This is a genomic window from Arsenicibacter sp. R0_47 (assembly GCF_057652235.1).
Map to the genome: position 1 here is coordinate 334,992 of NZ_JBYFCJ010000001.1, position 57,671 is coordinate 392,662.

At 53.9% G+C, this 57,671-nt stretch carries 45 protein-coding genes (1 of these 45 only partly in view); 18 read left to right on the forward strand and 27 right to left on the reverse strand.

Annotated elements, in window-relative coordinates:
* Window positions 1-190: 190 nt before the first annotated feature.
* Entirely contained in the window at window positions 191-3,079 is a 2,889-nt protein-coding gene (gene uvrA, locus AC23NW_RS01385) for an excinuclease ABC subunit UvrA (RefSeq protein WP_487447724.1), read from the reverse strand.
* A 125-nt stretch (window positions 3,080-3,204) separates the two neighbouring features.
* On the opposite strand from uvrA, the gene vapB reads away from it, so the two are divergent.
* A complete protein-coding gene (gene vapB, locus AC23NW_RS01390) occupies window positions 3,205-3,456 on the forward strand; it encodes a type II toxin-antitoxin system VapB family antitoxin (RefSeq protein ID WP_487447213.1) in 252 nt (83 codons plus the stop codon).
* Window positions 3,456-3,827 carry a type II toxin-antitoxin system VapC family toxin gene (locus AC23NW_RS01395; protein WP_487447214.1) on the forward strand — a complete coding sequence of 124 codons (372 nt, stop codon included), beginning with the start codon at window positions 3,456-3,458 and terminating at the stop codon, window positions 3,825-3,827. Before vapB ends, AC23NW_RS01395 begins: the two co-directional genes overlap by 1 nt.
* A 45-nt stretch (window positions 3,828-3,872) precedes the next feature.
* Here AC23NW_RS01395 and AC23NW_RS01400 read toward each other — a convergent pair whose 3' ends face one another.
* The gene (locus AC23NW_RS01400) at window positions 3,873-5,084 is read right to left on the reverse strand and encodes an ATP-grasp domain-containing protein (protein ID WP_487447215.1); all 1,212 of its coding nucleotides are present in this window, start codon (window positions 5,082-5,084) and stop codon (window positions 3,873-3,875) included.
* Between the two features lie 325 nt (window positions 5,085-5,409).
* Here AC23NW_RS01400 and AC23NW_RS01405 point away from each other — a divergent pair, with 325 nt between their 5' ends.
* From AC23NW_RS01405 to AC23NW_RS01425, 5 genes are read left to right on the forward strand one after another with little or no spacing between them, the layout of a single operon-like run.
* Window positions 5,410-7,611, forward strand: a complete 2,202-nt coding sequence (locus tag AC23NW_RS01405; RefSeq protein WP_487447216.1) for a tetratricopeptide repeat-containing sensor histidine kinase — start codon at window positions 5,410-5,412, stop codon at window positions 7,609-7,611.
* A 59-nt stretch (window positions 7,612-7,670) separates the two neighbouring features.
* Window positions 7,671-7,976, forward strand: coding sequence for a (2Fe-2S) ferredoxin domain-containing protein (locus tag AC23NW_RS01410; protein WP_293843112.1), 306 nt, complete (start codon window positions 7,671-7,673; stop codon window positions 7,974-7,976).
* A 53-nt stretch (window positions 7,977-8,029) separates the two neighbouring features.
* A complete protein-coding gene (locus AC23NW_RS01415) occupies window positions 8,030-8,719 on the forward strand; it encodes a YjjG family noncanonical pyrimidine nucleotidase (protein ID WP_487447217.1) in 690 nt (229 codons plus the stop codon).
* 32 nt (window positions 8,720-8,751) lie between these two features.
* Window positions 8,752-10,782 carry an FAD-dependent oxidoreductase gene (locus AC23NW_RS01420; RefSeq protein WP_487447218.1) on the forward strand — a complete coding sequence of 677 codons (2,031 nt, stop codon included), beginning with the start codon at window positions 8,752-8,754 and terminating at the stop codon, window positions 10,780-10,782.
* A gap of 11 nt (window positions 10,783-10,793) precedes the next feature.
* On the forward strand, window positions 10,794-11,573 hold the full coding sequence (locus AC23NW_RS01425; protein ID WP_487447219.1) for a 3-hydroxyacyl-CoA dehydrogenase: 780 nt from the start codon (window positions 10,794-10,796) through the stop codon (window positions 11,571-11,573).
* A gap of 46 nt (window positions 11,574-11,619) precedes the next feature.
* Here the strand turns inward: AC23NW_RS01425 and AC23NW_RS01430 are convergent, their stop codons facing one another.
* Window positions 11,620-12,864, reverse strand: a complete 1,245-nt coding sequence (locus AC23NW_RS01430) for a hypothetical protein (protein ID WP_487447220.1) — start codon at window positions 12,862-12,864, stop codon at window positions 11,620-11,622.
* 113 nt (window positions 12,865-12,977) lie between these two features.
* Between AC23NW_RS01430 and AC23NW_RS01435 the strand changes: the two genes are divergently transcribed.
* On the forward strand, window positions 12,978-13,640 hold the full coding sequence (locus AC23NW_RS01435; protein WP_487447221.1) for a 3-keto-alpha-glucoside-1,2-lyase-like domain-containing protein: 663 nt from the start codon (window positions 12,978-12,980) through the stop codon (window positions 13,638-13,640).
* 23 nt (window positions 13,641-13,663) lie between these two features.
* On the opposite strand, the gene AC23NW_RS01440 is transcribed toward AC23NW_RS01435, so the two are convergent.
* Window positions 13,664-14,566 carry an Rpn family recombination-promoting nuclease/putative transposase gene (locus AC23NW_RS01440; RefSeq protein ID WP_487447223.1) on the reverse strand — a complete coding sequence of 301 codons (903 nt, stop codon included), beginning with the start codon at window positions 14,564-14,566 and terminating at the stop codon, window positions 13,664-13,666.
* Window positions 14,567-14,826: 260 nt separating this feature from the next.
* Between AC23NW_RS01440 and AC23NW_RS01445 the strand changes: the two genes are divergently transcribed.
* Window positions 14,827-15,534 (forward strand): hypothetical protein, encoded by a 708-nt coding sequence (locus AC23NW_RS01445; RefSeq protein WP_487447726.1) that lies wholly within the window; start codon window positions 14,827-14,829, stop codon window positions 15,532-15,534.
* Here the strand turns inward: AC23NW_RS01445 and AC23NW_RS01450 are convergent.
* Window positions 15,521-16,438: an alpha/beta hydrolase gene (locus tag AC23NW_RS01450; RefSeq protein WP_487447225.1), complete on the reverse strand. Its 918-nt coding sequence runs from the start codon at window positions 16,436-16,438 to the stop codon at window positions 15,521-15,523. The genes AC23NW_RS01445 and AC23NW_RS01450 overlap by 14 nt on opposite strands.
* Before the next feature lie 84 nt (window positions 16,439-16,522).
* Between AC23NW_RS01450 and AC23NW_RS01455 the strand changes: the two genes are divergently transcribed.
* Both AC23NW_RS01455 and AC23NW_RS01460 read left to right on the forward strand, forming a co-directional pair.
* Complete coding sequence (locus tag AC23NW_RS01455) at window positions 16,523-17,803, forward strand: DUF3472 domain-containing protein (protein WP_487447226.1); 1,281 nt, start codon at window positions 16,523-16,525, stop codon at window positions 17,801-17,803.
* A gap of 214 nt (window positions 17,804-18,017) precedes the next feature.
* Window positions 18,018-18,890, forward strand: a complete 873-nt coding sequence (locus tag AC23NW_RS01460; protein ID WP_487447228.1) for a hypothetical protein — start codon at window positions 18,018-18,020, stop codon at window positions 18,888-18,890.
* 19 nt (window positions 18,891-18,909) lie between these two features.
* Here the strand turns inward: AC23NW_RS01460 and AC23NW_RS01465 are convergent, their stop codons facing one another.
* The 6 genes from AC23NW_RS01465 to AC23NW_RS01490 all read right to left on the reverse strand — a co-directional run bounded on the left by AC23NW_RS01465 (window position 18,910) and on the right by AC23NW_RS01490 (window position 29,684).
* The gene (locus AC23NW_RS01465; protein WP_293836296.1) at window positions 18,910-19,452 is read right to left on the reverse strand and encodes a hypothetical protein; all 543 of its coding nucleotides are present in this window, start codon (window positions 19,450-19,452) and stop codon (window positions 18,910-18,912) included.
* 166 nt (window positions 19,453-19,618) lie between these two features.
* Window positions 19,619-21,541 (reverse strand): CocE/NonD family hydrolase, encoded by a 1,923-nt coding sequence (locus tag AC23NW_RS01470; protein WP_487447231.1) that lies wholly within the window; start codon window positions 21,539-21,541, stop codon window positions 19,619-19,621.
* Window positions 21,542-21,554: 13 nt separating this feature from the next.
* Complete coding sequence (locus AC23NW_RS01475; protein ID WP_487447232.1) at window positions 21,555-23,198, reverse strand: alpha/beta hydrolase-fold protein; 1,644 nt, start codon at window positions 23,196-23,198, stop codon at window positions 21,555-21,557.
* 26 nt (window positions 23,199-23,224) lie between these two features.
* Window positions 23,225-24,604 (reverse strand): RagB/SusD family nutrient uptake outer membrane protein, encoded by a 1,380-nt coding sequence (locus tag AC23NW_RS01480; RefSeq protein WP_487447233.1) that lies wholly within the window; start codon window positions 24,602-24,604, stop codon window positions 23,225-23,227.
* 23 nt (window positions 24,605-24,627) lie between these two features.
* Entirely contained in the window at window positions 24,628-27,654 is a 3,027-nt protein-coding gene (locus tag AC23NW_RS01485; protein WP_487447235.1) for a SusC/RagA family TonB-linked outer membrane protein, read from the reverse strand.
* A 416-nt stretch (window positions 27,655-28,070) separates the two neighbouring features.
* Window positions 28,071-29,684 (reverse strand): S8 family peptidase, encoded by a 1,614-nt coding sequence (locus AC23NW_RS01490; protein WP_487447237.1) that lies wholly within the window; start codon window positions 29,682-29,684, stop codon window positions 28,071-28,073.
* Between the two features lie 215 nt (window positions 29,685-29,899).
* On the opposite strand from AC23NW_RS01490, the gene AC23NW_RS01495 reads away from it, so the two are divergent.
* Window positions 29,900-30,997, forward strand: a complete 1,098-nt coding sequence (locus AC23NW_RS01495; RefSeq protein WP_487447239.1) for an AI-2E family transporter — start codon at window positions 29,900-29,902, stop codon at window positions 30,995-30,997.
* A gap of 80 nt (window positions 30,998-31,077) precedes the next feature.
* Here AC23NW_RS01495 and AC23NW_RS01500 read toward each other — a convergent pair whose 3' ends face one another.
* From AC23NW_RS01500 to AC23NW_RS01530, 7 genes are all read right to left on the reverse strand, one after another.
* Window positions 31,078-35,535: a beta strand repeat-containing protein gene (locus AC23NW_RS01500; protein WP_487447241.1), complete on the reverse strand. Its 4,458-nt coding sequence runs from the start codon at window positions 35,533-35,535 to the stop codon at window positions 31,078-31,080.
* 123 nt (window positions 35,536-35,658) lie between these two features.
* On the reverse strand, window positions 35,659-37,629 hold the full coding sequence (locus AC23NW_RS01505; RefSeq protein WP_487447242.1) for an SGNH/GDSL hydrolase family protein: 1,971 nt from the start codon (window positions 37,627-37,629) through the stop codon (window positions 35,659-35,661).
* A 598-nt stretch (window positions 37,630-38,227) separates the two neighbouring features.
* Complete coding sequence (locus AC23NW_RS01510; RefSeq protein ID WP_487447243.1) at window positions 38,228-38,533, reverse strand: DUF3784 domain-containing protein; 306 nt, start codon at window positions 38,531-38,533, stop codon at window positions 38,228-38,230.
* A 51-nt stretch (window positions 38,534-38,584) separates the two neighbouring features.
* Complete coding sequence (locus AC23NW_RS01515; RefSeq protein WP_293836271.1) at window positions 38,585-39,865, reverse strand: mandelate racemase/muconate lactonizing enzyme family protein; 1,281 nt, start codon at window positions 39,863-39,865, stop codon at window positions 38,585-38,587.
* Between the two features lie 29 nt (window positions 39,866-39,894).
* A complete protein-coding gene (locus tag AC23NW_RS01520) occupies window positions 39,895-40,845 on the reverse strand; it encodes an RraA family protein (protein ID WP_487447246.1) in 951 nt (316 codons plus the stop codon).
* Window positions 40,846-40,991: 146 nt separating this feature from the next.
* Window positions 40,992-41,696, reverse strand: coding sequence for a response regulator transcription factor (locus AC23NW_RS01525; protein ID WP_293836269.1), 705 nt, complete (start codon window positions 41,694-41,696; stop codon window positions 40,992-40,994).
* Complete coding sequence (locus tag AC23NW_RS01530) at window positions 41,693-42,931, reverse strand: sensor histidine kinase (protein WP_487447248.1); 1,239 nt, start codon at window positions 42,929-42,931, stop codon at window positions 41,693-41,695. The genes AC23NW_RS01525 and AC23NW_RS01530 overlap by 4 nt, the downstream gene beginning before the upstream one ends.
* A 136-nt stretch (window positions 42,932-43,067) precedes the next feature.
* Between AC23NW_RS01530 and AC23NW_RS01535 the strand changes: the two genes are divergently transcribed.
* The 3 genes from AC23NW_RS01535 to AC23NW_RS01545 all read left to right on the forward strand — a co-directional run bounded on the left by AC23NW_RS01535 (window position 43,068) and on the right by AC23NW_RS01545 (window position 44,993).
* On the forward strand, window positions 43,068-43,352 hold the full coding sequence (locus AC23NW_RS01535; protein WP_487447249.1) for a hypothetical protein: 285 nt from the start codon (window positions 43,068-43,070) through the stop codon (window positions 43,350-43,352).
* Window positions 43,353-43,527: 175 nt separating this feature from the next.
* Window positions 43,528-44,763: a peptidase U32 family protein gene (locus AC23NW_RS01540; protein ID WP_487447251.1), complete on the forward strand. Its 1,236-nt coding sequence runs from the start codon at window positions 43,528-43,530 to the stop codon at window positions 44,761-44,763.
* Between the two features lie 5 nt (window positions 44,764-44,768).
* A complete protein-coding gene (locus AC23NW_RS01545; RefSeq protein ID WP_293836263.1) occupies window positions 44,769-44,993 on the forward strand; it encodes a ferredoxin in 225 nt (74 codons plus the stop codon).
* A 7-nt stretch (window positions 44,994-45,000) separates the two neighbouring features.
* Here AC23NW_RS01545 and AC23NW_RS01550 read toward each other — a convergent pair whose 3' ends face one another.
* The 6 genes from AC23NW_RS01550 to AC23NW_RS01575 all read right to left on the reverse strand — a co-directional run bounded on the left by AC23NW_RS01550 (window position 45,001) and on the right by AC23NW_RS01575 (window position 51,768).
* The gene (locus AC23NW_RS01550) at window positions 45,001-45,471 is read right to left on the reverse strand and encodes a hypothetical protein (protein ID WP_487447252.1); all 471 of its coding nucleotides are present in this window, start codon (window positions 45,469-45,471) and stop codon (window positions 45,001-45,003) included.
* A 135-nt stretch (window positions 45,472-45,606) separates the two neighbouring features.
* Entirely contained in the window at window positions 45,607-45,822 is a 216-nt protein-coding gene (locus AC23NW_RS01555; protein ID WP_293836262.1) for a hypothetical protein, read from the reverse strand.
* Window positions 45,823-45,949: 127 nt separating this feature from the next.
* Window positions 45,950-46,843, reverse strand: a complete 894-nt coding sequence (locus tag AC23NW_RS01560; protein ID WP_293836259.1) for a cation diffusion facilitator family transporter — start codon at window positions 46,841-46,843, stop codon at window positions 45,950-45,952.
* Window positions 46,844-46,972: 129 nt separating this feature from the next.
* Complete coding sequence (locus tag AC23NW_RS01565; protein WP_487447253.1) at window positions 46,973-48,142, reverse strand: efflux RND transporter periplasmic adaptor subunit; 1,170 nt, start codon at window positions 48,140-48,142, stop codon at window positions 46,973-46,975.
* Between the two features lie 13 nt (window positions 48,143-48,155).
* The gene (locus AC23NW_RS01570) at window positions 48,156-51,290 is read right to left on the reverse strand and encodes an efflux RND transporter permease subunit (RefSeq protein ID WP_487447254.1); all 3,135 of its coding nucleotides are present in this window, start codon (window positions 51,288-51,290) and stop codon (window positions 48,156-48,158) included.
* 85 nt (window positions 51,291-51,375) lie between these two features.
* Window positions 51,376-51,768, reverse strand: coding sequence for a hypothetical protein (locus AC23NW_RS01575; RefSeq protein WP_293836255.1), 393 nt, complete (start codon window positions 51,766-51,768; stop codon window positions 51,376-51,378).
* A gap of 186 nt (window positions 51,769-51,954) precedes the next feature.
* Here AC23NW_RS01575 and AC23NW_RS01580 point away from each other — a divergent pair, with 186 nt between their 5' ends.
* Window positions 51,955-52,854: an isoaspartyl peptidase/L-asparaginase family protein gene (locus AC23NW_RS01580; protein ID WP_487447256.1), complete on the forward strand. Its 900-nt coding sequence runs from the start codon at window positions 51,955-51,957 to the stop codon at window positions 52,852-52,854.
* A gap of 124 nt (window positions 52,855-52,978) precedes the next feature.
* A complete protein-coding gene (locus AC23NW_RS01585; RefSeq protein WP_487447258.1) occupies window positions 52,979-54,643 on the forward strand; it encodes a sulfatase family protein in 1,665 nt (554 codons plus the stop codon).
* An 18-nt stretch (window positions 54,644-54,661) separates the two neighbouring features.
* On the opposite strand, the gene AC23NW_RS01590 is transcribed toward AC23NW_RS01585, so the two are convergent.
* From AC23NW_RS01590 to AC23NW_RS01600, 3 genes are all read right to left on the reverse strand, one after another.
* Entirely contained in the window at window positions 54,662-55,348 is a 687-nt protein-coding gene (locus AC23NW_RS01590; RefSeq protein WP_487447260.1) for an ATP-binding cassette domain-containing protein, read from the reverse strand.
* On the reverse strand, window positions 55,318-55,635 hold the full coding sequence (locus AC23NW_RS01595; RefSeq protein WP_293840594.1) for a hypothetical protein: 318 nt from the start codon (window positions 55,633-55,635) through the stop codon (window positions 55,318-55,320). Before AC23NW_RS01595 ends, AC23NW_RS01590 begins: the two co-directional genes overlap by 31 nt.
* Window positions 55,636-55,706: 71 nt before the next feature.
* Complete coding sequence (locus AC23NW_RS01600; RefSeq protein ID WP_487447262.1) at window positions 55,707-56,540, reverse strand: cyanophycinase; 834 nt, start codon at window positions 56,538-56,540, stop codon at window positions 55,707-55,709.
* Between the two features lie 189 nt (window positions 56,541-56,729).
* On the opposite strand from AC23NW_RS01600, the gene cphA reads away from it, so the two are divergent.
* Window positions 56,730-57,671 carry the start of a cyanophycin synthetase gene (gene cphA / locus AC23NW_RS01605; protein ID WP_487447264.1) on the forward strand. 1,692 nt of this gene lie beyond the right edge of the window, so only the first 942 of its 2,634 coding nucleotides appear in the window; the start codon lies at window positions 56,730-56,732; the stop codon falls past the right edge of the window.

Genomic DNA, 57,671 nt, shown 5'->3' on the forward strand with positions numbered 1-57,671 from the left:
TTGTTTTTTTTTTTTTTTTGTTGGGGTTTTTGTTTTTGGGTGGGGGTTTGTTGTTTTTTTTAATTATTGGTGGGGGCCACGCCGCACGGTCGCCCCACCACTTTGTGTCATTATTTTGTTGCTGGTTGTTCTGAATTGCTGAGTAAACGACCAGCAACTCAGCAACAACCAGAACAAGTAATAACAAAAATTATTTCAGTTCGAGCGCCAGAAACTTACCGGTATAACTGCCTTTGACGGCGGCAACCTTTTCCGGTGTTCCCTCGGCGATAATTTTTCCACCCTTGCTGCCTCCTTCCGGGCCGAGGTCAATGACGTGGTCGGAAACTTTAATAACATCCAGGTTGTGCTCAATCACAAGGACCGTATTTCCTTTGTTGACGAGCTTATTCAGGACGTCGAGCAGGTGAGAAATGTCTTTAAAATGAAGGCCCGTCGTTGGTTCGTCCAGAATGTACAGGGTCTGACCCGTATCCCGCTTTGAGAGCTCTTCGGCCAGTTTCACCCGCTGGGCTTCTCCGCCCGACAACGTCGTAGCGTGCTGGCCAAGCGTGATGTAACCAAGCCCCACGTCGTTCAGCGTCTGTACTTTACGCAGGATTTTCGGATGGGCTTCGAAGAACTCCAGCGCCTGTTCTACCGTCATGTCGAGCACGTCGGCGATGGATTTGCCCTTAAAGCGCACTTCCAGCGTTTCGCGGTTAAAGCGTTTGCCCTTGCAGGTTTCGCAGGCCACGTGTACATCAGGCAGGAACTCCATTTCGATTTTTTTCATGCCTGCGCCTTCGCAGTCTTCGCACCGGCCCCCCTTCACATTGAAGGAGAAACGGCCTGGTTTATAGCCCCGGATTTTGGCTTCCGGCAGTTCCGAAAACAACGTCCGGATGTCGGAAAACATACCCGTGTATGTGGCCGGGTTAGAGCGCGGTGTCCGGCCAATCGGCGACTGATCCACTTCGATAACCTTGTCCAGATGCTCCAGTCCGTCAATGCCGGCAAAGGGCAGCGACTCGCGCTTTGACTTGTAAAAATGCTTGTTCAGCGTCGGGAACAGCGTTTCGTGAATCAGCGATGACTTGCCGCTGCCCGATACGCCCGTAATCGAAATCATCCGGCCCAGCGGCAGCTTCAGCGTTACGTTTTTAAGGTTGTGACCCGTGGCGTTGCGCAGAATCAGGAACTTGCCGTTACCGGTGCGCCGCTCTTCCGGTACCTCAATGGCCCGACGGCCGCTCAGGTAATCGGCGGTGGTACTGCCATTGCGGATAAACTCCTGCGGCGTCCCTTTTCCAACCACCTGTCCACCGTGACGGCCTGCTCCCGGCCCGATGTCCAGGATGTAGTCCGACTCCAGCATCATGTCCTTATCGTGTTCAACGACCAGGACCGTGTTGCCCAGATCACGGAGGTTTTTCAGCGATTCGATCAGCTTCACGTTATCGCGCTGGTGCAGTCCAATGCTCGGCTCATCCATGATGTACAGTACGCCAACCAGCTGGGTGCCAATCTGCGTAGCCAGACGAATCCGTTGCGCCTCACCGCCTGACAGCGTTCTTAGCGGCCGGTCGAGGGTAAGGTAATCAAGGCCGATGTCGAGCAGAAAACCGATCCGCTTCCGGATTTCTTTCAGCACTTCTTTGGCGATCACGTTCTGGCGGTCCGACAGCCGGTCTTCCAGATTAACCATCCAGTTCGACAGCTCCGAAATATCCATCTGCGCCAGTTCCGAAATGTTCTTATCGGCGATCTTAAAGTACAGGGCTTCCTTTTTCAACCGGGCACCGTTACAGTCAGGACAGGTCTTGACCATCATAAAGTCCTTGAGCCAGTCCAGAATTTTTTCGGAGCCGTTTTCCTGCTGCCGTTTCAGGAAGTTAATAATGCCTTCGAATTTAACCGGCGCCGGCTCGCGGCCGGTTGCCTTAGCCGTTGCCGGCGGGGTGGTTTCTTCGTCAGTACCATAGAACAGGATCTGTAGCACCTCGTCGGGAAACTTAGTGACGGGTGTTGTCAGATTCAGCTTATATTTTTTGAGAATGACCTCAATTTCCTTGAAAAACCACAGTTCGCGGTATTCGCCCAGCGGCGCAATGGCCCCGCGGCTGATACTCAGCGACCGGTCGGGAATGATGGATTCCTCCGTAATTTCCTCGATATGACCAAGTCCCTGACAGGTCGGGCACCAGCCATAGGGTGAGTTAAACGAGAATGAGTTCGGCGACGGTTCGTCGTAGCTCACGCCCGACTCGGGGTCCATCAGGTTCTGGGAGAAATAAACGATGGTATTGTCGGGTGTCAGGACCTGCATGGCACCTTTGCCCTGCTTCAGCGCCGTCTGCACCGACTGACTCAGCCGGTACCGCGACTGGGAATCGTCCGGATCGCTTTTCGGAATAATCCGGTCAACGACCAGTTCGATGTCGTGGATTTTGTAGCGGTCGAGCTGCATTTTCGGGACAATGTCCTGAATCTCACCATCGACCCGCACTTTGGTATACCCCGCCTTAGCAATCTGCACGAACAGCTCGCGGTAATGCCCCTTACGCCCTTTGATAACGGGAGCGAGCAGAACCAGCTTCTGTCCGGTGTATTGCGTAACGATCGTGTTAATGATCTGGTCCTGCGACTGACGCTCCATGCGGCGGCCGGTCACGTACGAAAATGCCTCACCCGCCCGGGCATAGAGCAGCCGCAGGAAGTCATAGATTTCGGTCGTCGTACCAACGGTTGACCGCGGGTTTTTCGATGTCGTTTTTTGTTCAATCGAGATGACCGGGCTCAGTCCGTTGATTTTGTCAACGTCCGGACGCTCCATGTCGCCGATAAACGAGCGGGCATAAGCCGAGAAGCTTTCCATGTACCGCCGCTGCCCTTCCGCATAAATTGTATCGAACGCCAGCGATGATTTACCGCTGCCGCTGATGCCCGTAACCACCACCAGTTTATTGCGGGGGATGCTTACGTCTATGTTTTTGAGATTATGTTCGCGGGCGCCGAGGACCTCAATCTGCTCGTATCCCGTTAAGTCGATATCAGTTAATTCGGGCCGGTTTTCGGTTGCCTTTTGTTCGGTCACGATGTGTAGGGGTTATTCTGATTATTAACAGCAAAAGCGCCCCGGGAGTTTCACCGTGTGAAGGCAATTACAAGGTCTGTAGTGACAGCAGGAGGAGGGTAGGCAAGTTAATCCGTCGTTTGTTATCTTTGACAGAAAAAGGAGCCGGTATGTCTATAATTGAGCAAATCGATCAAAAAGCCAGTCAGTTGCCCGCTGACCTACAGGCAGAGGTATTGACTTTTATTGAGTTTCTGGAAGCAAAGCAAGCAAAAAAGACGTTTGTTTCTCCTGCTTCCGTTCCGCATTTACCCAACAAGCGAGGGGCTGGTAAAGGATTGATAACGTATGTCGCGGAGGACTTTGATGCTCCGCTTGACGACTTTAAGGAATATATGTAATGATGCGGCTACTTATTGATACACACATACTTCTATGGCATCTGGAGGATAATCCGCGTTTGTCGCTTGCCTGGAGCGCTCTCCTTGAGAGCCCAAGAGTTGAAAAGTATTTTAGTGTAGCATCTTTGTGGGAAATGGCTGTCAAGGCAAACATCGGTAATTTAACGCTAATCTATCCTCTGGACCGGATTGTACCGAATGATTTCCAGATATTGCGCATTAAAACGTCTCATCTATTAGCATATCAGCAGCTACCTCTGCACCATCGGGATCCGTTTGATCGTATGATTATTGCACAGGCACAGGTTGAAGAGCTAACCGTAATGACACAGGATGGTAATTTTCCGTTGTACGATATAATGTTGCTGTAAGCCAGCTCCATACTGTTAATAAAGCTGGCTTACAGTAAATTAACGTCAATGCGTCGGCTTGTCCGGAACGGGTGCAGAAGCATGCAGGCCGTCGAGAATCCGGTTCATGGACGTGTCGAGCAACGAAAGGATGCGCTCGCGGTCTTCCGACCGGAAAATAAGCCCGACGTGGTGCTCCTTGTTCATCCGCCACCAGATTTCCGGATCAGCAAACTGATGCATGTCAGGCCACTGCTGGTTCGAAAGCGAAATAATCAGACCGGAATAATGACGCTCCTGCACCGGTATCTGGTAGTGCTCGTTCCGCGCCATGGCGGTCTCCAGCTTAGCCCATTCACTCCACAAATTAATCCCCGACGATGCCTCAACCATCTCCGCAATGTGAGCACCGCCCACACGTGAGGCCGTTTCCAGAAAATAAAGCTCACCGTCGTGATCGCAGCGGATGTATTCAGAATGCGAGGCGCTGTACTGTAACCCGAAGGCTGTCAGCACCTGGTTGTTCATGATGTGCAGCGACTGGGTCAGTGGTGAGTCATAGGGCATTACGCAGCTGCGGAACACGCCGCCGCCGTGAGCCACCTCCATCGGGGTTGCCAGATACCCGCTTACCCGCGTGAACACCGACTGCCCGTCCATCGACAAGGCATCAACGTGAAACACCTGCCCCGGTTTAAACTGTTCAATCAGGAAATTATGCCGTTCGTCGCCGAGGGAGTGGATGTGGGTCCAGGCCTCGTCGAGGGTATGTACTTTTTTAATACCGGTCGTGGAGGCTTCTGCACGCGGTTTAATGAGCCACGGCGCCTCGGTCGTGCGCAGGTATTCGGTGATGCTTTCGTCGTGAAACAGGCTGCTGAACACCGGCACGCGGATACCGGCGGCCGCAGCCTGGATGCGCATTGCCAGTTTATCGCGGAAATAGCGGGCGGTGGTTTGCCCCATGCCATCGATCCGGAACGTCTCGCGGATCAGGGCGCCTTTCTCGACATCAAAATCGTCGAGGGCCACCACGCGGTCGATCTTACGGGACCGCATGGCATGCGAGAGGCCCACAATCATCTTATCAAGATTGTCACTGCTGTTGGATTCGGAAGGCAGGTAAAAGACCTCGTCGATGGCCTCAAATGGCCACGGGCTGTCTTTCAGTTTTTCGACCGTCAGCAGGTAGACCGTATTACCGAGTGCTTTGCAGGTTTTCAGGAAATCTTGTCCCTTAAAATACGTGGCGATGCACAGAAACGACAGGTTGCTCATGAAGTTCGGGGTGTTAAGGAAAGCGTAAGATACAATGCGTTGTGCGAATTAATCAAGCACGTAACTAACGAATCCGGAAAATAGCAGTAATGCATCCGGTTTGTACGATCTGACCCTGTTTATGCATACAAAAAGGTAATTGGCTCAAGATTGTACATTTTCCGGACGAAACGGCCCGTATGTAGCTGAAACGAGTGAACAGATGTGTGAAAAAACATTATAAATAAAATAATCGGGATCGTTTTGAGTTAACTTAGGTAACGGTCTTTTTTTGTATTTTTATAACGTAATGCCCTGATTATAGCGAAAATATCTCCTCTTTTCTATGCAACGTTTACTTCTGTTTCTGAGCTTGCTGGCATTGCCCTGTATCGGGCTGGCACAGCGCACGCGTCTGCCGGAAGTAGACTTTGACCGGCGGAATGACGCCGGATACATGGACAGTCTGCGCCTACTTGGGCATCAGCATCTCACAATTACGAAAAAATTACCCCGAACCCTCAGAAATGATACGCTGCACCTGGAAGGTCTCCGTTTTCTGGCTATTGTGTTTAAGCAACTGCGTGGAAATGTACAGGACAGCAGCTATTACTATGCCGGTCAGCTGGTGAGCGAATCACGGCAACGACGGAACAATCTGTACATGGTCCGGGGGCTGATGCTGGAGGAGTTTTATGTGCGTTCGGTTAAAAAAGACTACGCAAACGCCTTAATGCTGAATCAGAAAGCGGCCGGCCTGTGTGTAACGCTGCGCCCCGAAACATCACCCCTGTGGCAGGTACGGATGAACATGGGCGACATCTACCTGCTGCTGAAAGACTACCGGCAGGCCATTAAAAGCTATGAAGAATCGCTGGTGCTGCTCCCGCTGAATAAGATTCTGTCGCGCCGGAACCAGCGGCTGCTCACGGGACAGGCCGAAGGGCAAATCGGTGAGGCGCTCGTGGCCCTGAAACGCTACGAGGAAGCCATCCATAAATTTGAGCAGGTACGGGACATTGCCCGTGAGGTAAATTCGCAGCTGAATCTCGTTTACGCCAACGAACGGCTGGGCGACTTTATGCTGAACCGAAAAATTGCTGACGAAGCGATTCCGTACTACAAGGAAGCCTTGCAGACGTGGATAAAACTGAATGATCTGGCCGGTCAGGCGTCGGTCTGGGCCCGGTTGTCAGAATGCTATTCGATGACCGGCGACACAAAGCTGGCGGTTGACTACGGAGAAAAGGCACTTCAGGCCGCCCGGAAACTACGGAACGATCCCCTCCGGCAAATGGCCAGTATTGCGTTGTATAAATCGTACCGGGCGGCGGGACAAGTCGATAAGGCGCTGTTTATGTACGAATCGTTTGTGGCCATACGGGATAGTCTGAACGACCGCAAGCGGGTAGATGAACTGCTCGCGCTACAGCGGAAATACGACGTAGAGAAAGTACAGGCGGAAGCCGAAAAACGGCAGCTGATTCACCGGCAGCAGTTGCTGGAAATGCGGCAGCGGGCTGATGTTGAGAAGGTAAGGGCCGATGCCGAACGCCGCCAACTGGCCGCCCAGGCACGCGAAGCCCAACTGCAGCGGAAGATTGAAACGGAGAAACTTCGGTCGGTATCCGTCCGGAAGCAGGTGGCGCAGCAGTCGCGGATTGAGTCGTTGAGCATGGATATTCAGCGGCAAACGCTGATGCGCACGTTCCTGATCGGCGGGCTGGTAATGCTGCTGGGATTTGTGGCCACGCTCTACCGCAACAACCTGCTGGTGAGGCGGCAGCGGCAGCAGATTCACGCCCTGAACGTCGGACTGGAGGATAAGGTCCGTGACCGGACCATTGAACTGGAACTGGCCAATGAGCAGCTGCGGGCCAAAAACCGTGAAATTGAAGAGGCCTTGCTGCGGGGGCAGACCCTGGAACGTAAGCGGGTAGCGGCCGATCTGCATGATAATCTTGGTGGGACGCTCTCAGCCATCAAACTCAGCCTGTCGGCCCTGAATCCGGGTAAGTTGTCGGAGCGGGAGCAACTGGTCTACCAGAACCTGGTGATGATGACCCGCGAGGCCTATGCCGAGGTCCGTAACCTGTCGCACAACCTTCAGCCCGACGAGCTGGAGCAGGAGGGGCTCGGGCGGGCGCTTTGCCGGTTGGTGCAAAAGTTCAATAATACCCAGCTGACCCAGTTTACGCTGGCTGCCAACGATTTACCCCGTCTGAATAAAAACACGGAGTTTCATCTTTACTCGATTTGCCTCGAACTGGCCAATAACATCCTGAAGCACTCCCGCGCGACCGAAGCGCACATTGAGTTTAAGCGGGTGAACGACGACCTGAACATGATCGTGCGTGACAACGGCCGCGGGATGGAATCGGTCGTGCATCAGCACAATAACCACATGCAGATGATTGGTATGGGCCTCCGGAATATTCAGGCCCGTACGGAAGCCATGAAAGGCCGGCTGGAAGTGTATTCCGAAATCGGCGAAGGCACCACGTTCTTCTTTGTCTTGCCCCTCACCAAAGATACTGTGCAGGTTTAGGCCCGAAGATTGGCAAAGTTTTGTAAACTTTGTAGCTGATTCACGTAAGTCTTCATCTGATGAAATTCAAAAAACACGTATTTATCTGTACAAACCAGAAAGACGCTCCTAAAAAAAGCTGCGGTACTGAGCGGGGGCTCGAACTGGTGGAAACGTTCAAACAGGAATTAACCAAACACGGTTTACAAAAAGATATCCGGGCACAGCGTGCGGGCTGTCTGGATGCCTGTGCGTTCGGGCCGTCGCTGGTGGTGTATCCGGAAGGCACGTACTACGGCAATGTTCAGCCTTCAGATGTGGCTGAGATTGTAGAGAGCCACCTGATGAATGACCAGCCTGTCGAACGCCTGAAACTTAATTTTTAACCGTTCAGGCCTGCATCCGGCCGGAACGCCGGATGCAGGTTCCTCTAACAGTCATGTACAAACACCTTTTTTTTGACCTCGACCACACGCTGTGGGATTTCGACCGTAACTCGGCCGAATCGCTCACGGAAATTTACCATACCTATCAACTGGTTAATATGGGTATCACGTCATCGGAGCTCTTCAGTGACCATTTTATCCGGATTAACAAGCAGTTATGGTCGGATTTTGACAACAACCGGATCAGCCATGCCTATATCCGGCAGCATCGGTTTCCGCTGGTATTTGAGTCATTAGGGGTCAATGATACGTCATGCTGTGTGGAGCTGAACGACGCCTATCTGCAGTTATTACCGCGTAAAACGCACCTGACCGAGTCGGCCCGCGAAATTCTGGACCACCTGCAGGGGCGCTATGAGCTGCACATTATCACCAACGGCTTCGACGAAATTCAGGCCACAAAGCTGGCCAGCTCCGAAATCACCCATTATTTTACCCACATTATCACCAACGAAAAAGCATCGGCTAAAAAGCCCGATCCGCGTATTTTTCAGTATGCACTGGCCATCAGCGGGGCGTCGGTAGCCGACAGCATTATGATCGGGGATAATTACGAAGCCGATATTCTGGGTGCCAAAACCATCGGGCTCGATACCGTCTTTTATAACCCGAAAGGTGACCGTGTTGAGGAAAAACCAACCTACGACATCAAGCACTGGAAAGAACTCATGGCCATTCTCTGAACGCCGTGTGGCTGTTCCGGCCCTAACTCGTTATGAAAATCAGACCTTTCTCCTTTTTTTTCTTCAGTCTTCTTCTATCAATTCCGGGCGTTGCGCAGTATAAAATCACCGTGGATGTGTGCGTGTATGGCGGCACATCGGCGGGGGTAATGGCGGCTTATACGGCCAAAAAAGCAGGTAAGTCCGTGGTGCTGATTGAACCCGGCCGGCATCTTGGGGGACTGACATCCGGCGGCCTTGGCGCTACCGATATCGGCAATAAATTTGCCATTACCGGTCTGTCCCGCAACGTTTACCGGCGGATCGGGGCACATTACGGCCGGTTTGAGCAGTGGACATTTGAGCCTCACGTGGCTGAAAATACCTTTAACCAATACGTTTCGGAAGCTAAACTACTGGTCTGGAAAAACTACCGCCTGAAACGGGTCGGGAAAAAAGGGACGGCGATTACCGAAGTAGAACTTGAAAACGCTGAGTTTCCCGATCAGCCGACCAACCGGACCGTGCGGGCTAAACAGTTTATTGACTGTTCCTACGAAGGTGACCTGATGGCCAAAGCCGGGGTATCCTACACGGTCGGGCGGGAAGCAAACAGCCAGTATAACGAAACCTACAACGGGGTGCAGTACATGGACAAGCACCAGTTTCCGGATGGCATCGACCCCTACCGGATTGCCGGAAAGCCGGAGAGCGGGCTGTTGTGGGGCATCAGCACGGCAACGCTCAGTCCGAACGGGGCCGGAGACCGGAACGTGCAGGCCTATAACTACCGCCTTTGCCTGACCAACGTACCGGCCAACCGTATACCACTCAGCCGCCCCGACCGGTATGATTCGACGCGCTACGAATTATTGCTGCGGCAGATCGCCGCGAAAGAACCGAAGGAGCTGACCTGGAACCTGATGCACTTCGTGCCGATGCCCAACCATAAAACCGACATCAATAACTGCGGTGGTTTTTCGACGGATATGATTGGGGCAAACAATGCCTATCCGGATGCGGATTATAACCAGCGGAAACAGATTATTCAGGAACACGAGGACTATACCAAAGGACTTTTGTACTTCATCGCCCACGACCCGCGCATGCCGAAGCACCTGCGCGAAGAAATGCAGCAGTGGGGCTACCCGAAAGACGAGTATACCGACAATAACCACTTTTCGCACCAGCTGTACATCCGCGAAGCCCGGCGAATGGTAGGTGACTATGTGATGACGCAGGCCAACTGTGAGGGCAAACAGACGGTCACCGACGGGGTTGGTATGGCGGCCTATACCATGGATTCTCATAACTGCCAGCGGTTGGTAGTGGATGGCCCGAATGGCCGGAAAATGGTGAAAAACGAAGGCGATGTGCAGGTAGGTGGTTTTCCGCCGTATCCGGTCAGCTACCGGTCGCTGATTCCGAAGCGGGGCGAGGCAACGAACTTGCTGGTGCCGGTTTGCTTGTCGGCCAGCCACATTGCCTACGGGTCGATCCGGATGGAGCCGGTTTTCATGGTACTGGCCCAGTCGGCGGCGATGGCGGCGGTGATGGCCATTAACACCGGCAAGGCCGTGCAGGACATTGACGTGGCTAAACTACAGGCGCAGCTCCGGACCAATCCGCTGGTAAATGGCAGCCGTCCGGAAGTACTGGTCGATAACGACGATCCGGGTCGGGTGGTGCTGCGGGGCGACTGGGTACGGGAGACGAAAGGGGGAAAATACGGCTTTTCCATGCTTACCGGCGATCCGGCTAAACCCGCCTCGGCGTTTTTTGAGGCCGCCGGTCTGACGGGTGTATACGATGTGTATATCTACAACCCGAACCGGTTGGGCGGTGGCGGCAATCCGGACGATCCGGGCCTGCAAACCGACAAATCTGACCGCGTAACAGTACGGGTAAATAACGGCCGTACCATACGTGAACTCGCCGTTAATCAGCAACTTAATTCCGGCGACTGGATCCGGTTAGACCGCTTCCGGTTCGAAAAAGGCAGGACGCCTTACGTCGAAGTGGTCTGTAACGGCAATACGGGCTTTGTCGTTGCGGATGCTGTGCTATTTTTGCCGGTAAACTAACGCGTTTACGCATGCACTTCATAGAAAAAACAGCCTTAGTGACCGGAGGAGCCTCCGGCCTGGGCGAGGCCACTGTTCGTTTGTTTCACGAGCAGGGCGCCAATGTGGTTATTGTCGATCTCAACGAAACGCGCGGAACGGCCCTTGCCGCTGAACTGGGCGAGCGGGCCCGCTTTGCCAGAACCAACGTGGCCGACGAAGCTGATGTACAGGCGGCGGTCGATCTGGCCCTTACTACGTTCGGGGGCATTCATATTGCGGTTAACTGCGCAGGTGTGGCCGAAGCCCGGAAAACCATCGGGAAGGTTGACGGCGTTTATGGCCCCCATTCACTCGCGGCGTTTGAACGGACGATTAAAGTTAACCTCATCGGCAGCTTTAACGTGATCCGGCTGGCGGCGTTTGCCATGGAAAAAAACGCGCCCAACGACGAAGGCGAACGGGGGGTAATCATCAATACGGCCTCGGTAGCGGCCTATGACGGGCAGATTGGTCAGGCGGCGTATTCGGCCTCGAAGGGTGGTATCGTAGGCATGACCCTGCCGATTGCACGGGATCTGGCCAAAAGCGGTATCCGGGTCATGACCATTGCGCCAGGTTTGTTTGAAACGCCGTTGCTGGCCGGTTTGCCGGAAGAAGCCCGGATCTCGCTGGGTCAGCAGGTGCCGTTCCCGTCGCGTCTGGGCCGCCCGCAGGAGTACGCCATGCTGGCCAGATCAATTGTCGAAAACCCGATGCTGAACGGTGAAGTGATCCGGCTGGATGGTGCCATCCGGATGGCACCGAAGTAAGTCGATGGCAGGGCGGAGGAGACGTCAACGGCTGTTTCGCCCTTGTTTATAATGCTTTCAGTGAAAACTTCCGGATTTCCCCCGTCCCCATAAACCGGATGCGGGCGCCTACAATGGTGCCAATATCCTGACTGAATTCCCCCTGATAAGCGATCCGATCGTTAAGCTGAATAGTAATTTTCTGATTCTCAGTTTTACAGCGCACGTTGACGAAATCCCGGAAATCGACTCCGAATGCAGACAGATCCGTTGTTTTTCCGTCAATGTACTGCTCGCCCATAAACATGGATAATTCACCGACGCAGCCCTTGATACTAAGCGGAATCGAAAGGGCTCCCCGGCTGCCGAGCAGAATAATTTTGGTTTGCCGGCAAACCCCCTGTCCCTTCGCAAAGGTATTCCGCAGTTCGGCCTCCATCAGGAAATGACTACCCGGAACAGCGAGTTGCCGGGCTACCTGATAAAAACTTACCCATGGTACCTGCTGTTGTAAATCAATTTTTTCGGCCAGTAAATCCTGTTCAGTTACACCAATAAGACCGTGCTGTTGAATCCGGTCACGGGAAAAATACGTCGGTACGGGTGTGAGATCAATCATGCCCAGCCAGCCATCCGATTCAATAAAGAGATCATGCTCTTTCACAATGGAGTCATTCAGGATCAGTTTAGCTCTGAAATAGCCAGGGGTATAGTAGGTGCTGGTATAGTACTGCCGGTTTTTGTCCACTTTATACCGGCGCTTAGGGTCCCAGTTTTGCTGAATAAAAACCGAATCAGCATTGGAGTCGGCAGCATTATATTGAAAAACGACCGTATTGGGCAGGCCGCGTGTTACAGGTTTACTGGTAAACAGAAGTTTACCATAGATAAGCCGGCTGGCTCTCTGGTTATAGGCCAGAATGCCTGTTAACAGTATTACAGCCGTCGCCGTGACAAGGAGCCAGTTAAGGCGTACCCGAGACAGGAAGTTCCGGGGTGGTTGCTCAACGGCAGATGCAGGTATGGGGGCCGGCATTACTACCGTCGGTTGTCCTGCAAATGTCTGCCAGTCCGGATAGCCGGCAAACTGCGCCAGGGCGTTCAGGGTGGTTGCAGTAGGCGAGCCGGTGTAATTTACCTTTCCCCAGATCCGTTTCAGGGTGCTGGTACTGAGCGATACGTTTGTGACCTCAGAAATGCGTTCGCTCAGCTGCTCAAAATCCCGGTTCTGCCAGTAATCACTGCTGCCCCAGGCCAGCTTCTGCTCAATAAGCGCTTTACATTTCCGGATATGTTCTTCCTGACTGTTCATTACTATTCAGGTGCTTACAACTTGAACAAAGATGAACAGCTTTGATAAGCCTGATCTGGTGCCGGCTGTTCAACTTTACTACTGCTTTTTAACATCAAAAGTACAGGTTACACATGAGAAAGCTAATGCTATTGGCCGTGCTGCTGGTGGCTGGCCCGTATCTGGTATCGGGGCAGACCATAAAACAGCATGTTCAGACAACGGACATCGCCGGCGTCAGGTATACGGTTGTAAACCGTGACATAAAACAAGTACAGGAAGACGGGAAAACAGTTATCCGGTTCAGCGAGGCACCGGATGCCGGTGTCGCCTGGATAACGGGCAGGCAGTTTGCCGAAGGAACCATTGAGTTTGATGCCCGCGGACGGGATGTGCTGCAAAAAAGCTTTATCGGTATTGCGTTTCACGGGCGCGATAACCGGACGTATGAGGCAATTTACTTCCGGCCCTTCAACTTTCAGGCGGCTGATCCGATCCGGCATATCCATGCGGTGCAGTATGTCTGCGAACCCCAATTCCCCTGGAACGTATTGCGGGAAACAAAAAACGGGATGTTTGAAAAACAGATCGTACCGGCGAATGTACAACCCGGCGACTGGTTTCATGCCAGAGTGGTTGTTAAGGAAGGGCGTATAAAGGTATTTGTGAATGGAGCCGACACGCCTTGTCTGGATGTTCCCACCCTTAATCCGGAATCGCAAAAAGGCATGATTGGTTTTTGGGTCGGCAATGAGTCAAACGGTGATTTTGCCAATCTGGTCTTTTCGGAGCAGTAAGCTGAATGAGCGCTGGAACTGGCTCAGGCCTGTTCCAGCGTAGTTTTAATTTTTACGACCACATCGGTTGATACACCAACTAATGAAGCGATCTTCTCAACCGTGAAATCGGTTTGGGTCAACAAATTTTGAATTAACAACTTATTCTGTTGCTCGATTCCTTGTCTCATACCCAGCTTTTCGGCCCGATAAAGCAAAAATTCTTCAAGTCCCATGTTTTTTGGCTGATTGGTTATACTATCAATCTGTTGATCAAATTTAACAATACTGTCGGGGTTCTCAAAACGGATATAGAAACGGAGAAAGTTTAATAATGTCCTGATCTTGGGTTTTGAGTATGACCTGATCAATAGGCGTTTAGCTAAGTCTACTTTTAAGTCGAATAGTTGCGTTTCTGTTAACCGGCGCTTTTGTAGCGCTAACAATACCGTCATGATAACAACGGCAAACGGATTAGGGTTTTGACTCAGTAGCGCCTGATCCTGCTCAATCACTTTGTAGACATTGTACCGATACGTAAGTGTTGTTCCCAATAAAGATGACTCATAAAACTCAGGTTTAAATGAGCGGTGTCGATCAGTTAAAATAGCAAAGGCTACTACCGATTTCTGGTACTTGTCGAAAATGCGTGCGTAATATTCGTACATCCGTTTGGCAAATGCATTATCACGGTAGCCCTGTACTTCGATGTGAACCAGTATCCACTCTTCGGCGCCCTGCCGGGTGAAGACTTTAATCAGTTTGTCGACATAACGCGGTTGAAATTCATCTTCTGCCGGCGGAAATAACTGATTTAACTCTTTATCAAGAAAGATAAACCCTTTGTCGAAGTTAAAAAGCTGTTCTGCATCAGGGATAAAGAATCGCAGAAAGTCGTCAAAAATATCCTCCAGCAGAGATTTCCAGAGCGAGTCATCACGCTTCATATTGGCAGAGAAGTTGTTTGTGTCTATAAGACTGGCTAAGTGGTGTTTAGATACGGTCAGCGTTGTATTTTGCGGCATGAAACCGGCCGTACTGCTTTTTCTGCTGCTTCCCTGTACCCTACTCGCTCAGTCGCTGACCCAAACCATCCGGGGGCGCGTTACCGACAAAACAACTAAAACGGGATTGCCGGGCGCTACTGTTATGGTGTTGGGCACGCAGACCGGCGCTGTTACGGATCGGGAGGGATATTTCCGGCTGGATGGGGTACCGGTTGGCCGGCAGACGTGGCCTGACACACCGCTATCATTTTTCGCCCAAAACCTACGGAAAACTGTACCTGTCGTGGTCGGGAAGCGAAACAACGCAGCAGGACCTCAATACCAGCCAGCAACTGACGCAGGATATGCGGATGAATTATCAGCAGCTACAGGGCCGCTACGAAGTGGTGCAGAAGTTTACAGCCCGTGATCTCATCAAAGGCGGCGTTACCTTCAACCGCTTTTACTTCGATTTTCTGGAAAAGCGTTATTCAGGCAAAACCGTCCAGACCCGTTTTAACGATCAGAGTCAGGCAGCCTTGTGGCAGAGTTATGCTCACTGGCAACACCGCTTCAACGACCGGCTGACCATGAACAGCGGCCTGTATTTCCAGCATTTCGGTCTGAACAATACGCAGCGGCTCGAACCCCGCTGGTCGTTGCAATGGCAGGTAACGCCGCAGGAAAAAGCCTACCTCACCCGGCTGGCCCCTTACCAGCGCATAGACCTTAAAACCTCCTTCCGGTTCAATCGCCCCAAAGTCAACCATTACCTGTTTGTCGAGCTGACCAACCTGCTGAGCGAAGAGGTGGCGTTAACCGTCCGCTACGACAATACCACCAAATCCGTCAAAACCCAGTACTATGGCTTTAAGCTCCTGCCGCTGGCGGGGTATCGCATCAGCTGGGGAAAGACTAGGGCGCGGTAAAGCCGTTGGCTTTGAGCCACGTTTTGCATTGGGCAAACCAGTCTTCTTTGGCCGGTGCTTTGGAAAAACCGTGGGCACCGGTCGGGTAGATGTGCATGCCGGCCGCTACACCGTGGCGGAGCAGGGCTTCGTAAAACCGCAGGCTGTTGCCAATTGACACTACGGTATCGTCGCCCGCGTGGAGCAGAAACGTCGGCGGTGTTTGGGCAGTCACCTGTACGTCATTGGAAAACAGGTCAACCTGCGCTTTAGCGGGGGACGCACCCAGGAGGCGTTCGCGGGAGCCTTTGTGGCCCAGACTGTCGGAGAAGCTGATGACCGGATAAACCAGAATCATAAAATCGGGGCGCAGGCTGATGCCATCGGGATGGCTGACATAGGCTTTCGAAAAATGCGTACCGGCTGTGGATGCCAGATGGCCGCCCGCCGAAAAGCCCATAATACCAACTTTTGTTGGATTGACCCCCCATTCTGCGGCCCGCTGCCGGACGAGGCTGATGGCCTGCTGTGCATCCTGCAAAGGCGCAATGGACTTGTCCTTGTTGGTGTTGTCGCTCGGAAGCCGGTATTTCAGCACGAAGGCGGCAATGCCCAGCTCGTTCAGTGCCTGTGCCACGTCATAGCCTTCGCGTTTCATGACGAGGGTGCCGTAACCGCCGCCGGGGCAGACCACCACCGCTGCTCCGGTCGCTTTGTCGCGCGGGGGCAGGTAGATGCTGAGCGTGGGCCGGGAGACTTTTGACGCCCCCTGGCCGGCATTGACGACTTCTTCGTCGGGGGCATCCGTATTGTTCGGAATGCTGCCGGTATATAGCGGAATGGCTTGCTGGGCATGGCCTGCCAGCGACAAAAAGGTACTGATGGCGAGAAAACCGGCCGTAAGGGCGTGTCTGAATGAAAACATATGCGAGTATAGGACAAGAGAACCTGCTCTTTATAAGGCAAGAAAACCGTATTTTTAACCCATCAGAATGGATTAATCAACTGTATGAAACACATTTTTCTTTTTGCGCTTGTCGGTATACTGTGTTCACATGCCCTTCAGGCGCAGACTGATACGAGCACTATTGTCGTGCCGGTAGGGGGGAATTCGTGGATGACTCCGTCCGGCACGGAAAAAATCCGGAACAGTGGCCTGACCGACTGGCTGCATCCGAATACGTGGTTACAGACCTACGTGTGGGTGGCCAATCCCGGCAAACTGAAGGTGGCTGTGGGCGGTCATATTCCGGAGGGTGCCAGTACGCTGCGGGTATCGGTGCTTGGAGAGGGAAAGCAGCTCAATATGATTGCCGAAAAGCCCGGCGATGTACCGGCCGGTGAATGGGACATTCCGACGGCCGGTTACCTGCTCATCGAAGTAGAAGGAATTTCGAAAACCTGCCGCGAATTTGCCGACGTTACCCACCTGCGGTTAAGCGGACCGGCCTCGAAAGGGGCTCAGTTTGTCCGGAACAACGAAGGCAATTACTTTTACTGGGGCCGTCGCGGGCCGTCGGTACACCTGAGCTATCCGCTGCCCGCCAATAAGCAGATTGAGTGGTTCTACAACGAGCTGACAGTTCCGGAGGGGCAGGATGTAATCGGGTCGTATTTTATGGCCAACGGCTTCGGCGAAGGCTATTTCGGGATTCAGGTGAACTCGCCGACCGAACGCCGGATTTTGTTCTCGGTATGGAGTCCGTTTAAAACCGATGACCCGAAAAGTATTCCCGCTGACCAGAAAATCGTGATGCTTAAAAAAGGCAGCGAGGTCTATACCGGCGAGTTTGGCAATGAAGGCGCGGGCGGGCAAAGCTTCCTGCGCTACAACTGGAAAGCCGGCAATACGTACCGTTTCCTGCTGCGCGGTCAGCCTGTTGAGAATAACAGTACGATATACACCGCTTACTTTTACGCACCGGAACAGGGCAGGTGGCAGGTGATTGCCAGCTTTAAACGCCCCGCCACATCGACTCACCTGATGCGGCTGCATTCGTTTCTCGAAAACTTTATTCCCGAAACCGGCAACCACAGCCGCATGGCCCGCTATGGCAACCAGTGGGTCCGGGACACAGACGGCGTGTGGCACGAACTGACACAGGCCCGCTTCACCGGTGATGCCACCGCGCAGAAAGGCTACCGGCTCGACTATGCCGGCGGATTAGCGGACGGAGCCTTTTTCCTGAAAAACTGCGGCTTTTTCAGTGACAATGTACCGCTGAAAACTGAATTTACCCGGCCGACGGCGGGCAAAGCCCCGGATATCGCGTTGGATAAGCTGCCCTGAAACAGGAGAGGCCCTCAAAACACGCGGCCCGGTCAACTGACCGGGCCGCGCTCATATAGTAAAGGTGGGTATGCACAGTTCATACAGCCTTTTTACCGGTTCATCCTCTTTTTATGACATTCGGTGCCTGTGCCCGTGATAGCCGGCTGCCAAAACGGCTCTTTGTGATAGTACCTGACAAACAGGTATGGCTGGTAAACAACAACCATTCACAATGAAAACGATCTTATCGAAGGCCATGGCGGCATTTTCAGTGGCTGCCGTTCTGACGCTGGCGGCCTGCCAGCCTGATCAGAAAACAATTTCACCGGATCCTGACGGAGGCAAGGTTCCGCCAAAGGATACGACAAAGCCTAACCCGAACAACGGCGGTGATGTCAGTGTATACAAGCGGGTCAAGATTGCGTGGGGGCCATCCGATTTTGTGGAATATACGATGGATGCAAGCGATAAGCTCCTGCGGTACTGGTCGCAATATATTTATGTGCAGGGAACAGACAAGATTCAGTTGCATTTTTACGACTTTACCTACAATGAAAAACAGGAGGTAAAACGTATGCTGCTGGATAACCGCGCGTATGTGACGTATACGTACTTCGGTGGTCAGATCAGTCATACGGAAGAATTTGCGAGCAACGGGCAACTGACTGCCACCCGTGATTATACCTACGACCCGAATACGAAGCAATTGAAAGGTATTCAGCAGTATCAGTTTCTGGGAGGCGTTAAGAGCGGCATGCGCTACGAATTCGATTATGAAAACGGCAACCTGACGGAAACGCGGCAGCTACAGGAGAGCTCTGAAAAAGCAGGAGAGTATGCGCTGGCTATGATCATACGCTATGCGCAATACGATCAGCAGAAAAATGTAGAAAACGCCAGTACGATTTATCCGTATCTGCCCGGCGTAGTTTTCCGGGTAAACAATCCTGGTCTGGTTACGTTCCATGAGCCGTCGGGCAAGGAAATCACCAATGCCCGGAAACAGTATACGTATACGTACAACGCTCAGGGGTACGTACTGACCCGTAAGGAATCCGGAGCCGGCGGCACCCTGAACGCTGATTATACATATACGACATCTTAATGCAGGAGCCGGCGTCTGGTCAGGCCTGAACCATCAGCGACCGGACGCCGATTGTTTCGTAATCTTTCGACGCCAGTTCCGGTGCCAGTTTCTGAAGTTCGGTCGGTGCAGGGAACGCCTTATGAATCGTACTGGCCGTCATGGCATTTTGCTTAATCGAGAAATAAATCTCATTCAGAAACGCATCGGCGACCAGGCCCAGGATCGGATCAAGACCGGCAAAAGGTAATTTGGTATACTGAGCCGTGATCCGGATAACCGCACTCTTTTTGCCGGGGACTACATTGTTAAACCATTTGTCGCCCCGGTCGGCAATGGCCGGTAAATCGTGGACGGGCTTGCCCGCTTCCAGTTCCATGGCTCGTTTGAGGGTAGTACTGTAAAACAGGTTACGGCCGATATCCGTAGAGAGCTGCTTCAGCAAACAGGCAGTTACCAGATTGGTCAATAAATGATGGGCTTGCCGGACACTCGCAACAGGAGCCTTGGTCAGCTCGCTGATGCGCTGCAGATACGCTTCAGATGTGAAAAGTTTCGTCGTTTGAGTCATGAACGTTTCCATAGTCTTGTATAGCTGTATTACACATACATACGTATTTGTGGGCATTTAGATTTTTGCCGGTCAAGGTTTTTTGGGCCGGTAATTGCCTGAATACGTCACTACTGGTTTAAATAAAAAAGACGAAGCATGCCAATGCTTCGTCTTTCTGTGTGCAAAAAATGTGCCCTTATTTCGTCAGAACACGTACTACTACCCGTGAGGGCTGTTGCTTTGAAAAGTATACCTTATGGGTAGCCTTCTGAAAATCAGCTTCGGTAGCCTCGTAAATATTAACAAATTTTTGCGGATTGCGATCCACTAACGGGAACCATGAACTTTGTACCTGGACCATAATTTTGTGCCCTTTCTTAAAAGTATGAGCTGCGTCCTGCATATCAAACGTCACCTCTGTTACCTTGTTCGGAACCATAGGCTCAGGTTTTGAGAAGCTTTTCCGGAATTTAGCCCGCATCACTTCCCCGCGGATCAGCAGCTGGAAACCGCCCATTTTAGTCGTTGGAATCGGGCTGTCGTTCGGTGCATTGTCGGGATAAACGTCGATCAGCTTCACCACAAAATCGGCATCTGTACCCGAGGTCGAGACAAACAGGTCGGCCATTACATTGCCGGAGATCGTTACATCGTCGGTCAGCACGTCAGATTCGTATACCAGTACGTCGGGGCGGACGGCCGCAAACCGCTGGTCTTCGTACATAAAGTCGCTGCCACGGATAATCCGGATTTCGTTCGTAAATGGTACCGGCTTTTTCGGGTCGCTGATGTACTCATCGGGTGCGCTGGCAGTGGCCGGGGGCGTAAACGACAGTTTGCCGTCCGGGTGGAAATACAGGCTTTTTTCTTCCGTATTTTTCGGCGGCCACTGGTCGTATTTTTTCCACTGGTTCGATCCGGTTTCAAAAATATAGGCTTTCGGCAACTGCGGGTCAGGTGTACCTTTCAGGTAGTGGTTAAACAGCGGAAACTCAATGCTTTCGCGGTAGAACTGGCTTGTCTTGTCCCCGAATTTAATATTTCCGAGCGATTCGCCGGTCGAGCGGGCCCAGCCGCCGTGAATCCACGGGCCCATCACCAGCAGGTTCGGTGAGGCGGGGTTGTTGCGCTCCACGCCGGCATAAGTCTTCAGCGGACCGTACAGGTCTTCCTGATCAAACCAGCCGCCAACGGTCAGCATCGCCGGCTTGATGTTTTTCAGATGCGGCACCGGCGTGCGGGCCTGCCAGAACGCATCGTATGTGCCGTGAGTCATCATCTCGTTCCAGATATTATTCTGCCCTTTGAAATACTTCTCATTGGCGTTTTTTATGGGCCCGAGGTCCATGTAAAATTTGTACGAATCGGGCGTGACATAGGCCGAGAAGGCGGGTGCACCCTTAGGGGTCGGCTCGGGACGCGGCTGACCATACGACGACAGGAAGGCAAACGTACCCATCAGGAAAAACGCGCCGTTGTGGTGCCGGTCGTCGCCCATAAACCAGTCGGTAACGGGCGCTTGCGGCGAGGCGATTTTCAGGGCCGGATGGGCTTCAATGGCCGTCATGGTCGTATAAAAGCCCGGTGCCGAAATGCCCCATGTCCCAACCTTGCCGTTGTTGCTCCGGACGTTTTTGAGCAGCCAGTCGATGGTATCGTAAGTGTCTGAGCTTTCGTCGATGTCGGTTGGTTTTTGCTTGTTCGGGTTATGCGGCCGGACGCCGACAAACGTCCCTTCCGACATATAGCGGCCCCGGACATCCTGATACACAAAAATGTAGCCGTCTTTGGCAAAGAGCATCGACGGACCGAGCGAGGTTTTGTAGGCCTCTCCGTATGGCGCCACGCTGTAGGGCGTCCGGTCGAACATGATCGGATACGTCTTCGTGCTGTCTTTAGGGAGGTAAATCGACGTGAACAGCTTTACGCCGTCGCGCATGGGTACCATCCGTTCGATCTTGGTATAATGCTGCCGGACATAAATAGAGTCTTCCTTGTTAACCAAAGCCCCCGGCCGTTGCTGGGCGACCGCAGAGAGGCTGACGGCTGCCAGTAACAGTCCCGGCACCAGTCCGGAAAGCGTTTTCCGGAGCGTACGTGTTGTGCTGATGAAATTCATGAGAACGATTAAGTTATTTGTCTCCTGCTTTTCCCGAGGTGGCTTTGGCCGGAGCTGATGCACCTTTGGCGGCCCGGGCCTTGATGTGTGCATCCATAATTTTTAACAAATACGCATTTGAGTAGGGCCGCCAGCTGTGACCGCCGCGGTCGCCGTACGTAAACGAGCCTTCAAATGCCGGATTTTTGGTTTTGGTCAGGAAGTCTTCCATGTGGTACACGCCCACATTGAGGTAGAAATCATCCATCCGGCCGCAAATTACGTTTAATTTTCCAACCAGCTTCGGCCCGACGGCTGCCCAGTTTTTTTCGAGATAGAAACGCATATCAAAATGCTCTTTCCAGTACTGCGCGACAGACGGATCCATCACGCCGGTTTTTTTATCGAACAGCGGTTTGAAATAGCCGTCTGATCCTACCGGCCCGAACACTGAACTCCAGATGTCGAGCTGTCCGCCCGAACGGCCTTTAGTGCCGTTGACCAGCTCCATCGTATTGCGTTGCTGCGAGGTCAGCCGGACTTCGCCCGTGGGCGGAATGCGGGTGTTCGGTGTCGGCACACGGTACCATTCGTGTTCTTTGTAAAAGGCATTTTTGTCGGCGTAAATATTGATTCCTTCCACATTCCGGAAATCAAGCGGGTCGGGTGCGAATGACCACGTACCGCCGTAAAAATCAGGATACAGCACCTGGAGTGCAAACGACTCCCAGCCACCGGTCGACCCACCGGTCAGGACCCGGGCGTAGCCTTCGCGGATGCAGCGGAACTGCTTTTCAATCTCCGGAATCAGCTCCTCGTGAATGGCATCGCCGAACGGCCCGTTGTTGGCCGAGTTAACGGCATAGGAATCGTCGAAATAAGGCGTCGGGTGCTGAAGCGTAATGGCGATAAAACGGGGCAGCGTATCCGATACCCACGCCTGATAAAACTCATTTTTAGGGTCCTCGGCAAAACGGAACGGCGGGGCTATTGAAAAATGCCCCTGCTGATAAACCGTCGGATAATACCGGTTTGGCTCACTGTCGTAGCCTTTGGGCAGCAGAATCGTTGCGCCGATATAGATCGGATGGCCCCAGAACTTCGTCAGTTTCGGGCTTTGCATTTTGATGTGCTTTACCCATTTGGTATCGGCCGGCACCTGAATCGGCGGAATGACCGTGGTAACTTCTAACCGCACGGTCCCGCCTTTAGCAGGGTCAATACTGACCTTCTGCACGGTGCTGTGGACATTGCCCGGCGAACGGCGCCAGTCCTGGCCTTCCCATTGGTCCATGTGCATCCAGACCGTATGGCCGTCGGCCCGTTTAAACTCCGTGTATTTGTTCAGCACCGCCTGAATGTAGTACTCGCCTTTCGGTAGATCGCCGAGGGCGTTGACCGGATACCCGAGCGTTGATCCGTCGATGACGACCGGTTTGCCGGGGGCCAGTTTCTCAAAATCGACGCCGAAAAACTGGGTGCCGTAGCGACCCACCTGCAACCGTGGTTCGAGGCTATCTTTCCGGGCGATGACCAGAAACATCCGGCCGGTCAGCGGGGTGGCAGAGACAGAGGCCGGAAAGCTGATCTCGAACCGGAGCGGCGACTGCGCCCATGCTCCCTGACTAAGCAGAGAAAGCATGAGCAGCCACCGGAGTAAGGATTGGTTTACATGCATGTGTTTCAGGGAAATAGGGTAAAGGGTTATTGCGGATTTTTGGCATCCCACTGTATTTCGGCAAACGGCCGGATCAGCTGGTCATATACCTTATGATTCGGCTGGTCATTCGGCAGCTGCGCCAGACGGCCATACCGGCGCATGTCAAACCAGCGGTGCCCTTCGGTATAGAGCGAGTATCGGCGCTGGGTCAGCAGTTCGTCAATAAGGCCATCCTTGCTGTTGACGATGGCGGGTTTGGCCGTTTCGAGCGTTGCCAGCCCCGCCGATGTACGGATGCGGTTCAGGGCTGATACGGCATCAGCCAGTTTACCGGTCTGAATCATGGCTTCGGCATACATCAGGATCAGTTCCTCGTTCCGGATGATGGAAATCGGGGCTGTACTGGTCGTATAAAGATACACATCGTAATTACCGATGATACCGCTCAGGGCCCTCGACGAAGTGCGTTTTACCACTTTTTTCACCCGGCTGTCATTGGCTTCGGCCTGGGTGATAAACAGGTCCTGCGCAACCCGCGGTGAAGCTGTCGTGTTCAACTGCTGGAACAGCGGGTTGGTTGCATCGCCGGAGGTGGTTGAATAGGTAAAATTGGGGCCGGTCGTCAGTGAGCCGGTCAGGCTCAGAAACGAATCGTTGAGGAGCGTAGTCATGGCTGCCCAATCCTGCTGGTACATGGCCGTTCGGGCGGCCAGTGCGCGGTTGAATTTGCGGAAGGTGTCGGGCGTATTGAAACCCGCATAGCCGCTGGTCATGGTAAAGGCAAAGGCCGAACCGCCGGCCGTCAGCTGCGTGGCGCCTTCGTCGAGCAGACGCCGGATTTCGGCCAGCCCTTCTTCGTACGAGACAAACGGCCCCGGCTTCAGCATATCGCCCGGACTGTATAAGTCGCTGAATTTGGTCCGGATTCCGTTTTTGTACTGCATGTTCAGCATATTCAGCATCACGTAGGCCTTTACCGTGGCCGTATACCCGCGGATACCTTGTTTTTCGGCATCGGTCAGCGCACCAGGCGCGGCGTTTTCGGCCGAAATTCTGAAAATCTCGGCCCGGCGGCGGGTCTGGGCATAGTCGGCGTAATAGCCGTTAAAGAGGGTGGTGGCGCTGAATCCGCCGTTGGTTGATCCCAGCAGCTCCGTCGTCCAGGTCAGTTCGGTTGAGGCGAGATTGTAGGCTTCGCGCCCAATAGAGCCCGTTACCAGAATGAAGTTGGAAAGGCCATTCCGCATCACCGACTGCACCCCGATACCCAGCTGATTGATCTGAATCCGGGACGCGTTGCTGATGAACGATTCAATGGCCGGGTTGTTGGGGTCAATCGAATTTTCGACCTCAAAAAAGCTGCACGACGGGGCCGTAAACGCCAGACCGGCCAGTACAACAAGATGTTTTATAGAGAATTTCATGAGTGATTTCGGAGTCGTTAGGATTAAAAATCAACCGCTACGTGGAAGAAAATACGTTTGCTGTTCGGGAAGGCGGCGTTGTCGACACTGGCACCGACCGACTGGTTGCCGAAGTTTGATACTTCGGGGTCGTAGCCCTTGTATTTGGTGAATGTCAGCAGGTTCTGGGCCGACGTGCCGATCCGCAGGTTCGAAACCACATTACCGAAGGCCGCTGTCATCAGCGATTTCGGGAAGGTGTAATACAGCGATACTTCGCGCAGACGCACATAGCTTGCGTTCTGGATAAATTCGCGGGCCGTTACGTTCGGGTTTGTCGGAAGCCGTGCCCGGCCATTTGGCAGTCCAACGTTTTCGTACAGGTTATCGACCTTGCTCCAGTCAACGGTAGTACCGCCGGTATCTTTCTGCTTGATGGTCAGGTTCGAGTTGTAGTTCCCCTGGCTGGTATGCAGCAGAAACGAGAAGTCGAAATCCCGGAAGAGCTTGAACTGGTTCGAAAACGACATCTGGAACCGTGGCTGAGCGTCTTCGTAACGGGTTGCCTGCGCTACCCCCGAAGCATCCAGTACGTTCGGTGACCCGAACCAGCGTGTCGGCGACTCGCCCAGGCGAAGCTGGTTCCGGCCATAGATGCTGAAGCCTGAGCCGACGGTGGTGTTCGGAATGTCGAGACGGGTAATTTTGCTGCGGTTGAACCAGTACTGGAGCTGGGTGGTCCATGAGAAATTCGATGTCTGAACCGGTGTCGTCCCCAGAGCAAGCTCAATACCACGATTTTGCAGGTCACCCACCGGATAGGCGTTGAACTGGGTAACACCCGTGCCTGAAGACAGCGTATACGGATTGAGGAGGTTGAATACTTTCTTGTCGTAGTACGTGGCTTCCAGCGTTACCTTGTTATTGAGGAAGCCGAAATCGGCACCCCACTCAAGTTCCTGGGCGGTTTCGGGTTCGATGGTCGGGTTACCGATTGAGGCCGGTGAAACGGCACCCAGCTGCCCGTCGATAATGGTGGTCGACATCGACGTGAACAGGTTACCGTAGGCCGGTACGCCCCCCGTGCGGCCGAATGCACCACGCAGTTTAAACTGGCTGATTGGCTCGTAACCCCAGAAACCAAACTTAGTCAGGTTCACGGCCACCGACGCCCGCGGGAATCCGTACCATTTTGTGTTGTCGCCGTTAAGACTCGATTTATCGAAGCGGATCCCGAGCGTACCGATCACCTTATCTTCGTAGTTCATTTCCTGCTGGGCCACCATACCCACGTCCTGCCAGCGCTGGAAGGCCTCGCTGAACGACCGTACGCTACCGTTGTTGGGGTTAATCTGCTTCGGCAGCATGCCCTCGCCCTGAATCCAGCTCAGGTCGTTATCGGTTGTCAGCCGGACGGTACCGACCTGCGATGTCATGTCGATTTTACCGGCCAGTTTCCAGTTATAGATCAGGAACGCCTGGAGGTTGGTGTTAAAGCTGCGCGATTTCGAGAAGCGGGAAGCGCCCGGCGTAGCCCGTGTCCGCTGCGACTGCAAATCTTCCGGAAAGTAGACTTCGGCTTCGGTGTTTACGTAGTCGAGCCCGCCCGAAACGGCCAGTTTCAGCGTACTGTTCGCCTTTTGCAGGAAATAAATGTTGCTTGTAAACGACTGGATAAAGCGGTTTGTCTGCTCATCGTTGATTGTCCGGTCAACGATCGCCAGCGGGTTGTCGCCGGTGTAGCGGGAGTCCGGATAAATTCCGTTTACGGGGAACAACTGGGCGTAGTTCGGGATGTAGGCCAGCACATACCCAACCGAAACGCCGCGGTTGTCGTTGCCGCTGAAGCTGCGCTGCGCACCGGTCCGCATGTAGTTGGAACCAAACGAAAAGTCAATCCACTTCGCGAGTTTATGGTCAATGCTCAGCCGCAGGGATTTCCGCTGATAGCCGGTCCGTTTCTGAATACCGGTTTCGTCGTTGACACCCGCCGCCACGTAGAATTTGGTTTTATCGGTACCGCCCGAAACGCTCAGGCGGGTGTTGCTGATGTGGCCGGTATTCCCGTAGATATACTTCTCATAATCATAGATTTTACCCTCGGCCGTCGCCTTTTTCCAGAGGTCGATTTCGGTTGCGCTGCCGCTGCCCGGGTTACCGTTGCCAAAGACGTAATCAAATTTGTTTTGCCCCTGCGGTCCGATCGGGTCCAGACTCCAGCCTTCAGCACCCAGCAGGCGGATAGCCGACGAGAAACCGATGTCCTGACCGAAGCTGACCTTGGTTTTACCGGCTTTTCCCTTTTTGGTCGTGATAATAATAACCCCGGCATTGGCGCGTGTTCCGTAGATGGCGGCGGCGCTCGGGCCTTTCAGGACTTCAATCGACTCAACGTCGGCGGGGTTGATATCGGTCAGGCGGTTCGGCGCCTGATCCTGATTGGAACCGGCTCCGCTGAAAGCTGCCGCGCCGGCACCGGTCGCAAACTGTGAGTTATTGACAAACACCCCGTCAACCACATATAAGGGTTCTGAGGTGCCGTTGATCGAGGAAATACCCCGTAGTTTTACCGAAATACCGCCGCCCGGGGCCCCGCTGTTCTGCACGATATTGGCCCCGACTACTTTACCGCTCATGGCTCCGTCGATGGTAACCGGTTTGGTTTTGCCAATCAGTTCATCGGCCGTGAGCCGCGTGACGGCGTTGGCAGCATTGCTCCGCTTCACGCTCGTGGCAAGGCCGGATACGATAACCTCATCGAGATTCTGAACCGCCTCGGCCATGTCAACATTCATCACGTCCGATTTGGTGACGGGAACTTCCTGCATCGTATAGCCGATAAAGGAGAAAATCAGTGATTTCGCCGTGGCCGGTACGCTGATGGAATACTCCCCGGCGGCATTTGAAACGGCTCCCTTGGTTGACCCTTTGGCGACAATGTTAACGCCCGGCACCGGTGCGCCGTCGGCTTTAGCCGTGATCTTACCGGTAATGGTCCGGTCTTGTGCCATAACTTGCCCGAATCCGCTCATTAATAAGCAGATAAACCACAAAACGTAAACTTTTTTCATAAAATAACAGCGAATAGAGATTGATAAAAGACGGTAATGCACGGCCATGCAATGGTGAGGGAGCCAAAAGCGGAACTAGTACGTACGATAAGATCAGATGGCCTGTACGGATACAGGTATGCCGGTAGCTTGTGCTACCTGAAGATGCTTATGAGAGGTTTTGTTGTACCGTAGGCAAGTCACAGCGGACAAGTGTGGTAAATGTATGTAATCGTCTTTTTAATTGAAATATAATTTTTGTTATTATAGAAAACTCAAAATAAATAACTTAAAATATGCAATTATCCGGAAGAAACAAAAAATGATGGCTTTGTATAGTTACGTTTTTTCCTGTATTTGTTTTATTCGGAACGGGCATAAAAAAAGCCTGCATCCGGATGCAGGCTTACACGCGTAGTATGTAGTAAGGAACGCGCTTATTTAGCGCCTGATTCCTCCATCTGGGCCATTTTCACGGCATCATACAGATTCACAATGGCGCCGGTTTTCGACAGGTCGGTAAAGTTAACCATGTCTTCTGACTCGGGGCGGATTACCTGAAGTCTGGTTACCGTAGCTGACTTTTCGATAATCCGTTTGATGTCGGAATACGTCAGTTTCGGGAAGTAAGATTTTAAAACGGCGGCAATACCCGACACCACCGGTGCGGCCATGCTCGTACCGCTCAGGCTTTCGTAATGACTGCCCGGCGTTGTTGAATAAATAGACATGCCCGGGGCAAATACATCCACCGTTTTCTGACCGTAGTTCGAGAACGGAGCCACCAGACTCTTATCGCCGTGCTGCGTGGTAGCGCCCACCGTGATGAGGTTCGGAATCGCGTTGCCGTCGATAAAGGTCGAGGCCGGATAACTGGCCGTTGTGTCGAGCAGTTTGCTGTCGTTGCCGGCCGCGTGAATCAGCAGCACTCCTTTCTGAAGGGCATACCGCATGGCATCGTCAACGGCTTTTCGCTGCGGCGAATAGTCCTTTCCGAAGCTCATGTTGATGATCTGTGCCCCGTTATCAACCGCATACCGGATGGCATTGGCGACATCTTTATCGCGTTCGTCTCCGTCCGGAACGGCGCGGACAGCCATAATTTTCACCTGATCGGCCACCCCCTGTACGCCCAGATTATTGGTCCGGTCGGCGGCGATAATACCGGCTACGTGGGTGCCGTGGCGGGCGTTAGGGCCGGTAATGTCGGCGTTGCCATAATTTTTGTCGGCGGTATTTTCCGGATCATCACCGATGATCTGACGCGCTGAATAGCCTGGGTTATAGGCATATTCGGCGCGGGCTTTCAGCTCCTGCAAGGCGCTTTTCAGTTCGTTTTTAACGTCGTCGGCTTCGGTATAGCCCTGAGCCGTCAGCATTTTGTACAGTAGTCCCGCCTGTTTGCGTACCATCAGGTCGTCGGATTTTACATTGGCCAGCGTGGCCGTATCGAGTTTGCTGACGCCCAGTGTTTTCAGCAAGCTTTCGGTCAGCATCAGGTACTGCTCGTTAAAGCGGCTGATCGACTCGTATTGCTGCTTGTATTCGTCCTGTTTGCTTTCGACTTCTTTCTTATACGTCTGGTATTGGTCAAATTCCTTTTGCTGGGCAGGACTTAGCGACGCACGGCTTTTGCCGTCATACAGCGGCTTCAGCCGGATATACTGGCGGGTTACCTCGGCGGTCTCAAACTCAATGTTTTTGCCGTTTTTATTACCCAGAAAATTCCAGCCATGAACATCATCAACGTAACCGTTTTTGTCGTCGTCGATCCCGTTGCCCGGAATCTCCTTCGGGTTGGTCCAGAGTACGCGCTTTAGATCTTCGTGTGTGGAGTCAACACCGCCGTCGATAACGGCAACAATGACCGGTGTCGCTTTCCGGTTTTTGAGAAGTTCGCTGTAGGTACGATCCGTGCTGATACCAAGGGCGCTGTCAGACTTAGGGTCCAGATGGAACCATTGTTTATTCTGTGCCTGACTGGCTGCCGACGAAATCATCAAAGCAACCACGCAACCGAGCAGGCGTATACCTGGCTTGTTTAAGGACATGTAATATGTGGTTTTTATATAAACACTATAACGCAAATAGGCTATAAATCATTCTACTTGCTATGTAAGATATGCTGTTTAAGTGAGAATTAACGCAAATTTACCCAACTTATCAGGGAAAAAAGATGTAAATAGACGGGTTATCTAAACGATTGGGTAACCACGTGGTTATCGGGTAATAGCTGATCATCATATGGGGTGATCCGTACGGCATTATGAACGAATCTGTATTTTATCACCGGTTTTCGCATGCGCTGCTGGCGCTGGCCTTGCTGACAGTGGCCATCTATTTTGGACAGGATATTCTGGTGCCGCTCGCGATGGCGGGGCTGCTGGCGGTACTGCTGCGGCCGGTCGAAACGATATGCCTGCGCATCGGACTGCCTAAAGTCATTGCCATCAGCCTGACGGTTACGCTGGCGTTTGTGGTACTGGCAGGACTGGCCGTGTTGCTGTCGATGCAGCTGGCCGATTTTGCCGATGACCTGCCGAAACTGAAACGCAACATCAACGATTTTTACCACGATGTCCGGCGCTGGATCCGCCAGGAATACAAGGTCAGCTACCGGCAGCAGGAGCAGTACCTTAAAAAGGCCCAGACCCAGACGCTCGATACCTTACAGGGGCCGGAAACGCTGGGTATGGTGACGGGGCCGCTCGGCACGCTGATACTGATTCCGATTTATGTCTTTCTGTTGCTTTATTACCGGACGATGCTGATGCATTTTCTGGTCGCGCTGTTTGCCGAGCAGCATACGGCGAAAGTGCACGAGGTGATGAAAGAAATCAAGGTCGTCATCCAGAGCTATATGGTCGGGCTGGTGCTCGAAACGGCCTGCGTTGCCGTCCTGAATTCGGTTGGTCTGCTGCTGCTCGGGGTGCAGTATGCCGTGTTGCTGGGCGTCATGGCGGCCATTCTGAACCTGGTACCGTATATCGGCGGTCTGGTGGCTACGGTGCTGACCGTCATGGTAGCGTTTATTAACACACCGGATCTGGAAATTCTGGGCGGTGTTGTCGTCGTATTCCTGATTGTGCAGTTTATCGATAATAACGTGCTGGTCCCCCTGATCGTGGGTTCCAAAGTGCGGATCAATGCCCTGGTGTCCATCATCGGCGTACTGATCGGCGGGGCACTGGCGGGAGTATCGGGTATGTTTTTGTCAATTCCCGCCATTGCGATGCTGAAAGTTATTTTCGACCGTGTTGACGCCTTAAAACCCTGGGGCATTCTTCTCGGCGATGAAACGCCCGAACAGTCCCATAAAAAGCTGCTGAAACTGGCGAGGAAGAAGGAGAAAGAAAGTGAATAATAGATCATGGACAATGAATAATAGATAACGAGGGTAGGCGGAAGCCCATTGGTCATTATCCATTATTCATTGTCCATTAGTTACCGGCAGGACTGACCGGTCACGATGTAGGTGATGGTGTCGGTACTGCTGCGGCCGCAGGCGTCCGTATGGCTTACCCGGAATACATACGTTCCAGGCTGCGTAACATTAAGGGCCCTGACCATATGCCAGCCAAACTGGCGGTAAACGGTACTGTACACATAGCCATTGGGGCCGGTAACGGTGAACGTAGTGCCATACCCCTGTCCTTCGAGCGTCACGGCACAAGTATTCGGGCCTAACTGAGCGGTAATGGTGGTTGAAACGGCATCCGCCAGCTGAGGTGCTCCGCAGTTAACCTGGATCGTAGCGGTCGCCGAGCTGACACACCCTTTATCGCTGCCCGTGACAGAATAGACGGTTGTTTCAACCGGAGCGACCACGATGTTGCCGGTTGTCGGGTTGCCCGGCGTATTCCATGTGTAGGAAGTGGCTCCGCCGGCGGTCAGCGTACTGTTTTCCCCGCCGCTGATGGTCGTTACGGCCGGTGTGATGGTAACTGCCGGTATCGGGTTTACCGTAACACTCACCGTGGCTGTCGCCGAACAGCTGCCGCTCTGACCAATAACCGTGTAGGACGTTGTTGCCGTCGGCGATACCGGATTGGTGGCTGCCGATATACCGTTTGACCAAGCATAGGTATTGGCTCCCGCCACCGTTAAACTAACCGGCTGACCCGCACAAATCGTCTGACTGTTGCTGATGGTCAGCGTGACCGGTGTCGTCTGTAGCGTAATAACGGCTGAGCCGGACACCGCTGATGCACTAACCCCGCTCTGCACCACGGCGCGGTAGTTGGTTGTCTGGCTCAGGTTCGTAACGGTCAGGCTCGTCAGGCCTCCCGACGCGTTAATGTCGGTCGGGTCACTGAACGCAGTGGTGGTCGACGATTGCCATTTTATGACGTTACCGGTGTTGTTTGTCAGGGTTAACACCACCGTATTGGTGGTTGAACAGACGGTGGTGCTACCCGTGATGGCTCCGCCCACCGTCGCCGGATCGGCAATTCCCTGTACCGCAAAATCATAGCTGCTTTCGTCGCAGTCATTGCTGAAAATAGCGAGTTTCGCACTGAATGTACCTGACGTTGCAGGCGTAAAGGTAGCTGCAAAGGTAGCCGACGACCCGCTGCTGATGGTGGCCGGTAGCGGCAGACCAGAGACCGCAAAGGCCGCACTGCCCGAACCGGATGGGGTAATGGCGGATATCGTAAGCGCCGAGATACCCTGGTTTTCGATGGTATACACCAGTGTTTTAGCCGCGTTGACCGATAACGAGCCGAAATCGGTATTATTGGCGGCGGAGAGCGTGGTTGTACCGTCGGTAATAGTCAGGCTGTTGGCCGTCAGGTTGATTTCCGGATAAACGACAAGGCCGCAGCTGCTGCCCGATACAACGGCCCCGGTTCCGATCCAGTTTGAGGTGCTGCCGGAAAGCGCGAAATTGGTCAGGGTGCCGTTATGATTACCGCCGGCGGCATCAAGAACGGTGGTGATACCGGCATTGTTGCCACCAGCCTCGCCCTGATTAAAGGTATAATAAAGCAGCAGATTCGCTTCGCTGCCCGTGAGTTCGCAGGAACGCTGCTGACTGATTTCGTCGCAGTTCCGGGCTACTGTCCAGATACGAAGCTCGTCGATTGAGCCGTGTACCGGCATACAGCAGCCCGCCGCAATCAGCAGGCGGCTGAAATTGGCGGGGGCGCTGTTGGTTCTGGAGGCTAGCAGAACACCGTTTTTGTAGAAACTGCCGGTTCCGTTTTTAAAGGTATAGGCAAAATGCTGCCACGTATTCAGTTCAACGGTCCCCATCGGCAGCTCGGCAGGTGTCAGGCGGCTGCTCATATCAGTGCCGACATAAACCGCTCCGCCCGCTGTCGAATGGAAGGTAAAGCCTTGCCAGGCATTGTTAGCCAGACTGCCGGGTGCGCCAATTGAAATTTCCTGATTGTAATCGCTCAGGCTGGCCGGATTGAGCCAGAATTCTACCGTAAATTCAGCCGGAGGAGCACTGGTTAGTCCCGTCGCGCTGATAACGTCATTGCTGCCATCAAAGTACAGCGCTGCGCCCGGGTTCACGGCTGACCGCAAACTGATTGCTGCAGTGGTTGTGGCAGTGCAGCCGTTGGTAATGCCGGTTACGGAATACGTGGCAGCCGTATTGACCATTATACCGGCTGCCTGCGTACCGGTTGACCACGTATAGCTATCGGCACCGGAAACGGTAAGTGTTGCGGTTTGTCCGGTGCTGATGGTGAGGCCGGGAGCTGCCGTAACGGTCAGTGAAGGGGTGCTGTTAACCGTTATGCTGACACTGACCGGATTGGAAAAACAGGTGCCGTTGTATGCCGTCAGGCTAATGACGGTACTGCTGGCTGGCGTAACAACAATTGCCTGGTCGAATTCGCCGGTCGACCACAGGTATTCCGGCGTGGCGGCGCGGCGGGCAGCACCGGAGCGGTTTGTCGGGGTTGGGTCCGGTGCCGGAGCCGGGTTTATTCCGCCGCCCGGCGGCGGGGCCGGTACCGAGTAAGACCCCGTCAGGGTCAGGCTTTGGCCCTGGCAGATGGTGAGGGCCGGCAAAAACATAATATCGGCGGTCGGCAACGGATTAACGGTAATGACGGCGGCGGCAGAGTTGTCTGCCGGATTCGTACTGTTTTGTACAACGGCCCGGTAGTAGGTCGTTTGCGTAATACCCGAAACGGTCAGACTGGTCAGTCCGGCAGATCCCGGTATGGTTACAGCGGTGGAAAAATCAGATGTTGCAGATGACTGCCAGGTCTGCACCGTACCGGTCTGATTCGTCAGAGAAAGAATAATACCCGTAGTTCCTGCACAAACTGTTGAACTCCCTGAAACAGTGCCCCCCGCACTGGCAGGGTCGGTGCTGGCCTGAACGGCAAAGTCATAACTGGCTTCGTCGCAGTCATCGCTGCTAATGACGACACTGGCCGCAATGGCACCGGTTGAGGTTGGCGTCAGCGTCACGACAAATGAGGTCGCAGCGCCTGCGGCAATGATGGCGGGCAAGGTGATCGCAGAAACCATAAATTCACTCTGATGCGCTCCTGAAATAGTAAGGCTGTTGACCGTCAGGCTGGTTGTGCCCTTGTTCTGGATCGTAAACGTACGGGAAACCGGTGTGTTTGGCACGACCGAACCAAGGTTCGTACCGGTTGTGATTGTCGTTGAGGCTGTACCATCGGCAATATCAATTCCGTTGCCCTGAACATTAATATCGGTTGTCGTCTCCGGAACCGGTGTGCCGACAGTAGTTGAGCCAAAGGTCAGGTTATCGTATGTGCCCGGACAACTGTAGCGGCTTAGGGTTACCGATTTGGCCGTACCGCTGAATGCAAGGGAGGCGGTGCCGGAGCTGCCGTCGATAGCTATACTTCCAAGGCGATTGCCTGTCCCGTCCGGACCATCATAGACGGCTATACCAAACCCGACACACAGGTTGTAGGTCAGGGAGAATCCGTTATTAAATCCGTTCGGGACATTGATAACGGGGCCCGGGTCGGTGCTGAGCTGTCCGTCAGCAGTAGTACTCCCGTTTTTGAAGCTGACGCCGAGGCCGGGGCCGCCTGCGCCGTTGTAATAGTCTCCGATTGTGGCCGGAGAGCAGCTGAAGCCAAGTGTAAATGCCCCGGCGGGAAGCAAATTGGTAAAGGTATCACTACCCGATAAGCTAATCCGGTCGACGATCATCTGCCCGCCGCCAAAATAGTAGGAAAACAAGGTGCTCATGGCCCCTGGTAAGGTGCCGGTTTTGGGCAGGTAGGCTTTACCGGTAACCTTGTCGGCCGTACTGCCGATTGACGTATTCTGTAAGGCTGCGGGCGTAATTGCCCCCGAAGCGAAAAAGTGATTATACTGATCAAGGTCCAGAATCCAGCCTGATATGGCCCCCTTATCGTACGTAAAGAGGTACATATACGTAGTGTTTTGCGACAGGCTTGCACCATTGGTCATGGCGCTCATACCGGCACTACTGGCTCCTATAGCTGGATTCCCGCCGACCCCGTCCTGTGCCCCCAATAAAGCAATGTTGAACCCCTGGTTATTTCCCGCGCCGCTGCCCATACCCAACATCAACACGCTGCCATTGAAAACAGATGAAAGCCGGAAAAGGAAACTGCCCGACACGATGCCCGTACCCGTAAAATCCGTGGCAAACGTCCGGCTTGCATTACTACCTGATCCGACAATCATGGCTCCGCCGATGGCTGGCAGATTGCCGAAAGTCAGACTGGTTGGCGTATAGGCGCCAGCCCCGTCTGACCAGGCACCCGAAAACCCGGTGCCGCCGTTTTTGCCGGATAAATCACCGGCGGTTGCACCATAATCGAAATCTTCGGTCACTGTAATCTGTCCCCGGACAGCCAGCGGAAGATACCCGATACATACACTAATAAGAAAAATCCGGAGTGAAGAGAGATAATATTTTCCCATAGGAACAGGGCTTAAGGGTCATGCTGCAAAGCACGCGCAAAAGCCCTGTTGCCTGTTATCACAAATGGGACAGGGGATGTCCCATTTGTGATAGTTCGGGAAAAGGTTCTGGAAATGAGTGAATTAGTTTTCTAGGAAATACACAATCCGGCAAGCCGTACCGGTACTTATTTCCGGTTTGTCGGGACTGAGGCGTAATTCCAGCGTATGTTTTTTGTCCGGCAGATCACCGGCGAAGAGTTTGTACCAGGGCAGATGCAGCTGCTTGCTCCAGGGGGTAGAGAGGTCCATTTTCTGAAAAGGCCCCTTGTCAATCCGGTATTCGACGATACCGGCGTCAGGCCCCGAGATCAATCCCATGCCGATAGCAGTGCCGGTGAAGGACAGCGTCAGCATGGCACCGGGTTGGGTGGCAACCAGCATCGGCCGGTTTACGAAGCCGTCGCGGGTAGGTGTCTTGTCGTCGGGGCGCCAGTTTTCGACCAGCGTCCAGCCGCTGCTGAGGGTGGCTTTCCGGATAGGCAGGTAATGGCCGCGCTCAAAACTGCGGGCGTTCATGGGCTTTGCCGGGGTAGTATTGGAAGCGGCTGATCCCGTACCGTCGAAAGAACTGTTCAGAAGTGCCTTGATGGTCTGGTAGTAAATTTCCTGTCCGAACGGCGACGGGTGCAGGTCCTTGAAGTCATATTCCCACGTCATTTCCCCGGCCTTGATGCGGTCGTGAATCTCCTGTGCCAGATTGATCGACGGCAGGTTATACCAAGCAGCTACCCGTTCGTGGTTGGCCACTTCGAGCGGAACCTTACCCGCCTGATAGTCGCGGGTTTTGTGTGGTTCGGCAAACGACATCAGCACCACATCGACGGCAGGGTTCACTTTCCGGGCGTGGCGGATGATGCCTTCCATCGACCGGATCTGGGTCAGGCTGTCGGTGCCGTTACCCCGGTCGTTGACAGCCGCTTCGAGAAACAGGAGATCCGGTGTGCCTTTGTCAAGCACATCCTGCTGAAACCGGAAGGCATGCGGCAAACTACCCAGCGACGGAATACCGGCCTTGATAAACGTAAACTGTGTATCCGGGAACCGCTCCTGCAAAAACTGGCTGACCTTATCGCGCCAGCCGGGGTTATGCGTAATGGAGCCGCCGAGGAACGCAACGGTAGCCTTTTTCTGCTGCCGGATTACCTGTGCGATATGCGGCAAACCGCCCCGAAGCTGAAAATACGGCGCCTTCGGCAACGGCTTTACGACCGGCACCGAGGCCTGTTCGATAAAATTGGCCCACCAGTCGGGGTGCTCAATCGGGAAGTGGTGTCCTTCCAGTTGCTGCGCCCCGCGAGTCATGGAATAGACGGTGGCCGGGCCGCCGAGTTTCAGGTAGCGGTCAATCAGAATAAAGGTGTTTTCGGCATTCGGCACCAGTGCATCTTTCGGCCCGATTACATGCAAAACCGGTACTTTATAGGCTGCCAGTCCGTCCAGATGGTCAATTGGGTTATCGGCGTAGGCCAGTGCCTGTTCTTCGGTAAAGCCATAGACATCCAGCAGTTGCTTCCACGATTTCTCATCGCCTTTGCTTTTACCCTTGCCGCCCGGCCAGCTTTTGATGTCGCAGACGGGGGCTTCGGCATAAATGCAGCTGACTTTTTCCGGATTCCGCTTGGCCCACCCATACACGTAGAGGCCGCCTCGGCTAACGCCTTCGAGAGCGACTTTGGGCGCGAAGGCCAGTTTGTCGGTCAGGTATTGATAAAACCGGTCCCAGACCATCATGGCCACCGGAGCGCCGTAGCGGTCATTGGTATTGACATAGGCGACATGGAACCCGCGTTGCAGCAGCAGGCTGTCCATTGTGGTATGCCAGTCGGGGAAGTGCGCGCGCCAGACCCACGGGTTGCCTGGCAGCGGTTTCGCCGGTTTGACGTACCAGGCCGGCAGGCCATCGAAGGTGAAATTTACCTTATCGAACCCGTGCCAGCGTTCGGTTTTGCCGGGCGTAATGGTTTGGGCGTGTGCGGTTGATGGCAACCACAGCCACAGGAAAACGAAAGAGAGAATCAGGCGTATGGAATGGGAAATCAGCTTTTTTTTCATCGCGTCAACAACAAGGTCAGTTTTAAAAGCAGCCGTTCACGGTGGCCTACCTGTCCGGAGCAGCATGATGGCTGTTATTCCCGATAGTAAGCAGGCTTATTGATAGGGGAGCTTACCTGTGTCGTGCGATCAACGTTGTCCCGTCAGGGACACAACAGCGGAGCGTCGGTAGATAAATGGTGGTGGTGGTGCATTATAGTCCCGTCAGGGACACAACAGCGCAGCGTCGGTAGCAAAATTGTGGTGGTAATACATTTGGTCCGCACAGTCCCGTCAGGGACATAACAGCGCAGCGTCGGTAGAAGAATTTTGTGGTAATACATTTGGTCCGCACAGTCCCGTCAGGGACATAACAGCGCAGCGTCGGTAGAAAAATTGTGGTGGTGTTACATTTGGTCCGTACAGTCCCGTCAGGGACATAACAGCGTAGCGTCGGTAGCAAAATTTTGGTGGTGTTACATTTTCGTGCCGTAGGTACGACACATTCGATTGCATGTACGGCGGAATAAACATGGGTCCGCTGATTGCTACCAACGCTGCGCTGTCTGGCTCCTACGGAGCCGGCTGGAAACCACATGTATGTTTCAAAATACCTCCCTCACTTCACATACCGCTGAATACCAGCCAGCATGACAACACCGGTCAGCATTGACCCCAGCATAAAGGCAATAAAGAGATAAAGATCCGTTTGTTTACCGGAAAAATAGAGCCCGCCCCCCGCCAGACATAAAGCCAGAAGGCCGGTGGCGGTCAGGCATTTGCCGGTCCATACCGCAGCTGCTTTGGGATCGGTACAGGCATTTTCGTCGTAGCCCGCGATGAGGCCGGGCCATTGGGTGTACCAGATAAGCACACCTAACAGAATAAAGAAGCTGCCGGTAATAAAAAGAATAATCGTAGCCATCGGTCAGTCCGGCGGGGAGCGGCAACCCTCTCCGCCGGTGATACCATAAACCTACTCAAAAAACGGCATATCTTTCGTGGCATATTTCTTCATGCCCTCTTCGTTGATTTCAACACCGATGCCCGGCTTCTCCGACAGCGGGATAAAACCGTCTTTCACCATCGGACCGTCGAACGTGACGATCTCTTTAAACATCGGTTCTTCGTGGAAATAAATCTGCCACTCCAGAATCATAAAGTTCGGCACCGACGCGCAGACGTGGCACGACGCCATGGCGCCCAGGTACGACGCGACCATGTGCGGCGCAAATGGTACGTAGTAGAGATTCGACAGGTTGGCTATCCGCTGCCCTTCGCCCAGACCGCCCGCCTTCTGCAAATCCGGCATGATGATATCGACCGCGCCGATTTCGAGCAGCCGCCGGAAACCGTGGGCAAGGTAATGGTTCTCGCCCGCACAGATCGGCGTATTGGTCGATTCGCGGATCTGGCGGTAGGCTTCCGGGTTTTCAGCAGGGATGGGTTCCTCCAGAAACATCAGGTTCAGCGGTTCCATCATCTTCGCCACGCGCCGGCCCGTCGTCACATCGTAACGTCCGTGCATATCCACACAGATGTCGATTTTCGGGCCGACGGCCTTGCGTACGCTGTCAATCTGATTGAACATCCGTTCCAGTTCGCCGGGGCTGGCGGTCCAGTTATAGGCGTCGTATTTGTTCGGGTCGTTGCGTTCGTCAATATCGAATTTTACCGCCGTAAAGCCCATATCAACGGCCCGTTTAGCACTGCGGCCGAACGAATCGGCGGTCGGGTTGGTCTCGCGGTAGGCACCGGTGTCGCAGTAAACGCGCAGTTTGTCGCGGTATTTGCCGCCCAGCAGCTGATACACCGGCAGGCCGAGTGCCTTGCCGACAAGGTCCCACAAGGCGGTTTCAACGGCCGATAGTACGCCGATGTACATGCCTGCCTGGGCGCCTTCAAAAAAGCCGCCCTTGCGGAGATCTTCAAAGAGCCGGTTCACGTTCAGCGGACTTTTGTTTTTAATCCGCTGGGCCATGAGCTTGACCAGATGGTAGGTACCGGGCGTGGCATCGACAGCCTCGCCGCACCCCCAGATGCCCTGGTTCGTATGTACTTTCACAAACAGGCTGTGGCCGTTTCGGATGTAGCCGCACTTGATGTCGGTGATTTTCAGGTCAGACGGGGCCGAAGACATCGGTGTCCGGTCGATGGCTTTTTCGAGGCCCTCCCCGAAACCGGTTAAGGCGGTGGTACTCATGGCACCTGCCAGGGCCGTTTTGGTCAGGAAAGACCGGCGTGAAGTCGTTGTCATGTATGCAGAAGGTTAAGAATACGAAGGGGTTACCAGGTCCGGTTTTTGAGATAATCCTGAATCTGTTCTTTGGGCACGGGAAGCCGGTCGATGTAGGTGTTCAGCCATTTCGAAAAGTCCCGCTCAATGTCCTCCGACCAGCGGCTGTCGATCTGTCCCGGCGTATACTTCTGCTCGCGCAGGCGCTGGTGGCCGAACATATCCCGCAGCCGGATGATTTCGGACGTTTTAACAACCTTTTCGGCCAGATGAGGGGGAATGAAAATCACCCCGCCGTCGCGGCCCAGGACCACGTCGCCGGGCATTACCATTACCTTGCCGATGCGGGTCGGGTGGTTAATACCGACCAGCGTCGTGTTCAGTTCTCCGTCCGGGTTGTTGAGGTGGTGCGACGGGTGATAGCTGCGGAAGTATGACGTAAACCCACCGATTTCCTTCAGACCGGCAATGTCGCGGACCGCGCCTTCGTAGACAATTCCGTTGCCGGTTTTGGCATAAATCGAGTTGCCGAGGTTGTCACCGATGGTCGGGCCGTCTTCGTGCATCCCGAACTGATCGACCACGTATACATCGCCTTTGGTGAGCATGTCAATCGGCCATGCATTCTGTGATTTGACACGGCCGTCTTTCTCGTGGCCTTTTTTGTCGATCACGCGGTGAACATCCGGCCGGCCGGGCATGAACGTGGCCGTTACGGCACGGCCCACCAGTACACTGTCGGGGTTGATCTGCTGCCAGCCACCGGCAAACTGGTATTTGAAGTTCTCGCCCTTCATCACGGCCCAGGCTTCTTCATGCGTCACCAGTTTCATCCGTTTCAGGATGGCGTCGGGTACTTTTGGCCGGCCGTCAGGGAAGCGTTCGCCCTTCCATTCGGGCGTCAGAAAAATCAGTTCCTCTTTGGAAATTTGCTGGGCACAGGCCGGCAGCAGCCGCCCGAGCAGGCAGAACAGAGCCGCCGTCAGCAAGACAGGTTTCATACACTAATGCGCTAAGGTTTAGGAAAAGGGACTTATTAGGGTGCAATTTTGTCTATGAAACAGTACAAATGCAACCGATTGCAAAAGTTATTTCCACCTTGCTTCTACTGCCTGATACGTAAAGTTTTGTGCAGACAGCCAACCAATTACGCCGGTATTTCAGGAATATTCAGGATAAAGCCAACCCGGAACACATTGTCGATACTGACAGTCGGGTCATGTTGAAGGAGTTTGCGCAGTTTGGAGATGAACACATCGAAACTGCGGCCGAGGAAATAGTCTTTTTTGCCGTAAATGGCTTCAACGGCATCGTCGCGCCGGAGGATCTGATTCTGGTTGATACACAGCAGCCGGAGCACTTCGGCCTCCGTTCCGGTCAGCCGCCACGTTTCATGTTGCCAGCTCAGTTCCTGGCGCGAATAATCAAAGGCATAGCTGCCGATGGTGAAGCGGTGCACATCGGCCGGCGTCGAAGCAGCGGGCTGCCGCCGCAATAATACGTTGATGCGGCACAGCAACTCGTCCTCGTCAAACGGTTTGGTGATGTAATCGTCGGCGCCCAGGGCGAAGCCTTTCAGTTTATCGTCTTTCAGGGAACGGGCCGTCAGAAACAGAAAGGGAATACCGGCATTTTCGCCGCGAAGGGCCTGTGCCAGGGTAAACCCGTCCATGCGCGGCATCATCACATCGAGAATGCACAGGTCGAAATGGCTCCGGCGGAAGGTCGACAACCCGCTTTCGCCATCCCGGCAAAGCTTTACCTCGAAACCGTTTTCTTCCAGGTATTCGCTCAGCAGAAAGCCCATGCTCAGGTCGTCTTCAACCAGTAATATTTTAGATTTTGTCATCATGATATGGCGGGTAAAAAAATGTCGAAACGGCTTCCCTGCTGTATTTCGCTGTTGACAAGCACATACCCTTTGTGGAGTTCAACCATGCGTTTGACGTAGGCCAGCCCCAGCCCGAATCCTTTCCGGAGCTGCTCATCGCCGGTATGCGCCCGCTGGAATTTTTCGAAAATCAGCTCCCGTTGCGCCTTCGGAATGCCGATGCCGTTATCCTGAAACGAAATCAGCACACCCTGCTCGTGGGGTTTGGCCGCAATGGAGATATGGGGTTGGCCGGTAGTGTATTTCAGGGCATTGTCCAGAATATTCCGGAAAACACTCACCAGATGCTGCCGGTCGCCCGCGATGGTCAGGTCGGTTAACTGCTCAACGCAGACGGTGGCCTGTCGTTCGGAGATAGCCATCGACAGGCTGCTGATGGCCGACTGGATCAACTGTTTCACCGACACCGATTCTTTCTGAAGCACATAGTCGCCGTTTTCAATACTGGCCAGATGCAGTACCCGCTCGACTTCGCCCAGCAGGTGGGTGTTCTCCCGCCGGATCACATCGACCAGCTGATTATCCCTGAGCTCAGGATGGCGTTTGCTGAGCATACTCGCGGCCAGGCTGATGCTGCTGAGCGGCGTCCTGAACTCATGGGCCATGTTGTTGAAAACGTCAATATTGGTCTGCAACAGCCGTTTTTGCCGGATCAACGACCAGTTGACCAGTAGCAGTACTGTGGTAATGAAGGCCAGAATCAGCAGGGTAGTGACCAGCATGAAGCTCATGCCATTCAGAATAAAAGCGTCTTTGTCCGGAAAGGTGAGGGTCAGAAAGGCGGCCTGGCCTTTGGCATCCGGCAGCGTAACGGCCGACTGACAAACGGCCGTTCCCTGTTGGCGGGTCGGATAGACGGCCAGTTCATAAACGGCATTGATGCCATGGAACCGGAGCGATTTGTCGAGTTCGGCCCGGAAAGCCGGACTGCTGGTGAGCGTCGTCGGAATCTGCCCCGTAATATGCCGGATCGTGATCGTACCCTGCTGGGTAGCCAGACACCCGTTCCGGCACAGGGCCCCGTCGTCGTACCGTTCAACGGCCGAACACAGGGCCATGCTGACACGCTGGCTGAACAACTGATCCGATAACTGTTGGGAGTGGCGCATCCAGATCAGCTGGGAGATCACCAGCGCCATCACGGCAACCACCGATGCGATCAGCACAGGCGGTATTTCCCGGTTCATGACTTTCATACCCTAAAGATAGGGTAAAAAGGGGTGGCCGGCCGTGAGATTAACAAGTCGGTAACAAGTTGATAACAGGGTCGTGACAGCTTAGGCACGACCTTTGTACCGTGGTTTTACCAGTGCCACTAAACTCGTAAACAAAATGAAAAAAACAGCTCTTTCCCTGTTTCTGCTGGCCGGCCTGGCCGCTCCTCTGTTCGCGCAAACGCCTGATTGTCCGAAAGAAAAATGCAAGTCAGGTGCAGGTTGCTGCAAAACCCAATGTGCCGAAGCCAAAGCCTGTGAGGGTACGGCCAAAGTGACCGCCGTCTCACAAAAGAGCGCAGGCGCCTGCTGCACAAAGCAGACTGACAAGGCCATGACCAGTGCCGCTAAGAAAAAGGCGGTTGTGAAACCAGCTACATTCGTGGCACTCGCTGTTAAATAAGGCCTTTGCCGGCGATGGACGGGCGCAGTCAACGCGGGTTGGCTGCGCCCGTTCGTGTTTTCTGAACTGATCAGTATCAGTGTCCTGGCAGGCCGTATCTCCGCCGCAAATTGTTTAATTTTGCGGCAAATTTGCTCACCGCACCTGACGGGTGAGCTAACCTCTTTTTGTTGCGATGGATAGTATCGAAGTAATGGCACCGGCCGGATCGTGGGAAGCGATGCGGGCCGGTTTACAGGCCGGGGCAAATTCAGTCTATTTCGGCATTGAACAACTGAACATGCGGGCACGGCAAACGAATAATTTCACGGCCGATGACCTGCCGGCCATTGCGGCCCTGTGTAAGGAATACAACGCGAAAAGCTACATTACCCTCAATACCATTATTTACGACCACGATATTTCGCTGATGCGCCGGATTGTGGATCAGGCGAAGGAAAGCGGCATTTCGGCCATCATTGCTTCTGATCTGGCCGTGATGAACTACGCCCGTAAGAAGGGTGTCGAGATTCATATTTCGACGCAGTCGAACGTAACAAACATCGAAACCGTCGAGTTTTTTGCCGACTATGCCGATGTGATTGTCACCTCCCGCGAGCTGACCTTGCAGCAGGTTGGTCTGATTACCCGTGAAATCAAACGCCGGAACATTACCGGGCCGTCGGGTAACCTGGTGCAGATTGAGGTGTTTGCCCACGGAGCGCTGTGTATGGCGGTGTCGGGCAAGTGCTACCTCAGCCTGCATTCGCACAATGCGTCGGCCAACCGGGGAGCCTGTATCCAGAACTGCCGCCGCGAATATATCGTCACCGATAAAGAGGAGGGCTATCAGCTGGCGGTTGATAACGAGTACATTATGTCGGCCCAGGACCTGTGCACGATTGATTTTCTGGATAAAATCCTGGAGGCCGGCGTGCGGGTGCTCAAGCTCGAAGGACGCGGCCGGGCGGCTGACTACGTCTATACTACCACGAAATGCTACCGCGAAGCCGTCGACGCCATTCAGGCCGGAACCTACACCGCCGACAAAATTGCCGGTTGGAAAGGGCAGTTGCAGAGCGTGTATAACCGCGGATTCTGGGATGGCTACTACCTGGGCCGGAAAATGGGCGAGTGGAGCAACGTACACGGTTCGGTAGCGACCAAACGCAAAATCTACATCGGCAAGGGGGTGAAGTATTTTGATAAGGTTGGTGTCGGCGAGTTTTTGCTCGAAGCCAATGACATCAGCCAGGGCGATAAACTGATCGTGACCGGCCCGACAACCGGCTACATGGAGCTGACTGCGGCGGAAATCCGCGTGGCCACGGGCGAAAATGTGGATAAGGCGGCCAAAGGGGCCACGATTTCGATGCCGGTGACGGGCAAAATCCGGCCGTCGGATAAGCTGTATAAAGTCGTTGATGCATAGCCGGTATGCCTAAAATCGTTCATCTCCGGAAAAACTGCATTGGCTGCAATGCCTGCGTAGAAATCGCCTATGAGCGGTGGCGCATGTCGAAGAAAGACGGCAAAAGCGTGCTGCTGGGAGCCAGGGAAAAGAAAGGGATTTACCAGGTCGATATTCTGTTCGACGAGTATGAGGATAATGTCCGGGCGGCAGAAGCCTGCCCGGTTAATATTATTCAGGTATATGCGTGACAGTTACTTACTCTCCGATTTTCTGAGATCCCGCATTACGATCCTGAGGCTTAATTTTAATGGCAAGCCCTGAAACGGATACATCCCGCCGTGAATAGTTTACGATCAATAACGGAATAAACAGTTTACGATGTCGTTGACGGGGGAGTAGCAAACCATCAGCATTGCCCGCATTTTCAACTGCTTCATAGTATGCATTATCGTACAATTCAGCGTTCGTCTTGTGCCGCCCGATCGGGAAAAAAAGGAGATAAAAGGTTGAGCTGCTGGCGTGACCTTTTGTCATTTTGAGGGTTTCGTATTCGCTCCTTTTTAATGGTTCAACCTGGGAGGTCGCATTATTGATCGACACTTCTGTTGCCTGACTTGATCGTCTGAACGAGGGGAGCGAAAGAGAGCAGGCTGTCAAAGTTGTTCCTGCCAAAGTCACCAATGCTGCGTTTCTCAGGTGTTTTAGTGTTTGTTTTTTATAGTACATTGGAAACGGTAACTATTTGTTTTTCAGGTATTTTTTTTGAATAGTACCGATTGTAATTATATATAGATTATATGATTATTTGTGTTGTATTGTTTTTTTTCTATTCATCGGTAGACATATAAGTCAGCAAATAACTTACAGGCCATGCCCGAAATTAGCGACTTCCTGAAGGCTGCTTTTCGGGTGAATGAGTGGTCCAAGCGTAGATTCCGGTTGTTGCTCCAGCATACCGGAGAGGGTATCTTTCAGCTGGGCGAGTTCTGTGGCCGTCATATCCCGCTCAAAAAGGCGCAGAATAATCAGCTGCGCTTCATGCATGCGCTTACTTCGGGTAATTAATGTCCGGTTCATCTAAACAGTAGTTTATGGGGGTGAACAGACATCGCTGTCGTGTTCACGAACAAAGTAACATTAAAATCAGCTACAACGTTAACAATGAGCCAATAAAAGCCGGAACGCTGTAGCTGATTCTTATTGATCAGGCCGGTTCGATATGCACCAGCACGTCGTACACATAGGGCTTTTCGCGCTGGATGGCGGCTTTAACTGCATGGGCAATGTCGTGGCCTTCGCGGACGGTCAGGTCGCCGGATACTTCGACGTGCAGGTCAACGAAAAATTCAAAGCCCATTTTCCGGACAAAACATTTCTCGGTGCCCAGCACGCCCGGCACGGCACGGGCAATCTGCTCGATTTCCTTTTTCCATTCACCCGGCGGAGCCTCGTCCATAATCTCGCCGAAGGCCGGCCGGAAAATGTGGTAGGCATTGAAGACAATGATCCCCGACGCAAACAGCGCGGCCCAGTCGTCGGCACTTTCGTAGCCGGGGCCGCCGATCAGGGCAATAGAAATGCCGATAAACGCGGTCAGGGACGTAATGGCGTCGGAGCGGTGATGCCAGGCATCGGCTTTCACGGCGTTGCTGTCGACCTCTTCGCCAACCTTCGTAACCTTGCGGAACAACACCTCCTTGATGATCACAACGCCGGCCAGAACCGCCAGCGTAAACGGGGCCGGTATTTCGTGGGGCGTCCGGATATTTTCAATGCTCTGAACGGCAATCAGGCCGGCGGCACCCCAGAGTGCAATGGCCACCAGTAAGGCCGCCAGCGGCTCGGCTTTACCGTGCCCGTAAGGATGGTTGGCGTCCGGTTTCTGAGCGGCAGTCCGGAGGCCAAGCCAGACAAAAAATGACGTGACCAGATCCGTGGCTGATTCTAAGGCGTCGGCAATCAGGGCATAGGAGTTGCCGAACCAACCGGCCAGGCCCTTGACAATCATTAGCCCGACATTGACAGCCATGCCGATAATGGTCGACTGTTCGCCTTTCTTCGCACGGTGTGGTTCCGTCGGAAAATCTGCTGGATTCATTTTATCTGATGTATAATGAACAATGCTTAATGTGAAATGAATAATGGATAATGTTTAATGTAAAATGGATAATGTGGTGCGTAGCGGTGGCATGACCGGCATTATTCATTGTCCATTATTCATTCATTTTCAGGCTTCTTTTGCCCGTTCGGCACTTAAAAAATAGGCTCCTGACCGCACAATGCGGGCTGAAGGCGACAACGAGGCGGGAAGCGTTACTTCAATCCGGCCCTGTTCGCGGATACCGGTTTTGACAGGCACCAGCCGGAATTGATGCGCTCCCTTAACCGGGTCTTCCACATAAACATACGCCCCGCTGCTTTCTTTTACAACAGCGTCTTCGGGTAAGGCCATTACCCGCCGCTGATCCGTCAGAATTGTGGCCCGGATGTAGGACCCCGGAAATAACCGGCGCATATCGGCATTGACCAGATTCGCGTGCACCGTCACGGTTTTGGTTTGCAGGTCAAAGGTCTGCCCGACCCGATACACGCGCGCTGTCAGCTCACCGGTCTGCTGCTGCGGAATCATGAACCGGACCGTTTGCCCCTCCCGGACCTGGGGCACATCCTGTTCAAAAACCTGTAGTTCGAGGTGTAAATGTTCTTTGTTCACGATCTCGACCAGCACATCCGTGCTGTTAACAAACTGACCGATCTTTAGGTTGACTTTATCTACATAACCGCCAATGGGAGCCGGCAGCGGAATCGTCCGCTGAATATGGCCCTTGCGCAGCTCCGGCAGCGAAATGTGGAGTTGTTCCAGCTGGGCTTCCAGCGAGGCCAGTAACGCTTTTGTGGTCTGCACATCGGCCGTTGACTGTTCCAGATTCCGGCGGGCGCCGACCTGCTCGCGGTTCAGCTCGGTCTGCCGGTTCAGTTCCTGTCCGGCAAAATGCAGCCGTGCCTCGGCCTGCAGGTATTCCTGTTGCAGTTTGATGTAGTCCGGGTGTTCGAGTACTGCCAGTACCTGCCCTTTGCGCACCCGATCCCCCTCCAGCAGACGGGTTGCCCGCACGAAACCACCCATCGGTGCGCTGACGGTAGCCCAGTGTTCGGGCGGGGCCTCCAGTTTGCCCGTTGCCTGAATGGTTTTACCCATCATCAGGGTGTCGGGGCGGCCCAGCACAATGCCGGTTTGCCGGAACTGCTCCTCCGAAATCCGGACGGTCTGCTTCAGGGCTTCGGTTGCGACTTCAGGGGCGGTCTGGTCGGTAGCCTGCTCATGGGAGGAGCAGGCCGAAAAAACAGCGGAGAGGGCTACCGCCAGTATAAAAACGAGTTTATTGGTTAATTGCATGGGGTCGAAAAGATTAGGCTCCGGCTTGCTGTCCGGCAGGCGGAGCGGTTTGTGAGGATGCGTTACGCGTGGCGACGAGGCTGTACAATACCGGCAACACGACCAGCGTCAGGAGCGTAGCCGAGACCAGCCCGCCGATAACGACAGTGGCCAGCGGTTTCTGCACTTCGGCCCCGGCTGAGCTGGACATCGCCATAGGCAGAAAACCCAGCGAGGCAACCGCCGCTGTCATGACTACGGGCCGGAAACGAACCGAGGTACCCCGCCGGACGCGGTCAAGGACGTTGCTGATGCCGTCGGCTTCGAGCTCGTTGAAGTAGCTGATCAGGACAATACCGTTCAGAACGGCAATGCCGAACAGCGCAATAAAGCCGACACCGGCCGAAATACTGAACGGCATCTGACGAACCCAGAGTGCGGCGATTCCGCCGATGGCCGACAGGGGGATAGCCGTAAAAATCATCAGCGCCTGACTAACCGAGTTGAACGTGAAGAACAGCAGCAGGCCGATCAGCAGCAAAGCCAGCGGCACGGCAATGCCCAGCCGTGCCTTGGCTTTTACGAGATTTTCGAACTGCCCGCCATAGGTGTAGCGGTAACCCGGCGGTAGCGGCAGGTCTTTGTCCAGGACTGTTTTCATTTCGTTCACCAGACTTTCAACATCGCGGCCACGTACGTTTACCCCAATCGTAATGCGTCGCTGGGCATTATCGCGGGAGACCTGCATCGGGGCGTACTGGTAGCGGATATTGGCCAGTTCGGCGAGCGGAACCTGCTGCCCGCCTGCCACGTCGACATACAACTGCCGGATGTTGTCGATGTCTTTGCGATAGGCACTGTCGAGCCGCACCACCAGATCGAACCGGCGTTCTCCCTCGAAGACAGCACCGGCGGTTTCGCCCGCAAAGGCCGTTTTCAGAATCCGGTTCAGGCTGGCAACCGAAACGCCGTACTGCGCCAGCCGCGCCCGGTTGTAGGAAACCAGCATTTGCGGCAGGCCAACTATCTGCTCCACTTTAAGGTCGCCGACACCCTGGATAGATTTTAGCCGGTTGGCGGCCTGATTGGCCCGCGCAAAGAGCGTATCGAGGTTTTCCCCGTAAATCTTAATGGCCACGTCGGATTTAACCCCGGTCATCAATTCGTTGAACCGCAGCTGGATGGGCTGGGTGAATTCCAGATTAAGCCCCGGCAACACACTTACCGCGCGCCGCATTTTGTCGATCAGTTCGGCTTTGGTATGGGCTGTAGTCCACTCCGACGGCTCTTTCAGCACCACCATGATGTCGGCGGCCTCAATCGGCATCGGATCGGTCGGAATTTCGGCCGTCCCGATTTTCGAAATTACCTGGACAACTTCCGGGAAACCGTTTTTCAGAATTGTTTCGACCCGGCGTGTGGTTTCGACCGACTGCGAGAGCGACGAGCCGGGCTTGAGCGTCAGGCTGATGGCAATGTCGCCTTCGTCCAGATTGGGGATAAACTCGCCGCCCATCGTCGTAAACAGCCAGGTGGCCCCTGCCAGTAATAGTACTGAACCCACCAGCACGGCTTTCTGCGCCCTTAGTGCCCCTTCGAGCAAAGGCGTATATACGCGTTGGAGGGTTTTCATGATGCGGTCGGCGAGGGTGCCTTCCTCCTGAATGTCTTTCCGGAGCAGGGTGGCAGCCATCATGGGCACGTAGGTCAGGCAAAGGAGCATGGCGCCGATAATGGCAAAGCCGACGGTGAGTGCCATCGGGCGGAACATTTTACCCTCAATACCGGTCAGGGACAGAATCGGGACGTAAACGATCAGGATAATCAGCTGCCCGAACAGCGCCGACCGCATCAGCCGGCTTGCCGAGTCCAGTGCAATGTCGTCCATACTTTTGTGGCGGCTCAGCGTGGTATGCACAATCTGGAAAATCATGCTTTCGACGATAATCACCGCACCGTCGACAAGCAGGCCAAAGTCGATAGCACCGAGGCTCATCAGGTTGGCCGATACGCCGAAGACGTGCATCATGCCCAGTGCAAACAGCATACACAACGGAATGACCGAGGCCACAACCAGTCCCGCCCGCCAGTTGCCGAGTAGCAGCAGCAGCACGCTCATGACGATAATGCCCCCTTCGAGGAGGTTGTGGCTGACGGTCCGGATGGCTTTGTCGATCAGGACTTTCCGGTCAAGAAAAGGCTCGATGACTATGCCCGGTGGCAGGCTTTTCTGAATTTGCGCGATCCGTTCCTTAACACCGGCAATGGTTTTTTCGGAACTTGCTCCCTTGAGCATCAGTACAATACCACCGACCACTTCGCCCTGTCCATTGCGGGTCATGGCGCCGTAGCGAACTGCGTGCCCCATCTGAACGGTGGCGACATCACGCACCAGCACGGGCGTAGGGCCGAGGGTTTTCACGACAATCTGTTCGATGTCTCCGGGCTGCTGCACCGTTCCTTCGCCCCGGATGAAATAGGCTTCCGGCCCCTTTTCGATGTAGCTGCCACCGGTATTGGCGTTGTTGTCGGCCAGCGCACTCAGTACCTCCGTCAGCGTGGTATTCATGGCGCGGAGCCGCTCGGGGTCAATACTGACTTCGTACTCCTTCAGGTAGCCGCCCAGGCTGCTGACCTCAACCACGCCGGACACACCGGCCAGCTGACGTTTTACGATCCAGTCCTGAATAGTCCGCAGGTCGGTGGGCGAATAACGGCCCTCAAAACCGGCTTTGGGGCGGACCACGTACTGGTAAATTTCGCCGAGGCCGGTCGTAATCGGTGCCATTTGCGGCGAACCGGCTAACAAGTCTTTTTCGGCGGTTTTTAACTGCTCCGACACCAGTTGCCGGGCCAGATAGGTAGGCGTTTCGTCGTCAAAAACAACGGTAATCACCGACAGACCGAACCGTGAAATAGACCGGATTTCGATCACGCCCGGTACATTCCGGAGGGTGGCTTCGAGGGGGAAGGTAATGAACTGTTCGACCTCCTGCGCCGCCAGCGACGGGGTTTGGGTGATAACCTGCACCTGATTGTTGGTGATATCAGGAACGGCATCAATGGGTAATTGGGTAAAGGCATAACCGCCCCAGGCGATCAACGCTAATACCCCCAGCACAACCGCCAGTTTCCGGCGGATGCTGAACTGAATGATTTGTTGAAGCATGTAGGATGAAATCAAAGGAAATACACGCGCTTCTGCCGGCCGGTAAGACGGTCGGGCAAGCGCAAAACGTTAGGTTTCCGGTGATTTATCCGATACGGGGCGGCTGGAGCAGGGTCTTTGCCTGCTGAAACTGATAGAGATTCTGGTAGTAAAACGGCCGGTCGGGCAGGGTGGTGACGGTTGCTGTCACACGGACCATGCGTTGCGGTATGCTCAGAATAAAGACAAAGCCGGTCGACAGGTGATTGTAAAACGGAATACCGACGCCCTTGTGCGGGGTTCTGGCGTGCGGTGAATCGGGGTTATAATGCAGATCGAGAAACTGCCAGAAATCGAATTCAGGGCCCGAAATCCGTTTGTGGAACTGGTAGTGCGAAATCAGCCCGGGTAGTTTGTACACTTCCTCCACGTCGGTCTGCGGAAACAGACTTCCTGCCAGCATCAGCAGGCCAAGCAACAGTGCGATCGTGGATTTCATGGTGCAAAGATAGGTATTATTGAGTGATTGAGCGAATGAGTGGTTGAGTGAATGAATGAAACGAACGGGTTGGCTACTGGTTAGCGGCTGTATTTTGGCGGATGCCACTCATTCGCTCAATCACTCATTCGCCCAATAACCTTTGCCTTGCTTTTCCGGTTTTAACGCAAAACCCTTTTCAACGATATGATTGCTTTAGCGCTTCATGGCGGAGCGGGTACGCTCAGCCGCACCGAAATGACTCCCGACCGCGAACGTGTGTATCTGGCCGGCCTGAAACAGGCGCTGGATGCCGGTTATGCCATTCTGGCCCGTGGTGGTACGGCGCTGGACGCCGTCGAACAAACAACGATTCTGCTGGAAAATAATGAGCTGTTTAATGCCGGTCGCGGGTCGGTGTTTACGGCTGAGGGCCGTCACGAACTCGATGCGTCGATTATGTGCGGCCGGACGCGGAATGCCGGGGCGATTGCCGGTGTGCACAATATCCGCAACCCGATTACATTGGCGCGGGTAGCCATGGAGCGTTCCGGTCATGTAATGCTGGCGGGGGCGGGGGCCGAAAAGTTTGCCCGTGAACAGCAGATTGAAACGGCCCCGGATGAGTATTACTACACCGACATGCGCTGGGAGGAATGGCAGCGCAAAAGCCGGCAGACCGAAGTGCGGCCGCGGGCGTTAGGTACCGTCGGGGCGGTGGCGCTGGATCATCACGGCGATGTGGCGGCGGCTACGTCGACCGGCGGCACGACCAACAAACGATATGGCCGCATCGGCGACAGTCCTGTCATCGGGGCCGGTACCTACGCCAACAACCGGACCTGTGCGGTGTCGTGTACGGGCGACGGTGAGTACTTTATCCGGTCGGTGACGGCCTACGATGTGTCATGCCTGGTTGAATACCGGGGGATCTCGTTGCAGGAAGCCTGCACGCTGGTAATTCAGGATAAGATGACAGCCCTCGGCGGGGAGGGCGGCCTGATTGCTGTTGATCCCGCCGGGCAGGTGGCGCTGGTCTTCAATTCAGAGGGTATGTACCGTGGCTGGCAACGCGAAGGCGAAGCCGGTCAGGCCGCGATTTTCTGAGGACCATTCTGCCACTTTCGGGCCGGAAATTAACTTTTACGTCTGTGAAGCATTATACCGAACGGGAACAGGGCTTTATTCGCTGATAGGTAGTGTCAGTAATTAATCCTTAACCTTTCTGCTTATGCGCATTCATACGCTGCCCAACTGGGTGCAAGGTACCGTAATGGCCGGTTTACTGCTGGGTGCCGTTACGGCCTTTATACCGGAAAAACAGACCGCCCCTGCCCGACCGAATGTCATTTTTATCATTTCCGACGACCATACCTCACAGGCGATCAGTGCATATGGCAGCCGGCTGGCGCGGACGCCAAACATCGACCGCATTGCGCGGGAGGGGGCAATCCTGCATAACAATGTCGTTTCCAACTCGATCTGCGGACCGAGCCGGGCCACGTTGCTGACGGGCAAGTTCAGTCATACCAACGGCTATAAGTTCAACGAAAAGGTGTTCGACATCAATCAGCCGGTGTTTCCCGAAGAACTTCAGAAGAACGGCTACCAGACTGCCTGGGTCGGTAAAATGCACCTGGGCAGTCTGCCGCATGGCTTCGACTACCTGAACATCCTGCCGGGGCACGGGAGTTATTACAACTCTGATTTTGTAAATTCCCAAAACCAGACGAAGCGCTATCCGGGCTATGTGACTGACGTCATTACGCAGCTATCAACGGAGTGGCTCGACAAGCGTGACCCGTCGAAACCGTTTTTTCTGGTCGTAGGCCATAAGGCGACGCACCGTGAGTGGTTACCGGCGGTTGAAGACCTGGGCGCATACGATAAGGTGACTTTCCCGATTCCGCCGACGTTTTACGATAACTACGATGGCCGCCTGGCTGCCCAAAAGCAGGACATGAGCATCGACAAAACAATGCGGCTCAAGGAAGACCTGAAAATAAACGCCGATTACGGACTGGATGAAGCAAAGCTGGCTCAGGAAAAAGCCGACCTGTATAAAGCCCGTTTCCAGAATCAGGAAATGACACCGGCCCTGGACAAGCAGCTGGATAATCTGGTGCGGAACGGAACGTACCGCCGCATGACGCCTGAGCAGAAAAAAGCCTATGTGGAGTACTATGGCCGCATCAGCCGTGAATTTGACGAGAAAAAACTGAGCGGTAAGGCCCTCGTTGAGTGGAAATACCAGCGATATATGCGCGATTATCTGGCCACGGCCAACTCGCTGGACCGCAACATCGGTAAACTGCTGGAGTACCTGGATAAAACGGGACTGGCTAAAAATACAGTCGTAGTATACACCTCCGATCAGGGTTTTTATCTGGGCGAACACGGCTGGTTCGACAAGCGCTGGATTTACGAAGAATCGCTCAAAACGCCGTTTGTGATCCGGTATCCGGGCGTGATTAAACCAGGTACTCAGGTGCGTCATGTGGTCTCGAATGTCGATTGGGCACCAACCTTACTGACTATTATGGGCGCTGCCGTACCGGCCGATTTTCAGGGTAAGTCCTTCCTGCCGGTGCTGACCAATGAGAAAGCCAGCTGGCAGGATCAGGCGTATTACCATTACTATGAGTATCCCGAGCCGCACCATGTTTCACCGCATTTCGGGCTACGGACCGACCGCTACACAATTGCCCGGTTCTACGGCCCCGAAAACTTCTGGGAGCTGTACGACATTCAGAAAGACCCGCAGAACCTGAAAAACCTGTACGGCAGCAAAGGTTATGAAGCGATTACGGCCAGCCTGAAAGCACAGCTGAAAGCGCACATTGTGAAGAACAACGACGACGATGCCCTCAAGCTCTTTGAGAGCAGCCCGCGGTAGCGTGTTGTTGGCATACAGTTACCGGATGTAGCCCAGCTCACGAAGATCGGCTTCGGGGTGTTTTAGCGGAACTGTATGGCCGGTTGTGCTTAGAAAATAAACCTGATCACTGATCTGCAGGATATCCTGATAAAAATGGTCGGTGATCAGGATACCCTTCCTGACTTTTACCAGCAAGAGTAATTGCCTGAGGAATTCAATGTGTAAAGGCATCACGTTGGAAAACGGCTCATCCAGCAGCAGAAAGGTAGCGGGTGAGGTAATAACCAGAAGGGTTTCGACAAGCCGCTGCTGTCCGCCGGATAGCTGGCCGATGCGGTATGACAACAAGTCTGTTATGGCCGGAAAAACCACGCTGACAGCAGCCAAATCGGATTGGTAAAGCGCGAAGGCTTCTTTAATGCGCAAATGACCCGGCACAAACGCCTTTTGCGGCAGGTAGGCAACCCGGTTCCGGTGTTTATATACTTTGTCATAAAACATCCCGTCAATGCGTACCGAACGGTTCTGGGCCGTTCTGATGCCGTAAATAACCTCCAGCAATGTTGATTTACCGCACCCGTTTCTGCCCAGCAACCCGGTAATCTGCCCTTTAGGGACCTTGAGATAAATGTTTTGCAGGATGCGTCGGTTGTCATATTCCAGCCAGATGCTGTCGGCCTCTAACCGGCTGGTTACAGGATTTGACTGATCAGATAAATCCATATACAGAAGAAAATCAGGTCGAAGAGATAGGTATAAACCGCCAGTTCTGTTTCAGAAAAGCCGAAATGGTGAAAAAAGACAAAGCCCTGACGCCGCGTCGAGCGGAATAAGAACCAGATCAGGGCCTGGCATATCAGCCGTATCCAGAAGAACGAAGCGGCAAACGACAGAAAATGGGCGGACGACAGCATCGGCGATCCTGAAACCAGCCATATCAGCAGGGAGGTAAAAACCGTAAACGGATAAATTTCTCTGTAGAGAAGCAGCAGAACGCGTAACCGGATCATGGGCTTATTTTCCGGAAAGATAAGCGCCCGATCAATGCCGGATACGGATTTAAGAAGCTTTAACAGAGCGCCTACGTCAGCTTCTTGTCCTTGAGCGTAAAGTGGTTGCCGTCGCGGAGGATGTGTACGAGCAGGTTTTCGATGAAAATGTCGTGGCGCGCCCGTTCGACGGTTTTGTTGGGATCGTCGAGGCTGCGGCCGTCAATGATCGTCACCAGCCCCGACCCGATCACTTCTACGCTGCTGCCTTTGCGGACCAGAATACCGGTGTCTTCTTCGAGGCCGATACCAATGTGGGTCGGGTGATTAGCCACTGCAATGGCCAGCCGCCTGAACCGGCCTCTGACCAGAAAATGGGTGTCGACAATGGCGTTATGAATCAGTGCCAGACCGGGGTAAAGCAACACATCCGGTTTCAGCGGGTCGGCGCCCGGATACAGCATCAGGTCGGTCATAGCCATGGCGCCGGCACTGGTACCGGCAATCACAAACTCATCGTTTACGTAGCGCTGATGCAGCAGCGACGCAAATGCCGACTCGCGGAACACACTGGTGAGTTTAAACTGATCGCCGCCCGAAAACAGCACGGCCCCGGCCGTTGCAATGCGCGCCAGGCACTCCGGCTGGTCGACATGTTCATGGCTGGTCGGGTGCATGAGCCGGACATTCGGAAACCCCAGCTTCCGGAACGCCCGCTGGTAGCGGCTCCCAACCTCTTCCGGAATGCTCGACGCGGTCGTAATTACCTCAATAAATGCATTCGGGTTCTTTATTTCCGACACAATCCGGCGCAGGATACCCGACGTCATAAAGCTTTGTACGGTGTCCTGTGCGTGAACGGGTTTATGCCGCAGGCTTTTGGCTTCATTTCCGCCAATCGCGATCAACGTTCCTTTAATCTGCATGCTGCAAAAGTAAAGCGCCGGTCAGCAGAACAGCGCAGTTTAGCCGGTTACCTTATCCAACCGCCCGCCCTGCGATCGGCAACCGCAGGGTACCGGGCTTATTCTACAGACTCTTTTCCGCCGGTTTTGTTAAACAAATTGCACAAATGGTAGTTTGAACAGGACGAAAGTGCCCAAATTACTCAACGCATGAAAATTGTAGATATCCGCTGCTTCCGGGGGCCAAACTACTGGTCGATCCGAGATCCGAAGCTGGTGGCCATGACCCTTGATCTTGAAGAACTTGAACAGTCGCCGACCAACACCATTCCCGGTTTTTATGAGCGCCTGAAAACACTACTGCCATCGCTCTATGAACACCGCTGTTCGAAGGGCTATCCGGGTGGTTTTTTTGAGCGTGTGCAGGAAGGCACCTGGATGGGTCATGTCATAGAACACATCGCCCTGGCGATCCAGACGCTGGCTGGTATGGACTGTGGATTCGGCAAAACCCGTGGTACCGGCAAAGAAGGTGTTTATCAGGTTGTGTTTGCGTATGTGCATGAGGAAGCAGGGCGGTATGCCGCTGAAGCCGCCGTCCGGATCGCACAGGCGCTGATCGACAACAACCCGTATGCACTGGCGGAAGACATTAACAGGCTGAAAAAACTGTGTACCACAAACCAGCTGGGACCCAGCACACAAGCCATCGTAGATGCCTGTACGGAGAAAGGAATTGCGCACATCCGGCTCAACAAGGGTTCGTATATACAGCTGGGTTATGGCGCCCGGCAAAAGCGGATACGCGCGACGATGACCAGTCAGACGAATGTGATCGCGGTGGAGCTGGCCTGTGACAAGGCCGAAACGAAACGATTGCTCGATCAGGAAGGTATTCCGGTGCCGCAGGGTGAGCTGGTTGATACGCCGGATGCGCTGGCTGATGCCCTTAAACGGGTCTCTTTTCCGCTTGTGGTCAAGCCGCTCGACGGCAATCACGGCCGTGGCGTAACCACCTGCATCGAAACGGCCGGAGAAGCGCTGGAGGCATTTCACCGTGCTCAGGCGCATAGTGAAGAGGTGATCATCGAGCAGTTTATCACCGGCAACGACTACCGGTTGCTGGTCATTGACTACAAACTACAGGCGGCT

Bases quoted from the DNA above. Each gene is read 5' to 3' on its own strand.
- AC23NW_RS01395 (WP_487447214.1), top strand. From the start codon at position 3,456: ATGATGCGGCTACTTATTGATACACACATACTTCTATGGCATCTGGAG.
- AC23NW_RS01400 (WP_487447215.1), bottom strand. From the start codon at position 5,084: ATGAGCAACCTGTCGTTTCTGTGCATCGCCACGTATTTTAAGGGACAA.
- AC23NW_RS01405 (WP_487447216.1), top strand. From the start codon at position 5,410: ATGCAACGTTTACTTCTGTTTCTGAGCTTGCTGGCATTGCCCTGTATC.
- AC23NW_RS01410 (WP_293843112.1), top strand. From the start codon at position 7,671: ATGAAATTCAAAAAACACGTATTTATCTGTACAAACCAGAAAGACGCT.
- AC23NW_RS01415 (WP_487447217.1), top strand. From the start codon at position 8,030: ATGTACAAACACCTTTTTTTTGACCTCGACCACACGCTGTGGGATTTC.
- AC23NW_RS01420 (WP_487447218.1), top strand. From the start codon at position 8,752: ATGAAAATCAGACCTTTCTCCTTTTTTTTCTTCAGTCTTCTTCTATCA.
- AC23NW_RS01425 (WP_487447219.1), top strand. From the start codon at position 10,794: ATGCACTTCATAGAAAAAACAGCCTTAGTGACCGGAGGAGCCTCCGGC.
- AC23NW_RS01430 (WP_487447220.1), bottom strand. From the start codon at position 12,864: ATGAACAGTCAGGAAGAACATATCCGGAAATGTAAAGCGCTTATTGAG.
- AC23NW_RS01435 (WP_487447221.1), top strand. From the start codon at position 12,978: ATGAGAAAGCTAATGCTATTGGCCGTGCTGCTGGTGGCTGGCCCGTAT.
- AC23NW_RS01440 (WP_487447223.1), bottom strand. From the start codon at position 14,566: ATGAAGCGTGATGACTCGCTCTGGAAATCTCTGCTGGAGGATATTTTT.
- AC23NW_RS01445 (WP_487447726.1), top strand. From the start codon at position 14,827: ATGGGGTACCGGTTGGCCGGCAGACGTGGCCTGACACACCGCTATCAT.
- AC23NW_RS01450 (WP_487447225.1), bottom strand. From the start codon at position 16,438: ATGTTTTCATTCAGACACGCCCTTACGGCCGGTTTTCTCGCCATCAGT.
- AC23NW_RS01455 (WP_487447226.1), top strand. From the start codon at position 16,523: ATGAAACACATTTTTCTTTTTGCGCTTGTCGGTATACTGTGTTCACAT.
- AC23NW_RS01460 (WP_487447228.1), top strand. From the start codon at position 18,018: ATGAAAACGATCTTATCGAAGGCCATGGCGGCATTTTCAGTGGCTGCC.
- AC23NW_RS01465 (WP_293836296.1), bottom strand. From the start codon at position 19,452: ATGGAAACGTTCATGACTCAAACGACGAAACTTTTCACATCTGAAGCG.
- AC23NW_RS01470 (WP_487447231.1), bottom strand. From the start codon at position 21,541: ATGAATTTCATCAGCACAACACGTACGCTCCGGAAAACGCTTTCCGGA.
- AC23NW_RS01475 (WP_487447232.1), bottom strand. From the start codon at position 23,198: ATGCATGTAAACCAATCCTTACTCCGGTGGCTGCTCATGCTTTCTCTG.
- AC23NW_RS01480 (WP_487447233.1), bottom strand. From the start codon at position 24,604: ATGAAATTCTCTATAAAACATCTTGTTGTACTGGCCGGTCTGGCGTTT.
- AC23NW_RS01485 (WP_487447235.1), bottom strand. From the start codon at position 27,654: ATGAAAAAAGTTTACGTTTTGTGGTTTATCTGCTTATTAATGAGCGGA.
- AC23NW_RS01490 (WP_487447237.1), bottom strand. From the start codon at position 29,684: ATGTCCTTAAACAAGCCAGGTATACGCCTGCTCGGTTGCGTGGTTGCT.
- AC23NW_RS01495 (WP_487447239.1), top strand. From the start codon at position 29,900: ATGAACGAATCTGTATTTTATCACCGGTTTTCGCATGCGCTGCTGGCG.
- AC23NW_RS01500 (WP_487447241.1), bottom strand. From the start codon at position 35,535: ATGGGAAAATATTATCTCTCTTCACTCCGGATTTTTCTTATTAGTGTA.
- AC23NW_RS01505 (WP_487447242.1), bottom strand. From the start codon at position 37,629: ATGAAAAAAAAGCTGATTTCCCATTCCATACGCCTGATTCTCTCTTTC.
- AC23NW_RS01510 (WP_487447243.1), bottom strand. From the start codon at position 38,533: ATGGCTACGATTATTCTTTTTATTACCGGCAGCTTCTTTATTCTGTTA.
- AC23NW_RS01515 (WP_293836271.1), bottom strand. From the start codon at position 39,865: ATGACAACGACTTCACGCCGGTCTTTCCTGACCAAAACGGCCCTGGCA.
- AC23NW_RS01520 (WP_487447246.1), bottom strand. From the start codon at position 40,845: ATGAAACCTGTCTTGCTGACGGCGGCTCTGTTCTGCCTGCTCGGGCGG.
- AC23NW_RS01525 (WP_293836269.1), bottom strand. From the start codon at position 41,696: ATGATGACAAAATCTAAAATATTACTGGTTGAAGACGACCTGAGCATG.
- AC23NW_RS01530 (WP_487447248.1), bottom strand. From the start codon at position 42,931: ATGAAAGTCATGAACCGGGAAATACCGCCTGTGCTGATCGCATCGGTG.
- AC23NW_RS01535 (WP_487447249.1), top strand. From the start codon at position 43,068: ATGAAAAAAACAGCTCTTTCCCTGTTTCTGCTGGCCGGCCTGGCCGCT.
- AC23NW_RS01540 (WP_487447251.1), top strand. From the start codon at position 43,528: ATGGATAGTATCGAAGTAATGGCACCGGCCGGATCGTGGGAAGCGATG.
- AC23NW_RS01545 (WP_293836263.1), top strand. From the start codon at position 44,769: ATGCCTAAAATCGTTCATCTCCGGAAAAACTGCATTGGCTGCAATGCC.
- AC23NW_RS01550 (WP_487447252.1), bottom strand. From the start codon at position 45,471: ATGTACTATAAAAAACAAACACTAAAACACCTGAGAAACGCAGCATTG.
- AC23NW_RS01555 (WP_293836262.1), bottom strand. From the start codon at position 45,822: ATGAACCGGACATTAATTACCCGAAGTAAGCGCATGCATGAAGCGCAG.
- AC23NW_RS01560 (WP_293836259.1), bottom strand. From the start codon at position 46,843: ATGAATCCAGCAGATTTTCCGACGGAACCACACCGTGCGAAGAAAGGC.
- AC23NW_RS01565 (WP_487447253.1), bottom strand. From the start codon at position 48,142: ATGCAATTAACCAATAAACTCGTTTTTATACTGGCGGTAGCCCTCTCC.
- AC23NW_RS01570 (WP_487447254.1), bottom strand. From the start codon at position 51,290: ATGCTTCAACAAATCATTCAGTTCAGCATCCGCCGGAAACTGGCGGTT.
- AC23NW_RS01575 (WP_293836255.1), bottom strand. From the start codon at position 51,768: ATGAAATCCACGATCGCACTGTTGCTTGGCCTGCTGATGCTGGCAGGA.
- AC23NW_RS01580 (WP_487447256.1), top strand. From the start codon at position 51,955: ATGATTGCTTTAGCGCTTCATGGCGGAGCGGGTACGCTCAGCCGCACC.
- AC23NW_RS01585 (WP_487447258.1), top strand. From the start codon at position 52,979: ATGCGCATTCATACGCTGCCCAACTGGGTGCAAGGTACCGTAATGGCC.
- AC23NW_RS01590 (WP_487447260.1), bottom strand. From the start codon at position 55,348: ATGGATTTATCTGATCAGTCAAATCCTGTAACCAGCCGGTTAGAGGCC.
- AC23NW_RS01595 (WP_293840594.1), bottom strand. From the start codon at position 55,635: ATGATCCGGTTACGCGTTCTGCTGCTTCTCTACAGAGAAATTTATCCG.
- AC23NW_RS01600 (WP_487447262.1), bottom strand. From the start codon at position 56,540: ATGCAGATTAAAGGAACGTTGATCGCGATTGGCGGAAATGAAGCCAAA.